Annotated in this window: 53 protein-coding genes and 1 rRNA gene; 25 read left to right on the forward strand and 29 right to left on the reverse strand. The window is 40.3% G+C overall.

The features are described 5' to 3' along the window. A 16S ribosomal RNA gene (locus tag MTN97_RS14225) occupies positions 1-68 on the reverse strand; the annotation flags it as partial. 594 nt (positions 69-662) lie between these two features. Here MTN97_RS14225 and MTN97_RS14230 point away from each other — a divergent pair. Continuing rightward, positions 663-1,202: a gamma carbonic anhydrase family protein gene (locus MTN97_RS14230; protein ID WP_248474676.1), complete on the forward strand. Its 540-nt coding sequence runs from the start codon at positions 663-665 to the stop codon at positions 1,200-1,202. Between the two features lies 1 nt (position 1,203). Here MTN97_RS14230 and MTN97_RS14235 read toward each other — a convergent pair whose 3' ends face one another. Further along, on the reverse strand, positions 1,204-1,458 hold the full coding sequence (locus MTN97_RS14235; protein WP_075169462.1) for a DUF1488 domain-containing protein: 255 nt from the start codon (positions 1,456-1,458) through the stop codon (positions 1,204-1,206). Next, positions 1,455-2,279, reverse strand: coding sequence for a shikimate dehydrogenase (gene aroE / locus MTN97_RS14240; RefSeq protein WP_248474677.1), 825 nt, complete (start codon positions 2,277-2,279; stop codon positions 1,455-1,457). The genes MTN97_RS14235 and aroE overlap by 4 nt, the downstream gene beginning before the upstream one ends. A gap of 52 nt (positions 2,280-2,331) precedes the next feature. Here aroE and MTN97_RS14245 point away from each other — a divergent pair, with 52 nt between their 5' ends. After that, positions 2,332-2,769, forward strand: a complete 438-nt coding sequence (locus MTN97_RS14245) for a group II truncated hemoglobin (RefSeq protein WP_010392770.1) — start codon at positions 2,332-2,334, stop codon at positions 2,767-2,769. A gap of 102 nt (positions 2,770-2,871) precedes the next feature. Next, positions 2,872-4,476, forward strand: a complete 1,605-nt coding sequence (locus tag MTN97_RS14250) for a methyl-accepting chemotaxis protein (RefSeq protein WP_248474678.1) — start codon at positions 2,872-2,874, stop codon at positions 4,474-4,476. Between the two features lie 46 nt (positions 4,477-4,522). On the opposite strand, the gene hemF is transcribed toward MTN97_RS14250, so the two are convergent. The 6 genes from hemF to MTN97_RS14280 all read right to left on the reverse strand — a co-directional run bounded on the left by hemF (position 4,523) and on the right by MTN97_RS14280 (position 9,433). Then, a complete protein-coding gene (gene hemF, locus MTN97_RS14255; RefSeq protein WP_010392766.1) occupies positions 4,523-5,440 on the reverse strand; it encodes an oxygen-dependent coproporphyrinogen oxidase in 918 nt (305 codons plus the stop codon). A gap of 2 nt (positions 5,441-5,442) precedes the next feature. Next, positions 5,443-6,006: an L-threonylcarbamoyladenylate synthase gene (locus tag MTN97_RS14260; protein WP_138571419.1), complete on the reverse strand. Its 564-nt coding sequence runs from the start codon at positions 6,004-6,006 to the stop codon at positions 5,443-5,445. A 23-nt stretch (positions 6,007-6,029) separates the two neighbouring features. After that, entirely contained in the window at positions 6,030-6,605 is a 576-nt protein-coding gene (locus MTN97_RS14265; RefSeq protein ID WP_248474679.1) for a type I DNA topoisomerase, read from the reverse strand. A 111-nt stretch (positions 6,606-6,716) separates the two neighbouring features. Continuing rightward, positions 6,717-7,190: a DUF494 family protein gene (locus tag MTN97_RS14270; protein ID WP_248474680.1), complete on the reverse strand. Its 474-nt coding sequence runs from the start codon at positions 7,188-7,190 to the stop codon at positions 6,717-6,719. A 1-nt stretch (position 7,191) separates the two neighbouring features. Then, positions 7,192-8,283 carry a DNA-processing protein DprA gene (gene dprA / locus MTN97_RS14275; RefSeq protein WP_013463667.1) on the reverse strand — a complete coding sequence of 364 codons (1,092 nt, stop codon included), beginning with the start codon at positions 8,281-8,283 and terminating at the stop codon, positions 7,192-7,194. A gap of 28 nt (positions 8,284-8,311) precedes the next feature. After that, positions 8,312-9,433 (reverse strand): LysM peptidoglycan-binding domain-containing protein, encoded by a 1,122-nt coding sequence (locus tag MTN97_RS14280; RefSeq protein WP_248474681.1) that lies wholly within the window; start codon positions 9,431-9,433, stop codon positions 8,312-8,314. Between the two features lie 119 nt (positions 9,434-9,552). Between MTN97_RS14280 and def the strand changes: the two genes are divergently transcribed. The 5 genes from def (at position 9,553) to MTN97_RS14305 (ending at position 16,127) form a co-directional block, all read left to right on the forward strand. Further along, on the forward strand, positions 9,553-10,059 hold the full coding sequence (gene def, locus MTN97_RS14285) for a peptide deformylase (protein WP_013463665.1): 507 nt from the start codon (positions 9,553-9,555) through the stop codon (positions 10,057-10,059). Positions 10,060-10,090: 31 nt separating this feature from the next. Then, positions 10,091-11,044, forward strand: a complete 954-nt coding sequence (gene fmt / locus MTN97_RS14290) for a methionyl-tRNA formyltransferase (protein WP_069438498.1) — start codon at positions 10,091-10,093, stop codon at positions 11,042-11,044. After that, positions 11,037-12,332, forward strand: a complete 1,296-nt coding sequence (gene rsmB / locus MTN97_RS14295; RefSeq protein WP_036980750.1) for a 16S rRNA (cytosine(967)-C(5))-methyltransferase RsmB — start codon at positions 11,037-11,039, stop codon at positions 12,330-12,332. The genes fmt and rsmB overlap by 8 nt, the downstream gene beginning before the upstream one ends. Before the next feature lie 75 nt (positions 12,333-12,407). Further along, positions 12,408-13,784, forward strand: a complete 1,377-nt coding sequence (gene trkA, locus MTN97_RS14300; protein WP_036980748.1) for a Trk system potassium transporter TrkA — start codon at positions 12,408-12,410, stop codon at positions 13,782-13,784. A gap of 192 nt (positions 13,785-13,976) precedes the next feature. Then, complete coding sequence (locus MTN97_RS14305; protein WP_248474682.1) at positions 13,977-16,127, forward strand: TonB-dependent siderophore receptor; 2,151 nt, start codon at positions 13,977-13,979, stop codon at positions 16,125-16,127. Between the two features lie 59 nt (positions 16,128-16,186). Here MTN97_RS14305 and MTN97_RS14310 read toward each other — a convergent pair whose 3' ends face one another. The 10 genes from MTN97_RS14310 to MTN97_RS14355 all read right to left on the reverse strand — a co-directional run bounded on the left by MTN97_RS14310 (position 16,187) and on the right by MTN97_RS14355 (position 24,450). After that, the gene (locus MTN97_RS14310) at positions 16,187-16,402 is read right to left on the reverse strand and encodes an EF-hand domain-containing protein (RefSeq protein ID WP_010392739.1); all 216 of its coding nucleotides are present in this window, start codon (positions 16,400-16,402) and stop codon (positions 16,187-16,189) included. Between the two features lie 64 nt (positions 16,403-16,466). Beyond that, positions 16,467-16,679, reverse strand: coding sequence for an EF-hand domain-containing protein (locus MTN97_RS14315; protein WP_013463660.1), 213 nt, complete (start codon positions 16,677-16,679; stop codon positions 16,467-16,469). Between the two features lie 138 nt (positions 16,680-16,817). Continuing rightward, the gene (locus MTN97_RS14320; protein ID WP_013463659.1) at positions 16,818-17,030 is read right to left on the reverse strand and encodes an EF-hand domain-containing protein; all 213 of its coding nucleotides are present in this window, start codon (positions 17,028-17,030) and stop codon (positions 16,818-16,820) included. Positions 17,031-17,168: 138 nt separating this feature from the next. Beyond that, positions 17,169-17,381: an EF-hand domain-containing protein gene (locus MTN97_RS14325; RefSeq protein WP_013463659.1), complete on the reverse strand. Its 213-nt coding sequence runs from the start codon at positions 17,379-17,381 to the stop codon at positions 17,169-17,171. 70 nt (positions 17,382-17,451) lie between these two features. Then, a complete protein-coding gene (locus MTN97_RS14330; RefSeq protein ID WP_248474683.1) occupies positions 17,452-17,664 on the reverse strand; it encodes an EF-hand domain-containing protein in 213 nt (70 codons plus the stop codon). Between the two features lie 513 nt (positions 17,665-18,177). Further along, positions 18,178-18,840, reverse strand: a complete 663-nt coding sequence (locus MTN97_RS14335; protein ID WP_248474684.1) for a flagellar brake protein — start codon at positions 18,838-18,840, stop codon at positions 18,178-18,180. Between the two features lie 24 nt (positions 18,841-18,864). Then, on the reverse strand, positions 18,865-20,316 hold the full coding sequence (locus MTN97_RS14340; RefSeq protein ID WP_248474685.1) for a TrkH family potassium uptake protein: 1,452 nt from the start codon (positions 20,314-20,316) through the stop codon (positions 18,865-18,867). Positions 20,317-20,410: 94 nt separating this feature from the next. Then, the gene (locus MTN97_RS14345; RefSeq protein WP_013463655.1) at positions 20,411-21,025 is read right to left on the reverse strand and encodes a YigZ family protein; all 615 of its coding nucleotides are present in this window, start codon (positions 21,023-21,025) and stop codon (positions 20,411-20,413) included. A gap of 98 nt (positions 21,026-21,123) precedes the next feature. Beyond that, positions 21,124-22,446, reverse strand: a complete 1,323-nt coding sequence (gene pepQ / locus MTN97_RS14350) for a Xaa-Pro dipeptidase (protein ID WP_248474686.1) — start codon at positions 22,444-22,446, stop codon at positions 21,124-21,126. Between the two features lie 117 nt (positions 22,447-22,563). Continuing rightward, positions 22,564-24,450 carry a lytic transglycosylase domain-containing protein gene (locus tag MTN97_RS14355; protein WP_248474687.1) on the reverse strand — a complete coding sequence of 629 codons (1,887 nt, stop codon included), beginning with the start codon at positions 24,448-24,450 and terminating at the stop codon, positions 22,564-22,566. A gap of 310 nt (positions 24,451-24,760) precedes the next feature. Here MTN97_RS14355 and fadB point away from each other — a divergent pair, with 310 nt between their 5' ends. The 3 genes from fadB (at position 24,761) to tusA (ending at position 28,589) form a co-directional block, all read left to right on the forward strand. Then, complete coding sequence (gene fadB, locus MTN97_RS14360) at positions 24,761-26,920, forward strand: fatty acid oxidation complex subunit alpha FadB (RefSeq protein ID WP_248474688.1); 2,160 nt, start codon at positions 24,761-24,763, stop codon at positions 26,918-26,920. Positions 26,921-26,924: 4 nt separating this feature from the next. After that, positions 26,925-28,094 (forward strand): acetyl-CoA C-acyltransferase FadA, encoded by a 1,170-nt coding sequence (gene fadA / locus MTN97_RS14365; protein WP_010392722.1) that lies wholly within the window; start codon positions 26,925-26,927, stop codon positions 28,092-28,094. Between the two features lie 249 nt (positions 28,095-28,343). After that, on the forward strand, positions 28,344-28,589 hold the full coding sequence (tusA, locus tag MTN97_RS14370) for a sulfurtransferase TusA (protein WP_248474689.1): 246 nt from the start codon (positions 28,344-28,346) through the stop codon (positions 28,587-28,589). Between the two features lie 11 nt (positions 28,590-28,600). Here tusA and MTN97_RS14375 read toward each other — a convergent pair whose 3' ends face one another. The 8 genes from MTN97_RS14375 to dnaA form a co-directional block, all read right to left on the reverse strand. Beyond that, complete coding sequence (locus MTN97_RS14375; protein WP_248474690.1) at positions 28,601-29,440, reverse strand: DUF5677 domain-containing protein; 840 nt, start codon at positions 29,438-29,440, stop codon at positions 28,601-28,603. Between the two features lie 68 nt (positions 29,441-29,508). Further along, entirely contained in the window at positions 29,509-29,958 is a 450-nt protein-coding gene (locus MTN97_RS14380; RefSeq protein ID WP_248474704.1) for a hypothetical protein, read from the reverse strand. Between the two features lie 73 nt (positions 29,959-30,031). Next, positions 30,032-32,101, reverse strand: a complete 2,070-nt coding sequence (gene glyS, locus MTN97_RS14385; protein ID WP_248474691.1) for a glycine--tRNA ligase subunit beta — start codon at positions 32,099-32,101, stop codon at positions 30,032-30,034. A 2-nt stretch (positions 32,102-32,103) separates the two neighbouring features. After that, positions 32,104-33,006 (reverse strand): glycine--tRNA ligase subunit alpha, encoded by a 903-nt coding sequence (glyQ, locus tag MTN97_RS14390; protein ID WP_013463645.1) that lies wholly within the window; start codon positions 33,004-33,006, stop codon positions 32,104-32,106. A gap of 140 nt (positions 33,007-33,146) precedes the next feature. Further along, a complete protein-coding gene (gyrB, locus tag MTN97_RS14395; RefSeq protein WP_036980730.1) occupies positions 33,147-35,573 on the reverse strand; it encodes a DNA topoisomerase (ATP-hydrolyzing) subunit B in 2,427 nt (808 codons plus the stop codon). Positions 35,574-35,585: 12 nt separating this feature from the next. Continuing rightward, entirely contained in the window at positions 35,586-36,680 is a 1,095-nt protein-coding gene (gene recF / locus MTN97_RS14400) for a DNA replication/repair protein RecF (RefSeq protein ID WP_069438507.1), read from the reverse strand. Positions 36,681-36,695: 15 nt separating this feature from the next. Next, positions 36,696-37,799, reverse strand: coding sequence for a DNA polymerase III subunit beta (dnaN, locus tag MTN97_RS14405; protein WP_036980725.1), 1,104 nt, complete (start codon positions 37,797-37,799; stop codon positions 36,696-36,698). A 13-nt stretch (positions 37,800-37,812) separates the two neighbouring features. Next, positions 37,813-39,201: a chromosomal replication initiator protein DnaA gene (gene dnaA / locus MTN97_RS14410; RefSeq protein WP_036980723.1), complete on the reverse strand. Its 1,389-nt coding sequence runs from the start codon at positions 39,199-39,201 to the stop codon at positions 37,813-37,815. Positions 39,202-39,707: 506 nt separating this feature from the next. On the opposite strand from dnaA, the gene rpmH reads away from it, so the two are divergent. From rpmH to MTN97_RS14440, 6 genes are all read left to right on the forward strand, one after another. Continuing rightward, positions 39,708-39,842 (forward strand): 50S ribosomal protein L34, encoded by a 135-nt coding sequence (gene rpmH / locus MTN97_RS14415; protein ID WP_008112968.1) that lies wholly within the window; start codon positions 39,708-39,710, stop codon positions 39,840-39,842. Positions 39,843-39,849: 7 nt separating this feature from the next. After that, positions 39,850-40,275 (forward strand): ribonuclease P protein component, encoded by a 426-nt coding sequence (rnpA, locus tag MTN97_RS14420; RefSeq protein ID WP_248474692.1) that lies wholly within the window; start codon positions 39,850-39,852, stop codon positions 40,273-40,275. 126 nt (positions 40,276-40,401) lie between these two features. Further along, positions 40,402-40,677 carry a membrane protein insertion efficiency factor YidD gene (gene yidD, locus MTN97_RS14425; protein ID WP_008467044.1) on the forward strand — a complete coding sequence of 92 codons (276 nt, stop codon included), beginning with the start codon at positions 40,402-40,404 and terminating at the stop codon, positions 40,675-40,677. 8 nt (positions 40,678-40,685) lie between these two features. After that, the gene (yidC, locus tag MTN97_RS14430) at positions 40,686-42,323 is read left to right on the forward strand and encodes a membrane protein insertase YidC (RefSeq protein ID WP_248474693.1); all 1,638 of its coding nucleotides are present in this window, start codon (positions 40,686-40,688) and stop codon (positions 42,321-42,323) included. 130 nt (positions 42,324-42,453) lie between these two features. Beyond that, positions 42,454-43,818, forward strand: a complete 1,365-nt coding sequence (mnmE, locus tag MTN97_RS14435) for a tRNA uridine-5-carboxymethylaminomethyl(34) synthesis GTPase MnmE (protein WP_138626202.1) — start codon at positions 42,454-42,456, stop codon at positions 43,816-43,818. Positions 43,819-43,994: 176 nt separating this feature from the next. Then, positions 43,995-45,128 (forward strand): tyrosine-type recombinase/integrase, encoded by a 1,134-nt coding sequence (locus tag MTN97_RS14440; protein ID WP_248474694.1) that lies wholly within the window; start codon positions 43,995-43,997, stop codon positions 45,126-45,128. A gap of 460 nt (positions 45,129-45,588) precedes the next feature. On the opposite strand, the gene MTN97_RS14445 is transcribed toward MTN97_RS14440, so the two are convergent. Both MTN97_RS14445 and MTN97_RS14450 read right to left on the reverse strand, forming a co-directional pair. Next, entirely contained in the window at positions 45,589-48,132 is a 2,544-nt protein-coding gene (locus MTN97_RS14445; protein ID WP_248474695.1) for a S8 family peptidase, read from the reverse strand. Between the two features lie 12 nt (positions 48,133-48,144). After that, the gene (locus MTN97_RS14450; protein ID WP_248474696.1) at positions 48,145-49,125 is read right to left on the reverse strand and encodes an AAA family ATPase; all 981 of its coding nucleotides are present in this window, start codon (positions 49,123-49,125) and stop codon (positions 48,145-48,147) included. Positions 49,126-50,127: 1,002 nt separating this feature from the next. Between MTN97_RS14450 and MTN97_RS14455 the strand changes: the two genes are divergently transcribed. The 8 genes from MTN97_RS14455 to MTN97_RS14490 all read left to right on the forward strand — a co-directional run bounded on the left by MTN97_RS14455 (position 50,128) and on the right by MTN97_RS14490 (position 57,650). Further along, positions 50,128-50,994 carry a phage integrase N-terminal domain-containing protein gene (locus MTN97_RS14455; protein ID WP_248474697.1) on the forward strand — a complete coding sequence of 289 codons (867 nt, stop codon included), beginning with the start codon at positions 50,128-50,130 and terminating at the stop codon, positions 50,992-50,994. Positions 50,995-51,187: 193 nt separating this feature from the next. Further along, positions 51,188-52,162: a hypothetical protein gene (locus MTN97_RS14460; RefSeq protein WP_248474698.1), complete on the forward strand. Its 975-nt coding sequence runs from the start codon at positions 51,188-51,190 to the stop codon at positions 52,160-52,162. 2 nt (positions 52,163-52,164) lie between these two features. Next, entirely contained in the window at positions 52,165-52,638 is a 474-nt protein-coding gene (locus MTN97_RS14465) for a Panacea domain-containing protein (RefSeq protein ID WP_248474699.1), read from the forward strand. A 295-nt stretch (positions 52,639-52,933) separates the two neighbouring features. After that, on the forward strand, positions 52,934-53,134 hold the full coding sequence (locus MTN97_RS14470; protein WP_182395903.1) for a hypothetical protein: 201 nt from the start codon (positions 52,934-52,936) through the stop codon (positions 53,132-53,134). A 29-nt stretch (positions 53,135-53,163) separates the two neighbouring features. Further along, on the forward strand, positions 53,164-53,526 hold the full coding sequence (locus tag MTN97_RS14475) for a hypothetical protein (protein WP_248474700.1): 363 nt from the start codon (positions 53,164-53,166) through the stop codon (positions 53,524-53,526). 467 nt (positions 53,527-53,993) lie between these two features. Further along, a complete protein-coding gene (locus tag MTN97_RS14480; RefSeq protein ID WP_248474701.1) occupies positions 53,994-55,688 on the forward strand; it encodes a DUF927 domain-containing protein in 1,695 nt (564 codons plus the stop codon). A gap of 63 nt (positions 55,689-55,751) precedes the next feature. After that, a complete protein-coding gene (locus MTN97_RS14485) occupies positions 55,752-56,096 on the forward strand; it encodes an excisionase family DNA-binding protein (RefSeq protein ID WP_006793962.1) in 345 nt (114 codons plus the stop codon). A gap of 1,104 nt (positions 56,097-57,200) precedes the next feature. After that, a complete protein-coding gene (locus tag MTN97_RS14490) occupies positions 57,201-57,650 on the forward strand; it encodes a flavodoxin domain-containing protein (protein WP_024601476.1) in 450 nt (149 codons plus the stop codon). Positions 57,651-57,671: the final 21 nt, after the last annotated feature.

Consider the following 57,671-nt stretch of genomic DNA (forward strand, 5'->3'; position numbering starts at 1 on the left):
CGCTCGACTTGCATGTGTTAGGCCTGCCGCCAGCGTTCAATCTGAGCCATGATCAAACTCTTCAATTAAAAAGTTTTTTGTCTTTCGACAGCTCAATGAATTCTGAATTTATTTAATATCTTTCGATATTGAATTGACTGTGCTGCAATTCTTTTCTTAAGTAAAACCTAAGTAAGTTATTGCTGTTGGTCACTCAGTTTCAATTGAGACTCTAAATTTGTTTGCCTCACTTAGTAGACTAAGCTGGCTGTTAGAACTCAATCTGTACGAGTGCCCACACAGATGATTGCTTTATATTGTTAAAGAACGTTGCGACGTTGTCGCTAGGGATGCGTATAATACATCCTTTATTTTTCGAGTCAACACTTAATTTTAAACTTTCTTACGATGATTTAAACTCAAGTTTTATTTAACTCTCTGAGTAGTTCGTGCCTCGCTATGCGTTGGCGTTCCCCGTCTCAGTGGGGTCGCATTATAGGGAGAACAGATTTTTACGCAAGTACTTTTTTAAAGAAAAACTAAAAAAACACACTGTTCGGTTAGTATCTGAGCGAAAGCAGGTGAAACTGGTAGTTTTATAATCAATACAGGCTTTGCTGGCACTAAAATAAGCGCTACTGTTACACTAATACTCTTAATATGTTTAATTTAAAGGTGCATATATGGCAATACGTTCTTATAAAGGAATCACTCCTGCGTTTAATAAATCTGTTTATGTAGACGAGTCGTCTGTATTAGTCGGTGATATCACTATAGGTGATGATAGCAGTGTATGGCCGTTAGTTGCTGCCCGCGGTGATGTTAACTATATTCGTATTGGTCAGCGTACTAATATACAAGATGGCAGCGTTTTACACTTATCAAGAGCAACAAAGAATAATCCAGACGGCTACCCGCTTATTATTGGTGATGATGTAACCGTTGGTCATAAGGTAATGCTACATGGCTGCGTATTAGGTAATCGTATACTCGTGGGTATGGGCGCTATTATTATGGATAATGTGATTGTAGAAGATGAGGTTATTATTGGTGGCGGTGCTTTAGTACCCCCTAATAAGCGTTTAGAGTCTGGTTTTTTATATGTAGGTAGCCCAGTAAAACAAGCTCGCCCATTAACAGAGCAAGAGCTGAGCTTTTTAAAAGTGTCTGCTGATAATTATGTTCAGCTAAAAGATGAATACTTAGCTGAAGACGCTAGTTAATTTAACTAACTAGACTCACTTCTATTTGACCTGCCGAGTTATAGCATTCATCTTCAATAAGCTGCTCGGCACGTTCTTCATAATCAAAACGGTATTGCTCAAAATAACGCGTTGCATGACTCTCATCGGCTAAATTTAAACTACTGACAGCAATCACACACTCAACTAGCATGCCACTTACTTGTGCAAAAAAAACTAATTGATGAGTTGGCTCTCTAAATTCGAGTCGATCTATAAACTGTATTGCTTGATTCATTTAAGCACTCCCTGCTTTAGTGCAGTAATAACAGGGACAATCTCAGGCATTTTATTTCGCCATACATAATAAGCTTGTGCGGCTTGGCCTACTAGCATACCACTGCCATCTAATAGCTTAGCTGCTTTATTGTGTTCGCTGACCCAATTCATGAATAGCGTATTTTGCGTGGCGTAAAACATATCATAAGCCATTTCACATGTGCTTAAGTGCTTTTCGCTTAACGCAGGTAATTCGTTATTCATGCTGCTCGAGGTTGAGTTAATAACTAAATGATAATCAGCAAAAGGAAGGTCGTCAAAACCATACCCCGAAACATTGCCATGCCCAGTGAAGAGTTTTGCCAATGTTTGGGCTTTGTGTGCTGTGCGATTAACAATAACTATCTCTGCGGGATTTTGCTCTAGTAAAGGTAAGATAACTCCTCGAGCAGCGCCACCCGCACCAATGATCAACAGGCGTTTACCTGTTATCGTTATTTTATTGGTCAGTAAGTCGTTAACAAAACCAGTGCCATCAGTGTTATCACCAAGTAAACTGCCATCATCGCGCTTTTTAAGGGTGTTCACTGCGCCTGCCAGTTTAGCAACTGGGGTGAGTTCATCGGCTAAAGCAAAAGCCTGCTCTTTGAAAGGAACAGTGACATTGGCGCCTTTTCCCCCTTGCTCAAAAAAAGCAGCGACTGTTTTTTCAAATCCATCGATAGGTGCTAATATTGCGCGATAGTCGATTTGCTCTCCCAATGATTTTGCAAACTGCTGATGAATAATGGGAGATTTTGAATGTTTGATTGGATTTCCAAAAACCGCATATTTGTCCATTTTAAACAACCTCTTCGCAGTTTTAGTACTGCCTATTAACGATGATAAAATTATGATTAAAAGACTCTTTTCAAGATCAAAGCCGTCTACAACTACACAAGCACCTACGCCAGATAAAACTCCGTATGAAATCATTGGTGGAGAAGCCCCCACGCGTGCAATTGCTAATAGATTCTACGATATAATGGCCAGTGATGAATACGCTAAACCGTTATATGATATGCATCCTCAACCATTAGACAGAATTCGCCAAGTATTTTTTGAGTTTTTATCCGGTTGGCTTGGTGGGCCTGACCTATTTGTAGAAAAACACGGCCACCCGATGCTGCGTAAACGCCATATGCCGTTCCCTATTGATCAAGACTTACGTGATCAGTGGATGTATTGCATGAATAAGACCTTAGATATAGAAATAGATAACCCTGTGTTACGCGAAGGCTTACGTCAATCACTGGCTCAGCTTGCCAGCCATATGATTAACCAGCATTAACCTACCTCGTTCTTTAATTGTGGATTATTTGCGCTAAGTCAAAATCCGCTTTTCTAAAATATAGATAATACCCTATCAAATAATTAGAAAAGCGTGGCGCGTGTGAAATCAATCCAACATAAAATTTATGCTTTATTAGCTCTAACTGGCGTTATTGTATTAATAGCCAGTATTTTTAGTAGTGCTAGCCAACAGCGCACGCTCGCCCAGGATACGGTGGCAGAAAACATTAAGCTGCTTGCCGATAATTATTTTGACTCAATAAACACCATGATGCTAACCGGTACTATGGCTAATCGAGAATTATTGAGCCAAAAGCTACGCAAACACCCTAATATAGAAGATGCTCATATTATTCGCTCCGATATAGTTAATAATCTGTATGGTGCCGGAAATAAAAACCAAACAGCAAGTAATAACAACGAACGCGAAGCACTAAAGGGTAAAGAAAGCTTATTTATAGAGCAAAACACCGATAGCCGCAGTATGACCTACCTACGCCCGATGTATGCTAGCTCTGATTATAAAGGTACTAACTGTTTAGGCTGCCACCAAGCGCAAGAAGGCGATGTACTAGGCGTGGTAAAAATTAGTTATTCCTTAGCTGATATTGATAATGAGGTAACTTACAACACCTTAGTAACCACCAGCCTACTTTCTACTATTTTTATTATTGCCTTTGTGCTGCTAGGTATAGTGTTTAGAAAAATATTTATAGTGCGCCTTAAAAAGCTCGGCCATGCAATGCACTTAGCCACTACCAATAAAGATTTAACCTTACGCATTAAAGATAACGCCGAAGATGAACTCGGCTGGCTTGCCACCAGCTTTAACCAAATGATTGCTACGTTTAAAGATAATATTGCTCAGGTATCTCACTCTTCAAAAGTACTTATTCATTCAGCAGAGAAAATTTATACCTCGGCCGATACCACTGAGCGCGCTATTTTAGAACAAAAGAAAAGTACCGATTCGGTGGCCGCAGCAATTAATGAACTAGAAAGCTCATCCAATGAAGTAAGAAACACCACTCATTTTGCTCAAGAAAAATCTGAGAACAGTAATGAACTAGCACAACAAAGCATGCAGGTTGCAGAGCAAACCGAACTCAGTATTAATCAGTTAGCAGAAGATGTACGCCAAGCGGCAGATCAAGTGAGACAACTACAAGAGCAAACGCTTGAAGTGGGAAAAGTACTTGAGGTGATCAGCAGTATCGCCGAGCAAACAAATTTATTAGCGCTTAATGCTGCCATTGAAGCTGCCCGTGCAGGTGAAGCTGGCCGAGGCTTTGCCGTTGTTGCTGATGAAGTACGTACTTTAGCAACTCGAACTCATGCATCTACCGATGAAATACGCTGTACTATAGATAAGCTGCAGTCAGAAGCCGCGCAAACCGTTAAAACCATGGGGGAGTCCTGTGCAGAGGCAGACGAAAGAGCGCAACAAGTACAGCAAGTTGCACAGGCTTTAAAAGATATTTCAGGGCAAATGAATGAAATAAATGAGCTCAATATACAAATAGCCGATGCAACAGAGCAACAAAACCAAGCTGCTGAAGAAATAAATATAAGTGTTGTTGGTATTAGCGATAACGCCGAGCAATCATTAGTGGATGCCGATGAAAATCAAAAAGTCAGTGAAGAGTTACTCAATTTAGCTCGTTCGTTAGATGAGCAGGTACGCAGTTTTAAACTTAAACAATAATTTTAAAAGCCAGTCAAAAAGTAGCTTATTGACTGGCATATCATTCTTAGCCCAGTGCTAACCAATCTCGAGGCTTTAAGAAATCTTTATATAGTAATGCCTCTGCGCTGTCTTCGGCTGGGGTATAGTTATACTCCCAACGGGCTAAAGGTGGCATCGACATTAAAATAGATTCCGTACGGCCACCGCTTTGTAAACCAAACAATGTGCCACGATCCCAGACTAAGTTAAACTCAACATAACGACCACGGCGGTATAATTGGAAGTCGCGCTGCTGCTCGGTGTACTCATCGTTTTTACGACGTTCAATAATAGGAACGTAAGCATCTAAAAAGCCATTACCCACCGATTGCATAAATGCAAAGCTTTGCTCAAAACCTAACTCATTTAAATCGTCAAAAAATAAGCCGCCTACGCCGCGGGTTTCATCACGATGTTTTAAATAAAAGTATTCGTCACACCATTTTTTATATTTTGGATAAACATCATCGCCAAATGGCTGACACACATCGTGCGCAACTTGGTGCCAATGCACTACATCTTCAAGTACAGGGTAAAACGGGGTTAAATCAAAACCACCACCAAACCACCAAATCGGTTCTTCACCTTCTTTTTCGGCAATAAAAAAACGTACATTGGCATGGCTTGTTGGTATATGTGGGTTTTTAGGGTGAATCACTAACGATACACCACACGCATGAAAACTACGTCCTGCAAGCTCAGGTCTATGTGCAGTGGCAGAGCCCGGCATAGAGGCACCAAATACATGAGAGTAATTAACTCCGCCTTGCTCAATCACATTACCATTGGTGATAACGCGAGTACGACCACCGCCGCCCTCTTCTCGCTGCCAGCTGTCTTCAACAAATTGTGCTTTCCCATCTGCTGCTTCTAAGCCTTGGCAAATAGTATCTTGCAAAGCCATAAAGTAGGCTTTTACTTGTTTTAATAATTCGCTTTGCATAGTTAACCTCTGAATATATTGCCTGTTGTGGCATCTTTAATGGTGCTTGGTTGTGTATTACCACCTAATGGTTCATCAACATAAAAACTAACCTGATCTGCAAACTGCTGCTGCGCCTCAACAATACTTGTTACCGTTGCTTGACCAGTTAAATTTGCACTTGTTGATACCAATGGTTTACCAAACTCTTGGCATAAACGTTTAACTGTAGGATGGTTAGTTACTCTCACTGCAATAGTATCAAATTGCCCTGTTAGCCACTTCGGCGTGGTTTTAGCTGCAGGCATAACCCAGGTAATAGCACCAGGCCAACTTGAAAAAATATCAGCGCGCTTGTCCATGGGCAACTTAGCATCATCTACGTACTTTAATAATTGCCCGTAATTGTCAGCAATTAAAATGAGCCCTTTTTCAACTGGGCGTTGTTTAATATCAAGTAAACGTTCCACCGCCTGTTGATTGTCAGGATCGCAACCTAAGCCATAAACAGCTTCGGTTGGGTATAAAATAACATCGCCTTGTTCTAAGCTTGTTATTGCAGCAGATAAAGAAGAAAGGTCAGACAAAATTGTCTCCAGAGATATTTACGTTATTCAGTGGCAGCAAACTTATGCATACAGCTTTTTTGTGGGCATTGTAACACAACACCACTCGCGGCTTTTTTCTCAGTAACAACTGGCCACTCACATACTGGGCACGCTTGAGCTACAGGTTTATGATTAAGCGTATATTTACAGCTTGGGTAACAGTCGCAGGAATAGAATACTTTACCAAACTTATTACTGCGTGAAACTAAATGCCCTTTTTTACATTTAGGGCAACTAATCACAGGCTCTTCACTTGGCGTATCGTCATGCTCACTGGCAATATAATGACATTCAGGGTAACCGGTACAGCCAATAAACATACCGTAGCGACCATTTTTCACCACCAGCGGCTTGCTACACTCTGGACACTCGCTCTCCTCAAGTACTTTTATTTCATTGCTATCATGATGTGCAAGCGGACGAATAAAATCGCACTTAGGGTAACTAGCGCAGCCTAAAAAAGGCCCCGACTTACTATTACGAATGACGAGTTCTGAACCACATTGCGGGCATATCTCATATTCTTTTTCTAAGGCGTGTTTATTGGCCGAGAAAAGTGAATGATCGATTTTACTCATGTAAATCCTAGTGGTTGGTGAATTTTCGCCTAATATACCCAAAACCCTTAAAGATACAAGCTATGGCAGTCGGTTTGTTAACGCTGAAAATAATAAAACACCCAATAATGGTTAATGTAACACTTCGCTAGGCTCATCAAAAATAAGATCTTCCATTTGCTCATACGCCTGCTGAGAATCAGGGGCATTGAATAACACCATCAAAATTAACCATTTTAAATCTTCTAAAGTAATGGCTGAATTATCAAGCGCCGCCAAACGATCCATCACCATTTCACGAGTGGTGCTATTAATAACGCCGGTCTGTTCAACAAACATTAAAAAGCCACGGCATTCAGTATCAAGAACTCGACACTCGCTATCGGTAAAGATTCGCACTGCATGCTGCTCAGTGGCTAATAAATAAGGCGATTCATTGCTGTATTGTAATGCGGCAAGTTGATCTAACCAGTCAATGGCTTTGTTAATTTCGGGTTTGTTAAACCCAGCGCGGAGTAACTCATCGGTAAGTGTGCTTTGCTCAACAAATACATCGCCTTCGCTGTGAACATAGTTTTCAAATAAATACATGAGAATATCAAACATATTATCCTCCAGCGCTTAATTTAATATAGCCGTCTAATACACGTTCAATTTGATCGTCTAACTCTAAATCAAGCAATCGCGCTTGTACTTTATCAATTGGCCACTGTACTCGACGCATAATATCGTCCACACTGGTCACCTCAAAACCAATACTGTTAAGCACCTCACAATCTGAGGTTACAGCATCAGTTAACTCTTTATAGTTTAGACCAGAAGGGTATGAAAAGTTCATCTCATCAAGAATATCCGCGACGTTTTCTACCAGCTTAGCACCTTGCTTAATTAAAAAATGGCTTGCTTGTGCCAGCGGGTTTTTAATTGAGCCTGGCACCGCAAAAACGTCTTTATTTTGTTCAAGCGCATAACGTACGGTGATCAGTGAGCCACTTTTAATTTCGGCTTCAACAATTAAAACGCCTAAAGAGAGTCCTGAAATAATACGATTACGTCGTGGAAAGTTATGCGCGTTGGCCGCGGTGCCCGGTAAAAACTCACTTACCAATAAACCCTGTGTTAATACTTGCTCTGTAAGTAACTTATGGCGTTTAGGGTAATAAACATCAACACCAGTCCCTAGTACGGCAATGGTTTTACCATTTCCTGCCAGCGCTCCTTTATGGGCAGCACCATCAATGCCACGCGCCATACCAGAGGTTACTGTTATGCCAGCAAGCGTTAGCTGATGTGCAAACTCTGCAGCAATTTCAAGTCCAGTGGTGGTTGCATTTCGACTGCCAACAATCGCAATTTGTGGAGAAGACAGTAAGCTGATATCGCCTTTACAAAAAAGTAATAATGGCGCACTGGCTATTTGTTTTAGGTGTTCTGGGTAGGTGGTATCAAAAATACTAATAACAATAATATGTTGCTGGCTAATAAGCTGTTCATAATGCGCAACTTGCTGCCAATTTGTATTAAGTAAATTACTTGCTTGGCTCGCTGTTAAGCCCAACATAACCAGCTGGGAATGCGATAAGGAAAACAGTGACTCTAAACTATGCTGTTTAGAGAGGGCTAATAGCGTTTTTATTCCAAGCCCTTTGCATAAGTAAAAGGCAAGCCAATGGCTTAGCTTGCCAAACGATTGCTCCATGCTCCCTCCTAGAACACCGACTCGCTACTTAATGAATTACTGCCAAATCTCCAATGCGAATTGGGTGCTGATTTTTAGTGATCAGCGCATAACTAACTTTGTCATACACTTTAAAAATAATCATTTCACCAACTTTCTCTGCTGGCATTTTCCAAGTAACGCTATCTTCATCGGTTTCTGAGCCAAATAATTCGCTAGTAGCCGATACCAATTTTTCTAAACGACTTGAATCTTCGGTATAACGCGGGCCTCTGGCACTATCAATCACCTTAGGTGACTGACGTTCAATATCCAGTACATGACCTACTTTAACTTGTTGCTCTGAACCTAAGTTTAGCACCACTACATCCATCGTGCTAAATTCTTTCATCTCGCGCGGAGAGGCAATCACTTGACCCTGCATTGGCTGTTCAGGACGATGCATTTCAAAATATACTGGCAGCATCTGCCCTTCCATTGCAGGTAATAAAAAGTCACCCTGTTTGATCTCACGTTTTACTGATTCAACTCTTACTGAGGCCGGTTCGCCATTGGCCGCATCACCTGTTCTAAACGCGCGAGCCATACCCACATAAGATGCTCTACTCGCCAACTCTTCACCGGTATTAGGGTCAGTATAAGGCGCACCTTTATGATAAATAGCATATGCCTGATGACGTTTTAAGTTACCTTTTACATATAAAATATGGTCAATAGTTTGGGTTTTGGTATTTTCGTTGGCGCCCAAAATATAGGGCTTTTCTTTTATGGTATCGCTGTTAATAGCTTGCTCAAACGACAAATACGGTTTAATCAACGCAAGCGGTAAAGTTGTTATCGCATCTTTCCCTTTTGGCGTAATACGTCCCATAGGTGATAGCTTTCGATACGCTTTATTAATCACTAAACGCGGATTACCGTCTGTATCGTAAATTAATGCTAACGCATCTCCGGGGTAAATAAGGTGAGGGTTGTTTATTTGTGGGTTCATTTGCCATAGTTCAGGCCATAACCAAGGTTCGTTTAGATATATAGCTGAGATATCCCAAAGCGTGTCACCTTTTTTCACAACATACTGTTTAGGTGCATCTTTTTTTATAGTTAGTACATCTGCCAGCACAGGAAAAGTTGCACCTAATACAAGTATAATTGCAATTAATGGAGATTTCATTGAGCTTCCTCATAGTGTTTTTTCATTATTATTAACCAAAACCTGTTAAAGGGGAACGTGAATGGCTAAAATAAGAACATACAATACCCTAAATTTAAGCATAAGTGTAAAAGGTAACTATGGCTAGGTTAGAAGTTTTAAGATTTCCAGATGAACGTTTACGTACAATCGCAAAAGAAGTAACTGTTGTTGACGATCAAGTGCGTGAAATTGTCAAAGATATGCTAGAAACTATGTACGATGAAAATGGTATTGGGCTTGCTGCTACACAGGTTGATATTCACCAGCGTATTGTGGTGATCGACGTATCAGAAGAGCGCAATGAACCACTCGTGCTTATCAATCCGCAAATTATCAAAAAAGATGGCTCAACCGTGAGCGAAGAAGGCTGTTTATCAGTTCCTCATTCGTATGCAAAAGTTGACCGTGCAGAAACCGTTACCGTAGCTGCACTCAACGAAGAAGGTAAAGAGTTTATTCTTGATGCTGACGAATTATTAGCGATTTGTATTCAGCATGAACTTGATCACCTTCAAGGTAAATTATTTATTGATTATTTATCTCCATTAAAGCGCCAACGCATTCGTAAAAAGCTTGAAAAAGAAGCGAAGTTTGCAGCGCAGTAATAAGCACCTTAGTAAATAATTAGGAAACTCAGTGACACAACCATTACGCATTATATTTGCCGGTACGCCGGACTTTGCTGCACGCCATCTGCAAGCACTCATAGATAGTGAACACCAAATAGTGGGCGTTTACAGTCAACCAGATCGTCCAGCGGGTCGCGGAAAAAAACTAAAAGCCAGTGAAGTAAAAGCGCTTGCATTAGAACATGACCTACCCGTTTTTCAACCGCAATCACTCAAAACAGACGAAGCACTTGAAGAGCTAAGCAGCCTCAATGCCGATATCATGATTGTCGTTGCCTACGGTTTAATTTTACCTAAAGCCATTTTAGATGCCCCACGTTTAGGGTGTTTAAATGTACATGGTTCTATTTTACCGCGCTGGCGTGGCGCCGCGCCTATTCAACGTGCTATTTGGGCAGGCGATCAGCAAACCGGTGTAACCATAATGCAAATGGATGAAGGGCTAGATACCGGCGATATGCTGCATATTAGCCGCTGCCCTATTGATAGTACTGAAACCAGTGCAAGCTTATACGCTAAGCTTGCTGAACTGGGACCTGATGCATTAATCGACACCATAAATCGTTTAGCCAACGGGGACATAACGCCTGAGCCACAGAACGACGCCGATGCCAATTACGCTAAAAAGCTCTCAAAAGACGAAGCCAACATTGATTGGTCTATGGATGCCGAGCAAATCGAGCGTAACATTCGTGCCTTTAACCCATGGCCAGTATGCTTTACCCAAATGCGTGGTAATACGGTAAAAATATACCAAGCAAACGTGGTTGAACAGTCAGGCGCAGCTGGCACTGTATTAGCAAGTGATAAAAACGGTATCGTTGTGGCTTGTGGTAAACACGCTTTATCTATTAGCGAATTACAACCACAAGGCAAAAAGCCAATGGCAATTAATGATTTTTTAAACGGTCGTAGCGACTGGGTCACACCCGGCACCGTATTAGGCGAAAATAATGAGTAATGTAAGCAATGTCAGAGCGCTAGCCGCTGAAACTTTATATAACGTGGTTGATAAAGGCGCATCGCTTAATCAAGAACTCCCTTTCGCTAGCCAAGGCTTATCACCTAAAGATAAAGCCTTACTGCAGCAAATTTGCTATGGAGTATTACGTTACTTACCTAGCCTAGAAAATTATTGCCAGCATTTAGTAGAACAACCGCTTAAAGGCAAACGCCGTATTTTCCAGTTCTTGTTGTATGTGGGTATTTACCAACTACAACACATGCGTGTACCGCCGCATGCAGCAATTAGCGAAACCGTTAATGCGTTACAACAATTACGCGCTCTTGGCTTGAAAGGGCTTATTAACGCCATTTTACGAAGCTTTCAGCGCCAACAAACTGAGCTTGAAGAAAAAGCCAAACAAATTCCGGTGTGTTTATACAACCATCCAAACTGGTTTATAAAGCAAGTAAAAGAAGCCTACCCAGATAGCTGGGAAGACATTCTAGAAGCTAATCAGCAACAAGCGCCAATGTGGCTTCGAGTGAATCAATCGCAGTTTAGCACCCAAGAATATAGCGAAATGCTAACCGCTAACGATATTGAACATACTCTAAACCCTGATTTTATTGATGGCATTAAACTAAGCAAACCACGCGATGTGTTTTCACTTCCTGAGTTTGATACCGGTGCCTGTTCAGTACAAGATGCGGCAGCGCAGCTTGCTGCACGCTACCTAGACCCACAAAATGGTGATGCAATACTCGATGCCTGTGCAGCGCCTGGTGGTAAAACCTGCCATATTTTAGAGCTTGCCGATGCTGATGTGCTTGCGCTTGATAGCGATGCCACACGCCTAGAACGTGTTAAACAAAACCTAGAACGCATAGGTTTGGGCGCCGACTTACAATGTGGTGATGCATCGCAACCTCACACTTGGTGGGATGAAGAACAGTTTGATCGTATTTTGTTAGATGTACCCTGCTCTGCAACTGGCGTAATTCGTCGTCACCCAGATATTAAATGGTTACGTCGCGCATCCGACATTAACGATTTATCCACCCTCCAAGGCGATATACTCGACAGCATTTGGCCATTGTTAAAGCCAGGCGGTACATTGGTGTATGCAACTTGTTCGGTGCTTCCACAAGAAAACCAACAACAAGTTGCTAAGTTTTTAGCTAATAATGAAGACGCAGAGCATATTCCTTTGCACAGCGAAGACACTAAAACCATACCAGGCTTGCAGTTATTACCAGGCGAAAGTGACGGTTTTTATTACGCTAAATTAGTTAAAAAAACCTAGGCAACACATTTAGCTACTTCAGTTTAGAGGTAGCTAATACTTTGATGTAATTAGTATTAATAATATGGGCACATAATGAAAATAATCATACTCGGTGCTGGGCAAGTTGGCGGCACACTCGCAGAAAACCTAGTGGGTGAACAAAACGAAATAACCGTAGTTGATATCGACGGTAACCGCTTGCGCGAACTGCAAGATAAGTACGATTTACAAGGTGTTGCAGGCCATGGCGCTCACCCTGACGTGCTAAGTCGCGCAGGGGCTGAAGATGCCGATATGATTATTGCGGTGACCAGCTCAGATGAAGTTAACATGGTGGCATGCCAAGTTGCCTACAGTATTTTTAATACACCGACCAAAATAGCCCGTATTCGCTCTGAGCAGTATTTAAAATACCGCGAAAAACTATTCCATAATGATGACTTACCCGTCGATCATTATATTGCCCCAGAAGCACTCGTTACTAAGTATATTCGCCGCCTAATAGACTACCCTGGCGCATTACAAGTACTGCAATTTGCCGATGGCATGCTCTCTTTAGTGGCTGTAAAAGCCTACTATGGCGGCTTATTGGTAGGCTATGCCCTATCTACACTTAAGCAGCATATTCCTAATGTTGAAACTCGGGTAGCCGCTATTTACCGCCAAGGTAAAGCGATAAAACCCTTGGGCACCACCGTAATAGAAGCCGACGATGAAGTATTTTTTATTGCCGCAACCAAACACATTCGTGCGGTAATGAACGAGCTACAAAAGCTGGAACGCTCGTATAAAAAAATCATGATTGCCGGTGGCGGTAATATTGGTGCAGGTCTAGCCCGTTCACTGGAAAGAAACCACAGCGTTAAGTTACTAGAGCGAAGTAAAGAGCGTGGCGAACAGCTTTCTGAAATGCTCGACAACACCGTGGTATTTTGTGGTGATGCATCCGATCAGGAGCTGCTCTCTGAAGAACACATTGAACAGGTTGATGTGTTTATTGCCGTTACCAACGACGATGAAGTAAATATAATGTCGGCTATGCTCGCAAAACGCATGGGGGCACAAAAAACCATGGTACTTATTCAACGAGGCGCTTACGTTGATTTAGTACAGGGCGGCGAAATTGATATTGCGATTTCACCACAACAAGCGACTATTTCTGCATTGCTGACTCACGTGCGCCGTGGTGATATTGTAAACGTGTACTCACTACGTAAAGGAGCCGCAGAAGCCATAGAAGCGGTTGCCCATGGTGATGAAAATACCTCTAAAGTGGTAGGTCGCGCAATTGCCGATATTAAATTGCCAGCAGGTACCACAATAGGTGCAATTGTGCGAAATGACGATGTACTGATTGCCCATGACGATACAATTATTTTGTCAGGCGATCATGTAATCATGTTCTTAATTGATAAAAAGCACATTAACGTGGTTGAAAAGTTATTCCAAGTTAGCGCAATCTTTTTATAATTAATTCCTCCTTTTTATTCACAACCCGCTTGTAAGTAAAAAGGAGAATACCCAAACCTAAATGAAAATCATTATCAAAAGCATTTACTAATAAAGAAAAATCCATTAGTCTCTTCTTGCTCGATTATCAAGCAGCGACATCTACTGATGTGAAAAGTTAATTTCACGTTTTTAAATAAAAATGGATTTCAAATGATACACCTACTCTCTAAGAAAAATTATCCCGTAACTCATTACACTCTGGTTGGCCTTTTACTTTCAACAGTTTCAACTCAAACGCTCGCCCACACTAGCGAAGGTATCGAAAGGTTAACCGTAATCGGAGAGCAAGCGAACGGCTATAAAGTTAATTCCATGAGCTCTGCAACAGGTCTTGAGCTATCACATTTGCAAACGCCGCAATCAACGATAGCGATAACCAGCGACTTCATGGCAGACCAACAACTAAATACCGCAATTGAAGCTATAACCAGTGTGACAGGCATAAATGCTCGAGAAGCAGATAATGGTAAGTTTTCTATTTCAGCCCGAGGTATTAGTGTTACCAGCATACTTTATGATGGCATAGCGACCACCTATGACACCCGCTTTAATTATGGAGATAACCTAACCGATACCGCAATTTATGATCGTATCGAAATAGTTAGAGGAGCAACGGGGTTAATGCTGGGCGCGGGTAACCCTTCGGCAGCAATTAATTTGATACGTAAACGCCCAACTGTAAACACTCAAGTAAATCTTACTGCTTCATTAGGCTCATGGGACAACTACCGCGCGATGGTGGATGTGTCGGGAAGTATAAATAATAGTGAAAGTATAAGAGGACGAGCTGTTGTTGCTTATCAAGATAGACACTCATATCAAGATCGCTTTTCGCAAACCAGTCAAACATTATATGGCATTATTGAGGCAGATCTTTCTAACAATACTTTGTTGACGCTTGCTGTTGATAATCAATCGACAACTCCTAAAGGAACAATGTCAGGTGGTTTGCCTATTTTTTATAGTGATGGCTCCCGCACTGCTTATGACAGAGGTGTTTCAACAGCTCAAGATTGGGCCTCTTCTCGAACCGATGCACTTAATGCGTTTATTCGCCTAGAGCATTACTTTAACGCTAACTGGCAGCTAACCGCTAATTATGTCTATGGTGATAACGACCTAGACTATGATGTGTTTTGGGTAAAAGGAGAGCCCGATCCTATAAACAACACTGGAATGAAACCCGGTTCTATAAACTATATTGATGCAAACAGAACGCAGGATACCTATGAGGTTGAACTCAATGGTCGGTTTAATTGGCTGGGCCAAAGTCACCAACTGCTATTTGGTTATAATACCCAAGAGCAACAGTTTTCGACCCCTTATTATGCTAGTCAACAAAGTGACTATGTTATCGGCGATTTCACTGACTCTAGTTATAGCATTGCAAAACCAAATTGGCAGTCAGAAGCGGCTTACGGATCTTATGGCACAACTAAACAAGATGCACTTTATGTTGCTGCACAACTAAATATAACCGATGCCTTGTCTTTAATTGTTGGAAGCCGGTTAAATCAATGTCAAACCAATCAAGATAATTTTGGTCGCATGCATGATTATAAAATAAATGATGAACTAACTAATTATTTTGGAGCAACTTATGAACTAACACAGAATTGGGCTTTGTATGCTAATTACACTGATATTTTTACACCACAAAGTCGAGTTGATAAAAATGGACATTATTTAAGCCCTATTAAAGGTAAGAATTATGAAATTGGCATAAAAGCTTCTGTACTTGATGAACGTTTAGACATATCCCTTTCTGGATTTAAAATTTATCAAGATAATGTAGGCGAGTACACGGGAGATACCATTGCAGAAACACTTCAGGCCATCTACAAGCCCATTGACGGCACATTAACTCAGGGCTACGAGCTAGAAATCAACGGAAAATTAACCGACAACTGGAACGCTTATTTTGGCTATACTCATAGTAAAGGCGAAAAACCGGATAATACGGTATTAAATACCACCAACCCAAAAGATCAATTTAAACTTTTTACTAGCTATCAACTCTCAGGTGCATTAGACAATCTAAAAGTGGGTGGTGGCTATCGCTGGCAAAGCAATAGCTATGATGAAGTTAAAAACCCTGTTTATGGCGCTGTTGAGGTAAACCAGCCTAGTTATGGTATTGCCAGCCTAATGGCGAATTATCAAATGAATGAGCAATTATCTGTTAGCCTAAATATCGATAACTTATTTGATAAGCATTATTACAGTCAAATTGGGTTCTATAACCAATATCGTTATGGCAAGCCAAGAAGCTTCTCTCTCCAACTTAAATATAGTCTCTAACAAGTATAAAAAAGCCGCTGACTATTCAGCGGCTTTAGTGGAGTATGATGGGGTAATACTTATTGTACTCTTGCAAACTCTTCTTTAGAAAGTTCACCATTTCCGTCAGTATCTAAGTCATCAAAAATATTCATTAGTTGTTTATTAGACGCAGCTTCCTGCTGACTAATTACACCGTCGCCATTACTATCAAAAGAGGCAAAATCTACCGCTGCATAAGCTGCTGATGATGACGCTAATACTAAAATCGCAAGTGTTGTGTTTAATGCTTTCATAATAAGTCTCCTATAAGAGGGAAATCCTTTTCTGAGATCCCTGTGCAATGAAAAAAGTCAAAAATTAAAAGTTTGCAAACTCAGCTTTAGAAAGCTCACCATTACCGTCAGTATCAAGCTCAGTAAATGCGGCTGTTAAATCAGCGTTTACAGCCGCTTCGCTTTGACTAATAGCGCCGTTACCATCAGTATCAAGCATGTCAAAGTCGCTTGCTGCAAAAGCAGCTGATGAAGAAGCAAGAGCGATAAGTGCGAATGTTTTATGTAATGTTTTCATAATTTAATCCTTCAAAATGTAATGCAATGGTCTATCAAAAAATTGTGTCTGGCTATCACAGTCCTTGTTATTCTCTTTCATAGGCTTCCTTGCCTATCTAGGTTGTCTTTGGCAACTCAGAATATACTTAGCCTTGTCTTATGCTTTCGAAAATTCTTCTTTTGATAGCTCACCGTTTTGGTCAGTATCAAGCTCTGAGAACATGCTCATTAATTTTGCATCAACCGATGCTTCGCTTTGGCTAATAGCGCCGTTACCGTCAGTATCTAGTGTGTCAAAGTCGCTCGCTGCAAAGGCAGCTGATGAAGAAGCAAGAGCGATAAGTGCAAATGTTTTGTGTAATGTTTTCATAATTTAATCCTTCAAAATGTAATGCAATGGTCTATCAAAAAATTGTGTCTGGCTATCACAGTCCTTGTTATTCTCTTTCATAGGCTTCCTTGCCTATTTAGGTTGTCTTTGGCAACTCAGAATATACTTAGACTTGTCTTATGCTTTCGAAAATTCTTCTTTTGATAGCTCACCGTTTTGGTCAGTATCAAGCTCTGAGAACATGCTCATTAATTTTGCATCAACCGATGCTTCGCTTTGGCTAATAGCGCCGTTACCGTCAGTATCTAGTGTGTCAAAGTCGCTCGCCGCAAAGGCAGCTGATGAAGAAGCAAGAGCGATAAGTGCAAATGTTTTGTGTAATGTTTTCATAATGAGTATTCCTTAAAATCGTTTAAATTATGGGGGAGCTTTTAACTCCCAAAACTTTAATAGCTTAGGGTTATGCTTTAGAGAACTCTTCTTTTGATAGCTCACCGTTTTGGTCTGTATCAAGCTCTGAAAACATGCCCATTAGTTTTGCATCAACTGATGCTTCGCTTTGACTGATTGCGCCGTTGCCGTCAACGTCTAGCTTATCAAAGTCGCTTGCTGCAAAAGCAGCTGATGAAGAAGCCAATGCGATAAGTGCTAAAGTTTTATTAATGCTTTTCATAATCTATCTTCCTTCAAAGTTTATGTTTTATGCGATTAAGTGTTTTACTTTAAATCACGTTTCGTTCTATACAGCCTGACTATTACAACTTCGATGCCAATAATATAAAAACTATAATTTTCAATAAATTAACCTGCAACTAGCTGAAAATGGCGCTATTTAACTCGTTATTTTGTTGCTTTTTAGCAACAGTAGATGAGGCAATAAAATTAAAACAATAAAAATCAAAGAGTTGAGTTTAAGGAAAGCCCCACACAGTCGATGAGCAATCGCTAAAAAAGAGGATTAAATAAACAAAAAGGAAGGTGAGTTAAGTTTAATTTTGTTATAAACAAAAAATTAGAATAAAAAAAAATATTTAACTAATTGTTTTTAATAAATTTATAAAATAAATTTGAAATGGATTTTAAAAATAACAACAACGCATGGCTATTTGTTGCAAAAGAGCGAAAATGTTAGAGCTTGTTGATATTTTAGAATTGTAAAATGTTCAGCGTCGAAAGATAACAGGCTTTATACAATTTCAACTTCAAGTGCACTAGGGTCAATGAAGTGATCTCCCATCAGGGTTTTCATTTGCTCTTCACTGGCAAATAATCGAATTCCGCAATATATACCTTTAGCATGTTTTTTCACGCTGCATATTTGCCCTTCGTGCTTTGTATCTTCATCAAACACTACAATACAACGCATATCTTTAATGTCGTCAATTTCTTGGGTTGTTTTAATATCAAACATAACACCCGTTAACGAAATATCTTTTATAACGCCTTCAAAGGAGGGACGATCATCCGATAATTTTAACTTGGCAGGAAACAGCGTCGGTATACGCGCTTGCGAGCGCAGCTCAAATAACTGTACTTGTGAAGGATAGTCGATAAACAATAACTTAGCCGGGTGAGATGCTACAGACATAAGCTGCTGACGAAACGCTAGTACATGCCCACCACTGCCCTCTATAAGCGCTCTTACCACCACCATCACACCATCGCGTAAATAATCACTTGCCATGGGGAGCCGTTTTGCATTGGGGTAATTTAAAATAATAAACTTTTTTTCTAATAAGCCTATAAACTCTGTTTTTACACGTCGGCTACTGGTTGGTGTCAGTATTTCTAAATCGACCATGCCACCTGTGACGATTTGGCTTAACTTTTCCAAATTGGTTTTTTGCATAGTTCCTTCCTAATATTTAAAACGTTATCCACGCCAAAATGTTGGGGTAAATAGCACTAATAGTGTAAATATCTCTAAACGACCAAATACCATTGCCACGGTTAATATCCATTTTGCAGTATCGGTAATAGCGCCATAATGAGAAGCAACATCACCTAAACCAGGCCCAAGGTTATTTAAACACGCTGCCGTTGCTGAGAATGCCGTTATATTGTCTAACCCGGTGCCCATTAACGCTAACATAATAATAATAAAGACTAGTGCATAAGCCGAGAAAAAACCCCATACTGCTTCAACTACTTTATCTGGTAGCGCCTTTCGTCCTAACTTTATAGAGTATATAGCTCGAGGATGCACTAAGCGGTTTAGCTCTCGCACCCCTTGTAGATAAAGTAAAAACACGCGCACTACTTTCATACCGCCGCCAGTCGAACCAGCACAGCCACCAATAAAACTAGAGAATATTAATAAAATAGGTAAAAACAAAGGCCAAGCAGAAAAGTTATCTGTGGCAAATCCTGCGGTGCTGCTCATAGATACAGCTTGAAACAATGCCTGATCGAGGGTTTCATCGCCATTGGCATAAACATCGTGAGATGAAAGTACCGTGAAACAAATCACCACCAGCGCGAGCTGAATACATAGAAACACTTTGAATTCAGGGTCACGAATGTAAACACTAATATTACGACTCGCTACAGCAGCATAATGCAGTGAAAAGTTAATGGCCGCGATAATTAAAAAGAACACACAAATAAAGTTAATTACTGGGCTATCAAAATGCCCCATTGAAGCGTCATAAGTAGAAAAACCACCAATAGCCACCGTAGAAAAAGCATGGCAAATTGCATCAAACCAATTCATGCCAGCGCTCCAATACGCCAAAGTACATGCAAGGGTAATAGACACATAAATATACCAAAGGTGTTTAGCAGTGTCGGCTATTCGCGGGGTCATTTTGGAGTCTTTAACGGGGCCTGGAATCTCAGCCCGATACAACTGCATACCACCTACGCCAAGCATTGGCAGGATTGCTACCGCTAATACAATGATCCCCATACCACCAAACCACTGTAATTGTTGGCGATAAAACAATACCGATTTAGGCAGATACTCTATGCCTGTCAGTACGGTAGCTCCTGTAGTGGTTAAGCCAGAAAAGGCTTCAAACACGGCATCGGCTAAAGAGAGATTGGGTTCTTGTAAAAATACCAGCGGTAAGGAGGCAAACGCACCGAGTACCAGCCAAAATAAAACCACGATTAAAAAGCCTTCGCGGGCTTTTAAATCGCCATGCTCATGCCTATTTGGGTAATAAGCCATTAAGCCAATAACAACACTGAATATAAAGGCTAAAACAAACGGCACCCCTCCACCATCTTTATAAATTAAAGACACTAGCGCTGGTGGCACCATAGTAATACTGAATAGCGCAACCAATTGGCCAAGAATTTTTATGATGGTACGAAATTGCATTGAGCGTATCGCTTTTTTATTAGTAAATTAAAATAACTACTGTATGACTCGAAAATTTAATGTTTAACCATTAAATGGGATGAATGTAAGACTATTACTCTTTGATTGTTAACTCAACTGCGCCGTGGCTTAAATCAAAAATATCTTTGATGGCTTGCTGCGCTTGGCGACTATCAATGGTAATAGTCCACTCAATATTTGCAGTAAACTGCTTTTCAATATTAAGTACCTGAAAGTTCGTTTTTAAATGTTGCTCTATCGCCCCTTGCATACTGTATTCACTAAAGCCCACCAGCTCAGCACTCGGCACTTTCACCACGGTTTGTAGTTTTGCTAAGGCATTATTGAGTGAACCACCATAAGCACGCACCAGCCCACCCGTACCGAGCTTTATACCTCCAAAGTAACGTGTTACCACAGCGGTCACTTCACCTAAGCCTGAGCCCACTAGCACATTGAGCATGGGTTTACCGGCGGTGCCATTGGGCTCCCCGTCATCAGAAAAACCATAAACATGGCTGCCCCCTGGGTTACCTGCAACATGTGCCCAGCAATTGTGGCGTGCATCGCTGTATTTTTCTTCAATATTTTTAATAAAGGCTTTCGCAGCATTTAGATCGGGCGTGTGACCTATGTGAACGATAAAGGTACTTTTTTTAATTTCTTCTTGATGAAATACAGCTTCGGCTGGGTATTTATATTCAGACATAGCACTTACTTAGGCTTTAATTAAAAAAATGGGGCCAAAAAGCCCCTTTGTATCCGTTTATTTTAGCGCGTATTGGCTAACTCGTCTTTAATAAGGATTTAGTCGAGTAATAAATTACGCGTCATATTTTCTAGGCTATCTTCGTGAACAATAATATTGTCCTCGATACGAATACCGCCAAAAGGTTTAAACGCTTCGACCTTTTCCCAGTTAATAAACTGCTTATTGTCTGTTTGTGCTAAATCACCCAATAAAGAGTCAATAAAGTACAAACCTGGCTCAATAGTAAACACTTGGTTTTTCTCAATTAAGCGAGTGCAGCGTAAAAATGGATGGCCTTCTGGTGGCGCTTGATGTGCCCCTGTTTCATCACGCATAAAACCACCCACATCGTGAACCTGTGCACCTAAATGATGCCCTAAGCCATGCGGGAAGAAAGTTGAGGTAATTTGACGCTCAACAATTTCCGCTGCCGGTAGTTTAACAATATTAAAATCACTTAATAGCTGAGCAATACGGTTATGACAATCAATATGCAGATCGCCATACAGTAAACCTGGCTTTAAGCTTTTTCCTAACTCAATTTGATGCGCTGTCATAGCGTTAACTAAGTCAGCAAACTCACCCTGCTTTTTAAAGTCGTAGGTACGGGTAATATCCGCAGCGTAACCATTAAAGTTAGCGCCCGCATCAATTAAAAATGAATTATGCGTTTGTGGTGCTTTTGGCTCAAAATGGGTGTAGTGCAAAATAGCGCAGTTTTCGTTAAGGGCCACAATGTTGCCATATGGCATTTCGTTTTCACTTTGACGCGTTGCCATTAAGTAAGCTTGCTGAATATCAAACTCGCTACCACCATTAAAAAACGCATCACGCGCTGCTTTATGGCCATCAACCGCAATACAGTTCGCATTACGTAAACACTCAAGTTCATATTGCGTTTTATAAGCACGGTGGTAATGAATATAGTTAAGTACTGGCTCAGGGTTCATAATGCTAAAACCAAGTGCTTGTGCTACTTCGAGATACTCACCAATGTAGGCAAATTTAGCTTTATCGTAAGGTAGTAGCTTTTCAACCTGATCAGGTTGTAATAACAATTCAATATCGAAGTATTCTGCCCAAAAATCTCTTGGCTCATCAGGTACTTTATGCCAAAAATCAATTGGGCGATAAAAAATAAGTTTTGGCTTATCGCTACCATTTACCACAATCCAGCAATGTGGATTATCAATAACCGGTAGCCACGCTTTAAAATGAGGGTTAACTTTAAACGGGTAATACATATCATCTAAAAATTGGCGCTTAGCTTGGCCTGAATGAATGACTAATCCTTCTAACCCTTCTTGCTCACAAATAGTACGTGTACGCTGCTGCAATGTTGCAATATGTTCGGCGTATAAAACGGCTAATTTTTCCATAATAAACCCATCTGTTAAATTTAACTTGCTTTGAGTCTACCACTTATACACAAAGCGCTCAAAAAAGAGGGATACTTACTGTGTAAATATCCCTCTGTGGTTGTAGATTTATTTTTACTATCCGCCCATCGTCATTTCTAATATGGGGGCTAGAAGGTTTCCCTCCCGACCAAGGCGAGTATGATAAACCTGCCGATAAGCAAATACATTTTTTACATAATCTCGGGTTTCTCTGTAAGGAATAAGTTCAACCCATAGCTCAGCCGGCATTGCTTCTTCTGGTAACCAACGCTTAATACGATGATACCCAGCGTTATAAGATGCTGTAGCTAACACCTCATTGCCGTGGTTTTTCTTTTTTAAATACTGTAAATAACGAGTCCCGAGACGAATGTTGGTTTTTGGTTGATACAAACGACGATTAGAAACCGTGCCTTTATTAATATACTTTGCCGTACTCGGTAATAGCTGCATTAACCCGCGTGCATTTGCATGGGAGCGCGCATCAGGTGCAAATGAGCTTTCGCGACGTGCAATAGCAATACTCCAAGTTAGGTCAATTTTGCTTCGCTTGCTGTAACGCTCAAACATTTCTTGAAATGCAAAAGGGAAACGCAAATCCACATAATCCCATGCTTTTATTTTTGCTAGGGTGAATATAGTACTATCAAACCAATCTAGCTCGGCTGCAAGTACCGACGCAGCTAATTTTTCATCATCAGCTGAGGTATCAGTTAAATAATTCCACTCTCGTCGAGCCGCAGTAAAGCGCTCAAGTTCATATAGTGCCTTAGCACGCTTAAAGCCTGGTGCATTACTGACTTTTGTCACTAAGGCTTGATTTACATTGACTGGTAGCTCATTTAAATCAACCGGTAACCCTAAGCGAGCAGCGGCTAAAAAACCGTAATAATCACGGTTAGCGGCTACCTTGCTCCAAATTGCCTTAGCTTTTTCATGATCTGCGCGTTTGTCATAACTATAAGCAAGCCAATACTGTTGCCCTAAACTAAGATTTTCTTTACCGGTAAAAAATGCCGCAATGCCTTCCCAATCTTGAGTTTTAAGCATATTGGCTAGTTGCCATTGCATTAATTTACGATCTTGACGCGCTTTAGGGACTTTATTTAAATAAAAGCTCGCCTGGCTATGGCCGCTCGACGCTAACGACAGCGCAAAGGTATAATATACATCCGACTTTTCATCATCAGTGTAATCAAATAACCCCTCAATTTTTTGCCACGCCTTTAATGCCAACTCTTTATCACGCCAAATTAAACGCTTAATACCATAAAGCGCTATTTCCCCTTCTTTGGCTGTTTTACGTTTATAGCGGTAAAGGCCTGCAGCAGCACTAGGATCGCGCCTTACCTTGGAATATAAATCAGCTAAATAACGCTCCTTGGCTGGCAATAAGGTTTTTAAATAAGGCAATAAACGATAAGAGCCCCCTTGTGCCGCTAAAGTAACACGCTGCCACACAACATCAGGGGTTAAATAACCATTTTGTCGCCAGCGCTTAAAAAGCCCGTCACATTCACTGGGCTGTGACTCGCCAACCGTCCAAATATCGGTTACCTGCGAGAGTATTGCTTTTTTAGGCGCACCAAGATCAAGCTGATAACTAAGGTGGGTACAACTAAGCTCAGTGTCAGAGGTTTCACGGTAGTTTTTAATAAATGCTGCTTTTTTATTTCTGCGCTTTAAATAATTTAACCATGCTTTGCGCACTGGCCACTCTAATGGCGTGTGTTCATAAATAGTGAGGAAGTTTTCTATTTCTGTTTGGTGTTTTAAACTGGGGTAGCGCTGCCAATAGGCTTTTTCTACATAGGGCTTAAGTGGGTGAGACAATGAGTCTACCGCTTCTTTAAAGCTATTGTAATCACCATAGCGGGCTTGTTTTTCTGCATCTAAAAATGCATCAAGTTCGGTATTTGCGTTGGCAGAGGGAAAAGATAAAAATAGAGTCGCTGCCGCTACGCTTAATAAATATTTTTTCATAATGTCCTTTAGGGCATAGTTACCTTCAAGGCTGACAAGAGTGTGGCTATGGGTAAATAAAAAAACAGCGCAGGCACTGTAACTCTATTTTATTTACTTTGATAAAACCCAAGCTATAAACACCAAGACAGCGCAATAAAATGAATAAAGAAAACTTTCAAACCCACCTTAGCACCAAACCAGCTATATTTTAACCAGACGTTTGTAACCAAGATAAATTTTTCGTTGCATTTTTAAATTAAAGCAAGCACACTGGTCTGAATATAAACTCATCGTACCAGTCTTAGTTCATCAACTAGGGAGAATAATAATGTTATATAAAAGCGATTCCTTTGAAGTTAGCTTCGTGAAGGAAAACATCGCCGAGTTTAAGTTTTGTGCTACAGGTTCTGTAAACACATTATCTCAACAAACTCTTTCAGATTGCGCGGCAGCATTAAAAGAATTAGCCGCTAACACTGATATTAAAGGCATGATTTTTACCAGTGATAAAGACCACTTTATTATTGGTGCCGATATCTTCGAATTTTTACCTACTTTTACTAAGCCTGAAGCAGAATTAGTAACGTGGATCAAAGATGCAACTGACGTTTTTGATGCAATTGAAGACTTACCATTCCCAACACTCAGTGTTATAAACGGCTTGGCGCTTGGCGGCGGCTGTGAGTGGGCACTCGCTACCGATTATCGTGTTGCAAGTGACTCAGCAAAAATGGGCTTACCAGAAGTTAAATTAGGCATAATGCCTGGTTTTGGTGGTACAGTGCGCCTTCCGCGCATTATTGGTGCCGATAACGCGATGATGTGGATCACCACAGGTAACGAAAACCGCGCTGCTGACGCCCTAAAAGTAGGTGCATTTGACGCGGTAGTTAGTGCCAACAAACTACAAGAGTCAAGTTTAGCAACACTAGAATTAGCGATTGCTGGCAAGCTAGATTGGCAAGCAAAACGCGCTGTAAAATTACAACCGCTTAAATTAAACCGTGTTGAGCAAGGCATGAGCTTTGCAATGGCAGAAGGTATGGTAATGGGTAAAACCAAAGGCCACTATCCTGCTCCAGTTATGGCCGTTCGCACTATTAAAGCAGCAGCAAACAGCTCACGCGCCGAAGCAATGGCAATTGAAAATGCCAACTTTGCAAAACTAGCACGTACTAGTGAAGCTGCTGCTCAAACGGGTATCTTTTTAGCGGATCAATACATTAAAGGTAAAGCACGTAAATTTGCTAAACACAGCGATGTAGAAATTAAACAAGCGGCAGTATTAGGCGCAGGTATTATGGGTGGCGGTATTGCATACCAGTCTGCTTATAAAGGCACACCAATCATAATGAAAGACATCCAACAGGATGCGCTAGATTTAGGTATGGGTGAAGCATCTAAACTATTAGGTGCAAAAGTGAAGCGCGGCCACATGCCGATGGAAAAAATGCTAGCAACGCTTAGCAAAATCAAACCAACGCTTAACGATGCAGACCTACAAAACGCCAACATCATTGTTGAAGCCGTAGTAGAAAACCCTAAAGTGAAGCAAGCTGTACTTGCTGATCTTGAAAAGAATATGCCGGAAGGCACGGTACTTACGTCAAACACATCGACTATTTGTATCGACCTACTTGCAGAAGCGCTTGAAAAGCCAGAAAACTTCTGTGGTATGCACTTTTTCAACCCAGTACCAAAAATGCCATTAGTTGAAATTATCCGTGGTGCAAAAACCTCAGATAAAACGATTAATGCCGTGGTTGATTACGCACTTAAACTAGGTAAATCACCGATTGTTGTTAACGATTGCCCAGGCTTTTTTGTAAACCGTGTTTTATTCCCTTACTTTGCTGGCTTTAGCAAATTAGTGGTTGAAGGCGCTAACTTTGCAAAAGTAGATAAAGTAATGGAAAACGTATTTGGCTGGCCAATGGGCCCGGCTTACCTACTTGATGTTGTAGGTATTGATACGGCTTATCATTGTACTGGCGTAATGGCAGACGGTTTCCCTGAGCGTATGGCACGTGCAGATAAAGACCCAGTGACTGTTTTTGCTAACGAAAAACGTTTTGGTCAAAAGAACAAAGCAGGTTTCTATAAGTACGAAACAGATCGTCGCGGTCGTCTTAAAAAGTCACATGACCAAACAGCGATTGAACTACTTGCACCAATTACAGACGCACCAAAAGAATTTGATAAACAAGAAATCATTGACCGTTGTATGATCCCAATGCTCAACGAAGTACTACTATGTTTACAAGAAGGCATTATTGCTTCTCCTCAAGAAGCTGATATGGCACTTGTATACGGTGTTGGTTTCCCTCCATTTAGAGGCGGCGCGTTCCGTTACTTAGATCAAACAGGTTTAGCTAACTTTGTGGCAACTGCTGACAAATACGCTCACCTAGGTGCGATTTACCAAGTATCAGAGCAAACTCGCAAGTGGGCTGAAGAAGGCCGTGTTTTCTATAAGGTGGAAGGTTAATATCATGAATAATCCAGTAATTGTAGATTGTATCCGCACACCAATGGGTCGCTCAAAAGGCGGCGTATTTAAAAACAAACGTGCGGAAGACTTAAGCGCTCATTTAATGAAAGGCTTATTAGAACGTAATCCAGCAGTTGACCCTGCGTCAATTGACGATATTTATTGGGGCTGTGTACAGCAAACATTAGAGCAAGGCTTTAACGTTGCACGTAACGCATCTCTACTTGCAGGCATTCCACATTCAGTGCCAGCAACCACAGTTAACCGTTTATGTGGCTCATCAATGCAAGCATTGCATGACGCTGCTCGCGCAATTATGACTGGCGCTGGCGACACATACCTAATTGGTGGCGTTGAGCACATGGGTCACGTACCTATGACTCACGGTAACGACTTTCACCCAGGCTTAGCTACATCAATTGCACAAGCATCTGGCTCTATGGGTTTAACTGCTGAGTACCTTGCTACTATTCACGGTATTAGCCGTGAGCAACAAGATGAGTTTGCTTACCGCTCGCATCAACGTGCACATGCTGCAACAGTTGAAGGCCGTTTCCGCCGCGAAATTTTAGCAATGGAAGGTCACGATGCTGATGGTTCACTTATTCTTGTTGAAGATGATGAAGTAATTCGTCCAGAAACAACGGTTGAAGGTTTATCGCAGCTGCGTCCAGTATTTAACCCTGCTACGGGTTCTGTTACTGCGGGCACATCTTCAGCACTTTCTGACGGCGCATCAGCCATGTTAGTAATGAGCGAAGAGAAAGCAAAAGAATTGGGCTTACCAATTCGTGCACGTATTCGCGCTATGGCTGTTGCCGGTTGCGATCCATCAATCATGGGTTACGGCCCAGTACCTGCAAGTAAAAAAGCATTAGCACAAGCCGGTATTACCATTGATGACATCGACGTAGCTGAGCTTAACGAAGCATTCGCAGCACAATCACTGCCTGTACTTAAAGACTTAGGTTTAGCAGACGTGGTTGACGAAAAAGTGAATTTAAACGGCGGCGCTATCGCACTTGGTCACCCTCTGGGTTGTTCGGGTTCACGTATTAGCACCTCGCTTATTCACTTAATGGAAGACAAAAACGCAAAATACGGTTTAGCAACTATGTGTATTGGTTTAGGCCAAGGTATAGCTACTGTATTTGAACGTGTTCAAGACTAATTAGTTTTTAACATGTAAAACCATCTTGGTGATTAAAAGGCGAACTAGCGCAAGTTAGTTCGCCTTTTTTATGCCACCCGCTTTTGCAGGTTTAAAATGAATAATGTGATCGGGTGCATTAAACTTATTTCAGATTATCTATTAATAAGTTGAGCTGTTTTGTTATACGTAAAATAGTTAACCAACAGCTTTATTTGCGCTAAACTACCCGACCTAACCAAGCCGCGACTATTTTTACAGGTAATTTTTATGAGCTTTGATAACCCCGATCACCAATTAGATGCCATCGGCCTTCGTTGCCCAGAGCCTGTGATGATGGTACGCGCTGCTATTCGTAAAATGAGTGACGGTGAAACACTGCTTATTATTGCCGACGACCCCTCAACCACCCGCGATATTCCCAGCTTTTGTACCTTTATGGATCACACGCTGGTGGCTACAGACGCCGATGAAGCACCGTATAGGTATGTGGTGAAGAAAGGGCTTGGAAACTAAGCTTTCATTATTCAAAGCTCATCAGAATGGCTTGCATAATATCTTTTTAATAGTTTATAAGTTTCGGTTAAATCTGTTTTAATTTCTAAGTTCTCAGATAAATTAAACACCAAAGCTTGGTTGAGCTTACCTAGCAAAAATGACATTAGGAAGTAGATTATTTCTTTACTAGTTTTCTTATTTAACTCACTGCTTTCATCTATGGCTAATTGCATGTATGAATCAAAACCAGAATGTGAATAGCCACATAAATAGGAGTATTGCTTTTTAAAATGATTTGGCAATGTTGTTTCTTCTAATCTACTTATTATAGATTTAGCCTGCCAACCTTTTTTTATGATACTTTTTATATGAACTTGCTCTTTGCCTAACTCCAAGCCTTTATATTCTATCATTTTCTCTAGTTTTTTAATTTCACTCTTTTCATTGCTAATTTTTTCTCTTAGCCTGTAATTAGTTATATTCTCATGATCTAGTTTTTGTCTACTTTTCAAACCAGAATACTTGTAAACTAAAAACCTAAACTCTTGCTCCCCCAGCTTCTCTTTTCCTTCAAACCAAAATAATGATGCGAGAGTTATATATATTTCTAGTGCACTTCTTAATAATACTTTTGCTGATGCATGATCTACTTGGTTACTATTTTCAACAGCTTCGAAAGATGTACCGTCTAAGAGAATGGATATACAATTGCAATGATTTAGTAATTTCTTGATCGAAAGGTAAAGTACCCTTCCTGCTTCTGAATCTTGATAATAAGCACTATATGTTTCTTGATATAAAAGAACAGCTTCATTTAATACATTTTGAAACTCACTTTTAGTTATATATTCAAATTGTTTATCTTCCACAAAACATCCTTGTCACAAATCTATCCACTCACTCGGGCAGCTAAAAGCTGACAGCTCTTAACTAACAGCTATTTCTTATTAATCGTCACTTTCGGCTCATCGTAGTCACTAAAATCAATGCTGACTATGTACGACCCTTTGATTGCGGGTGTGTAACTAAAGTAGTTGTAAATAGTGCTGCAATCGGCGCGTGTTGATTGGCCAAGTGTTAGGCTTTGTCCTGATGGCTGCGAATCGCTATAGCCACAGTTAAAACCTTCACTAAAATCTGCATCGGCTATTTTAAATTCGTACACTTTGCCAGGGGTCGAAAACCTAACTTGGGCTTGATAAAGCGCAGGGCCGACTTGTTTAAATTGGTATTGAGGTTCTGCATCCCATAATGTGAAATCCCCTCTTAAATAAATACTGCGATCCAATTCTTGCTGCGGCAACACGTCGTTAATCGAAATTTGGCTGGTACAGGCCGTAAGTAAACCAGCCATTGCTAACGTTAAAATTCGTTTTATAGAGATCATCATTTGTATCCTTTGCATACAGTGAATACTAAAAAGCCAGCATTATGCTGGCTTTTTTAATAGCTGTTAGCTGTTATTTTTGTAATACAGAAATATCTGCAATTTCTAAAAATAACCCACTTAACTGACTTAAAAGCGCAAGGCGGTTTTGCTTAACCGCTTCATCGTCGGCCATTACCATGACATTGTCAAAAAAGTTATCAACACTGTCACGAATGCCTGCTAATTGGCTTAATGCCTCTTGGTAGTTTCCATCGCTGTACAGTGGTGCTAAATCAGTGGCAAATTTTGCAACTTGCGCAGCCAATACTTTTTCTGCATCATCACTTAATAAGCTCTGATCAACATTACCTTGCGTTGTAATGTTGTTTTTAGCCAAAATGTTACTTACACGCTTATTAGCGGCTGCAAGCGACTCTGCGGCGTCTAACGTACGGAAATGGCTTACGGCTTTAACTCGGCGATCAAAATCAACAGGCTTCGTTGGACGGCGCGCAAGTACCGCTTGAATTACATCTACCTCAATGCCTTCATCTTGATACCAAGCACGGAAACGCCCTAGCATAAATTCGAATACATCGGTTGATACATTTAGGTTAGTCAGCTTTTCACCAAACAAGGTTTGTGATTTAGCAACCAGGTCTAAAATATCAAGTGGTAGCTGCTTTTCTACCATGATACGTAATGCACCAATGGCCGCACGACGAAGTGCAAATGGGTCTTTATCACCTTTTGGTGCTTGGCCTATACCAAAAATACCCACCAGCGTGTCAAACTTATCTGCAATAGCCACTGCACAGCTGATCAAACTCGATGGTAAGTTATCGCCGGCAAAGCGTGGCATGTACTGCTCGTTTTGCGCAACAGCGACATCTTCAGCTTCACCGTCATGACGTGCGTAATGCATTCCCATTACACCTTGTACGTCGGTAAATTCCATCACCATTTCGGTCATTAAATCGGTTTTACTTAATAAGCCAGCACGCGCTGCTAGTGCTTTATCTGCACCGAGTTGCTCTGCAATGTAACCGGCAAGTTCACTGATACGCTGTGACTTATCTTTAAGTGTGCCTAACTGCTTTTGGAATAAAACGCTGTCTAGCGACTCAAGTCGGCTTTCAAGTGTTTTCTTTTTATCTGTTTCAAAGAAGAACTGCGCATCAGCTAAACGCGGGCGCACTACTTTTTCGTTACCAGAAATAACCACACTTGGATCTTTACTTTCGATGTTAGAAACAAACAAAAACTTATTTAAAAGTTTGCCGTTTTGATCTAATAACGGAAAGTATTTTTGATCGTCTTTCATGGTGTAAATAAGCGCTTCGGCTGGCACATCTAAAAATGCTTCTTCAAATGTAGCTGTTAGCGTTACTGGCCATTCAACCAATGAAGTAACTTCTTCAAGTAAATCTTCATCCATAGCAACTACCGCATTAACTGCTTTTGCTGCGCCTTCTATTTGCGCACGAATTTGTGCTTTACGCTGTTCGTAGTCAGCTATCACGTAAGCTGATTTAAGTACGTCAAACACATCATCAGCATGGTTAATGCTAATTTTTTCTGGATGATGAAAACGATGGCCTTGCAGTTGATTGCTCACTTGCTTACCCAGTATCTCACCTTCTATTAGCTCACTACCCAGTAAAATAGTTACTGTATGCACAGGGCGAATAAATTGTGTTTTATTCGAGCCCCAACGCATTGGTTTAGGAATAGGTAATTTAGCAAGCGCTTTACTAATTGCATCAGCCATTAGTAATTTGGTTTCTTGCCCTGCAACTTTAGCAATGTGCAATAACCATGCGCCTTTATCTGTTTCTAGTGTTTGCGCATCTTTTACTTCAATCCCACAACCACGAGCCCAACCCATGGCTGCTTTGGTTGGTTTACCTTCAGCATCAAATGCTGCTTTAGTTGCAGGGCCACGTTTTTCAACTTCTTTGTCTTGTTGTTTAGCTTCAAGTGCTTTTACTTGTAAACCTAAACGACGAGGCGATGCATACCAGCTCACACCTTGGTGACCTAGTTCTAGGCTTTCTAATTCTGCTGTTAAGTTTGCAGCAAAGGCTTCGGCTAATTTTCGAAGTGATTTTGGTGGCAACTCTTCGGTGCCAATTTCTACTAATAAATTTTCTGCTGACATGCTTACTTATCCTTACACAGCGGGAAACCAAGCGCTTCACGTGCATCGTAATAACTTTGTGCACACGCTTTTGATAATGCACGAACGCGTAAAATGTAACGTTGACGCTCGGTTACTGAAATAGCATGGCGTGCGTCTAATAAGTTAAATGCGTGCGATGCTTTCATTACTTGCTCGTAGGCAGGTAATGGTAAGTTTGCTTCAATTAGCTTTTGGCTCTCAGCTTCACATTTATCGAACTGTGCAAATAAGTCTTCTACGTTTGCATGTTCAAAATTATAAGTAGACTGCTCTACTTCGTTTTGATGGAATACATCACCGTAGGTTACGCGCCCTAATGGACCGTCTGCCCATACTAAGTCGTAAATGCTATCTACGCCTTGAATATACATTGCTAAACGCTCTAGGCCGTAGGTAATTTCACCTGTGACCGGTGAGCATTCTAAGCCGCCCACCTGCTGGAAGTAGGTAAACTGGGTTACCTCCATGCCATTTAACCAAATTTCCCAGCCCAGTCCCCATGCACCCAGCGTTGGTGATTCCCAGTTATCTTCTACAAAGCGCACTTCGTGAGTGAGGGTATCAATACCCATCGCCGCTAAAGAGCCTAAATAAAGCTCTTGGATATTATCTGGAGATGGCTTTAACACAACTTGGAATTGGTAGTAATGTTGTAAGCGGTTTGGGTTTTCACCGTAACGACCATCGGTAGGACGACGACACGGTTGAACGTATGCGCTCGACATTGGCTCTGGGCCAATTGATTTTAAAAATGTTTGTGGGTGAAATGTCCCTGCGCCCACTTCCATGTCAAGTGGTTGAATAATGACACAGCCTTGCTGTGCCCAATAATCCTGTAAAGCCAGGATCAAACCTTGAAAGGTTTTAACGTCATATTTTTGCATATTTGGCTTTTTACTATCTGAGAAGTAGCGTGAAAATTACCCTCAGTATACCTTGTGCACACTCAGGTTTTAAGCAGTTTGTGCGTTTGAAAAAATAAAAAAGGAGCCTAAGGCTCCTTTTTTGTGATTACGATAATGTTTTATACGTCTAAGTTAACCACACGCAGTGCGTTCGTTTCAATAAACTCTCGACGCGGCTCTACTTGATCGCCCATTAACGTAGCAAACAATTGATCCGCTGCAACAGCATCTTCAATCGTCACTTGCAACATACGGCGTGCGCTTGGATCCATGGTGGTTTCCCAAAGTTGATCTGGGTTCATTTCACCTAGTCCTTTATAGCGTTGAATGTAGATCCCACGCTTAGACTCTGCGATCAACCATTCCAATGCATCCACAAAGTTATCAACAGGTTTTGTTTTTTCACCACGTTGGATATATGCACCTTCTGTGATGATATTAGCAATATTTTTACCTGTTAGAGCAATGCGTTGGTAGTCTCTTGATGTAATAAAGTCATAATGAAGAACGTGCGCTTTATCCACACCATGCTGACGAATATTCACAACTGGATAATACAGGTTGCGCTCTGTATCGTGCTCAGTTCCGGCATGGAAAATAGTTGCATCTTCATCACGTTCAATTAAGTCATCAACCAGCTCTTTAGTCCAAGCAATTACCTTAGCTTCGTCTGAAAGGTCTTCTTTTTTCAGTTCACTTTGGTAAATCAAACGGTTCATAACTGTATTCGGATACTTACGCTTTAAGCGCTCGATAACTTTAACCGTGTTTTGATAATCGTGAACAATCGATTCTAATGCTTCACCATCAACCGCCTCTGCGCTATCACTGGTATACAATGCTGCATTGCTTAGCGCTAACGATGTAAGGTAATCAACTAATGCTGGATCATCTTTAATATAGCGCTCTTGCTTGCCTTTTTTCACTTTATAAAGTGGAGGCTGAGCAATATAAATGTAACCACGTTCAACAATTTCCGGCATTTGACGGTAAAAGAATGTTAGTAGCAAGGTACGAATGTGAGAACCATCCACGTCGGCATCGGTCATGATTATGATACGGTGGTAACGTAGTTTTTCAGGGTTATATTCGTCACGGCCAATACCACAACCTAGTGCAGTAATTAGCGTTGCCACTTCTTGCGAAGATAGCATTTTATCAAAACGTGCTTTTTCTACGTTTAAGATTTTACCTTTAAGCGGAAGAATCGCTTGATTCTTACGGTTACGACCCTGCTTGGCTGAACCGCCAGCTGAGTCACCCTCCACTATGTATAGTTCAGATTGAGCTGGATCTTTTTCTTGGCAATCAGCTAATTTACCTGGTAAACCAGCTAAGTCCATAGCGCCTTTACGACGTGTCATTTCTCGTGCTTTACGCGCTGCTTCACGGGCGCGTGCTGCATCAATAATTTTGCCAACAACAATTTTTGCATCCAATGGGTTTTCCAATAAAAACTCAGTGAATTTTTCAGCCATTGCTTGCTCAACTGCCGACTTAACTTCGCTAGAAACTAGCTTGTCTTTTGTTTGCGATGAGAACTTTGGATCAGGTACTTTAACACTCACAACTGCAGTTAAGCCTTCACGCGCATCATCGCCCGTTGCATTACTGGTTGTTTTAGCTTTTTTGTTAAAGCCTTCTTTTTCCATGTAGTTATTAAGCGTACGCGTTAGCGCCGATCTAAAACCAGCTAAGTGAGTACCACCATCACGTTGAGGAATATTATTTGTGAAACAGTAAATGTTTTCTTGGAATGCATCATTCCACTGCATTGATACTTCTACACTAATACCATCTTCTTCACGTTCGTGAGTAAAATGGAATACCCCTTTATGCACTGGTGTTTTATTGCGGTTTAGGTATTCAACGAATGCTCTGATACCGCCTTCGTACTTAAAGTGGTCGCTTTTATTTTCCTCGCGCTCATCGCTTAATATGATACTTACACCTGAATTCAAAAACGACAACTCGCGTAAACGCTTTGCCAAAATATCATAATGAAAATCAAGGTTAGTGAACGTTTCGCCACTTGGCCAAAAACGAATTTCAGTACCATTTGTTTCAGAATCACCTATTACAGCTAGAGGTGCATCAGGTACACCCATAGTGTAAAACTGCTCATGAAGTTTACCTTCACGACGAATGGTTAGTTTTAACTTTTCTGATAATGCATTTACTACCGATACACCAACACCGTGTAAGCCACCTGATACTTTATAAGAGTTATCATCAAACTTACCACCGGCGTGTAGCACCGTCATAATTACTTCAGCTGCAGATACACCTTCTTCTTCATGTATAGAAGTAGGAATACCACGGCCGTTATCTCTTACAGATACCGAACCGTCTAAGTGAATAGTGACATAAATATCATCGCAGTGACCCGCCAAGGCCTCATCGATAGAGTTATCAACGACCTCAAACACCATGTGGTGTAAGCCCGTACCATCATCGGTGTCCCCTATATACATACCAGGACGCTTTCTTACTGCATCTAATCCTTTAAGTACTTTAATACTCGACGAATCATAATTCTCAGACATGGTTAATCCCACTTATCTTGTTATTAGGTTGCCATGTTTCACGTGGAACATTTTTAGTTCTCGTTGCATGGGTTCCACCACAGCAGAAATACTTTCAGATAAAATTGAAGAAATAAATATTTGAGAACTACAGTGAGTCAATAACTGGCCCACTTTCTCTTTTGTATCTTCGCTTAGTTCTGAAGGTAGATCATCTATTAGCAATATAGATTGCTTATCTGTCTCTGACTCAATTAAACTATTTTGCGTTACTTTTAACGCATACAACAATAACTTTAATTGCCCGCGTGAGAATACATTCTCAACACTGCTGCCAGCGACACTAAAACTAAAATCAGCCTTATGAGGGCCTTTACTTGTAAAGCCTTGGCGAGCATCTCGCTCAAAACATTGCTCTAACGCATCACAAAGAGATTCACTCTCTTTCCAGCCCGCATTGAAGCTAATTTCTAAATCGCGTATTAGCGTTAATTCTGCACACATTTTATCAAAAAATTGCTGCTTAAACCTAGTTATATAAGCGATTCTTAATTTATTTATTTGTTCTGCCAGTCTAACAAATTCTTTGTCCCAAAACTTGATTTGGTCAAAATAATTCTTAGGCTTAGATTTTAATAAGGCGTTGCGTTGTTTAAGCACTTTATTAAACGATTGCCATAAGAAAAAAAACTCATGTTCCACGTGGAACAAACCTAAGTCTAAAAACTTTCTGCGCTCCTTAGGACCGCCAAAAAATAGTGAGTAGCTTTCTGGTGTTATTATTTGTACCGGCATTAACTGGGCAAGTTCAGATACTTTTCGACTCGCCTTACCTTGTATTTTTAAATTGGTTTCACCCGCTTGGGTTTTACTAATACCAATAGGGATAGATAAATCGTATAACGCTTTGCGGCCATGAATAACAAACTGATCTTGATGATGAGCTATGATGCTTTTATGTTTAGAGGTTCGAAAAGATTTGCCGTGAGAAAGGTAATAAATAGCCTCTAAAAGGCTGGTTTTTCCGCTGCCGTTTTCACCATATATTATATTAACGCCATTAACTGGTTCTAGCGTCAGTGCCTCAATATTACGAAAATATTTGAGGCTCAAATGACTTAAGCTCATTATGTATATATGATCTTATAAACGCATTGGCATAACAACGTACATAGCTTCTTCATCGCCAGCACCTTCTATAAGTGCACTGCTATTTGAATCGGCAAGCGTAAATAATACATCTTCGGTTTTTAATGTATTTAGTACATCTAATACGTAAGACACATTAAAGCCTATTTCTAGGTCATCACCCTCGTACATTATTTCAACCACTTCTTCAGCTTGCTCTTGCTCTGGGTTGTTGGCTGTAATTTTTAATAAACCGTTTGATAAATTTAAACGCACACCACGAAACTTTTCGTTCGATAAAATAGACACACGCTGAAACGCATTACGAAGCCATTCACGATTCGCAGTAATTACTTTATCGCCACCTCGAGGTAAAACACGACGGTAGTCAGGGAATCGACCATCAACTAATTTACTTGTAAAGGTAAATTCAATATCAATAATACGAATGTGGTTAGCACCAAACTGAATAGTGACTAACTCTTGGTCGGCCACCATTAAGCGCATAATTTCTTGCACGCCTTTGCGCGGTATAATTAATTGGCGCTGTGTATTTAATGACTGACCTAGTTGCTTTTGTGCAATCGCTAAACGGTGCCCATCAGTGGCAACTGTCTTTATATCGCTGTTATCAACTTCAAACGACATGCCGTTTAAATAATAACGCACATCTTGGTTTGCCATTGAAAAGTGCGTGCTTTCAAGTAATTTACGTAACTCTAAACGCGTTAGTTGAAATTCAACTTCACCATCCCACTGCTCTAAATTAGGAAAATCTTCAGCAGCTAAAGTGGTCAGTGAAAAACGACTTTTACCACTGGTTAAAAGTAGCTGATGGTCTTGCAAGCTTAAAGTAAGATCAGACCCATCCGGTAAACTTTTACAAATATCGAGTAACTTTTTAGCTGGTAATGTGAGTTTAGTATCGGCAACATCATCCCCTACAAATACACTCGCCACTAATTCAATTTCAAGGTCGGTCCCTGTCATTGAAAGCTGGCCATTCTCTACCACGAGTAATACGTTAGATAAAATAGGTAACGTATGCTTACGCTCTATGGCACCCGATACTTGCACCAATGGTTTTAAAAATTGTTCTCTTGATATTGTTATTTGCATAATAAAGTCAGCCCTAAGATGACAATGTTCTTATTAAATTTTGGTAATCTTCTTTAATCTCGTGGCTTTCGTCACGTAGTGATTTAACTTTGCGACACGCGTGCAATACTGTTGTATGGTCGCGTCCACCAAAGGCATCCCCAATCTCAGGTAAGCTATGATTAGTGAGTTCTTTAGAGAGTGCCATGGCAACTTGGCGAGGCCTTGCTATAGAGCGGCTACGGCGCTTAGACAGCAAATCAGACACACGTATTCTATAGTATTCTGCAACCGTACGTTGAATGTTATCTATGGTGACTAGTTTGTCTTGCAGCGCCAATAAATCACGCAGTGCTTCTTTTACAAAGTCGATAGAAATTGGGCGACCGGTAAAGTTTGCGTTAGCAATTACACGGTTTAATGCACCTTCAAGCTCACGTACGTTTGAGCGTAATTTTTTAGCAATAAAAAATGCCACTTCATGTGGTAAATTAATTTTACTTTGCTGGGCTTTTTTCATCAAAATGGCAACGCGTGTTTCAAGCTCTGGCGGCTCAATCGCGATAGTTAATCCCCAACCAAAACGAGATTTAAGGCGATCTTCAACCCCTTCTATCTCTTTAGGATAACGGTCAGAGGTTAAAATAATTTGCTGGTTACCTTCTAATAATGCATTAAAGGTATGAAAGAACTCTTCTTGTGAACGTTCTTTATTAGCAAAAAACTGAATGTCATCAATCATGAGTGCATCAACACTGCGGTAATAACGCTTAAATTCTTCAATCGCATTATTTTGCAGTGCTTTAACCATGTCTTGCACAAAGCGTTCTGAATGCATGTAGACAATTTTAGCATCTGGCTTATTGGCCATAATACCGTTGCCTACCGCATGTAATAAATGCGTTTTACCTAAGCCCGTACCACCGTAAATAAAAACAGGGTTAAATGCAGAGCCAGGATTATCAGCTACCTGAGTGGCAGCCGCTTTTGCTAATTGGTTAGATTTACCCTCAACAAAACTGTCAAAGGTATAGTTTTCTTTAATATTTGATTTATAACCCGATTTAGGAGCGGGCTCAACAACTGGTTTTTGTTCTCGTGGTTGTTGTTTTACCGTTGCTTGCGTACTTGGTGCTGATTGTGTTTCAACTACCGGCGCAGCTTGTGCATTTAATAGCGGCTTGCTGCCTACATCAAAGCGTAACTCTGGTGCTTCTACACCACAAATTTCAACCAGTAACTCATTTATTCTATTTAGGTATTTTTCTCTTACCCAATCAAGTACGAAACGATTAGGCGCATAAATCGTCAAGGTATCTTCGGTACTTTCTGCTTGAAGTGGTCTGACCCACATACTAAATTGCTGCGAAGGCAATTCATCTTGCAATACATATAAACAACTTTGCCAAACCGACAGATACACAGTAAAACTCCCAGAGATATAATTTTTATTCCCGCACATCAATAATGATTCAAAAATCACACCTGTATTGCGTTTAAATGGCTCAATAAGCAGCCCAAGACCGACTATTATGAATGCACTTTATCCACAAGTAAAAGATTGATTTTTGTAAAATTGTTGATATCGATGTATAAACATAATAACAGACTGATTTAAATAGCTTTTTATTTTAAAGCTTGATTAGAGATCATAACAAAACTGGCAGCAGATCGCGACCACAATTTACGATCTAATTTACTTTTCCCATGCTTTTATTCACTTTTTATACAGGGGCTGTGGAAAACTTCTTATTTATGATGATCCTATCGGATCATCAAAATTGATCATAAATAAACATGCTTTACGCACTCTATTATGATTGACTTTTCGTCACTTCATCTATAATATCTCGCGCTCGCAATGGCACCTGTGCCAGGATCGCGACCTGCATAGGATGTTTTAACTTTAACCGATCGGATGAGATTGTTATGAAAAGAACTTTTCAACCTAGCGTTTTAAAACGCAAACGTACACACGGTTTCCGTGCTCGTATGGCAACTGTAAATGGCCGTAAAGTATTAGCTCGTCGCCGTGCTAAAGGCCGCAAAGTTCTTTCTGCTTAATTTATAAGTGGAAGACTTTAGCTTTGGCAGGGAGTTACGTCTGTTAACTCCCTCGCATTACTCTCGCATATTTAACGAACCCGCTCGGGCTGCAACTCCTTTCTTTACCTTATTAGCAAAACCAAATGACCAGTCTAAACCTCGGTTAGGCCTTACTGTTGCTAAAAAACGTGTAAAAAAGGCATGTCAACGAAACCGTATTAAACGTCTTGCTCGCGAAAGTTTTCGTTTAAACCAACATACTCTCGATAATATAGATATTGTGTTGATGGTAAAAAGTGGCATTGATGAACAGTCCAATGAAGAATTAACCAAACAACTAACAAAGTTGTGGCGTAAAATTAATGAACGCTGCAAACCCGGTGCCCCTAAACCGCCACCATTTAAAAAACGCCCAAACAAATCAGCTAAATCGACTAAACAAACCCAATAGCAATAGAATTACAGGGTTAATTAAGGTATCTTTAGCTCACCTTTTAATCATGCGTTTAAAATCTTAAAGTAAGTCTTTAAATACATGGTATCTATTCACTAAACATAACGTAGGGGCATGTACAACATGAGGTTACTTAAACCACTTGCTGCGTTACCAACACGTTGTTTAGTTTTATTTATCCGCGGTTATCAAAAGTGGATTAGCCCGCTATTGGGTCCGCATTGTCGTTTTAATCCAACCTGTTCTAGCTACGCTATTCAAGCAATTAATTTGCATGGTGCAGTAAAAGGCAGTTGGCTCGCAGTTAAACGCATATTAAAATGCCATCCTTTACATTCAGGTGGAGACGACCCCGTTCCTGAAAAATTAACCCGTATTAACCACCAACACGAGAAATAAGAGCTGTTATGGAATCGCAACGCACGTTTTTATTCATCGGCCTAATGCTAGTGTCGTTTTTATTATTTCAAGAATGGAATAATGACTACAACACGCCAAAAGCCGATCCTAGTGCCACTACACAAACACTAAAAGCAAACTCACCGGAATCAGATGATTATGTTCCAGCTTCATCAGACTCAGGTTTACCTGCTTCAACTACTTTAGCTAAACGCTCAGTCATTGATATTACAACTGACGTGTTCAAAGTTAAAATTGACACCAAAGGCGGTGACATTGTTGAAACAAACTTAATTAATTATAAAGAAACCAAAGGCAGTGATGTTCCTTACATGCTACTTGGTGAGTTTGATGGTAAACAATACTTTTCACAAAGTGGTTTAATAGGTTTAAATGGCCCAGATGCATCTGCAAATGGTCGTCCTACTTACCAATCAGAGCAAACCTCTTACACCTTAACAGGTGATGAGCTTCGCGTTCCACTGCAATTTACCGACAGCAACGGTGTAAGCTTTACTAAGACTTATGTATTCAAAAAGGGTCAGTATGATGTTGGCTTAGAATATAAAGTTAACAACACCACCAGCGCGCCTGTACAAGTACAGCTTTACACACAAATAAAGCGTACCGTACAAGAAAAAGGCAGCATGGTTGATCAAAACTATTTAGGGGCTGCATACGGTACAGATGAGGAACCATACGAAAAGTATAGTTTTTCAGATATGGCCGATAAAAACCTAAACATTAATACCCAAGGTGGTTACGTTGCCTTTATTCAGCATTACTTTGTAAGTGCTTGGGTACCAATGCAAGATCAAGCGAATACACTTTATAGTTTAATCACTAAAAGTAACGCAGCTATTATTGGTGTTAAAGACGAAGCGGTAAATGTTCAAGTTGGTAGTGAACAAGTACTTACTGCAACTTATTACATGGGCCCTAAAGAGTCAGACAAACTTGAAGCGATTCACACTGACCTAGACTTAACCGTTGATTACGGTTGGTTATGGTTTATCTCTCAGCCGTTATTTGTACTATTAAAATGGTTACACAGCATTTTAGGTAACTGGGGTGTAGCAATTATTGCCATCACTATTATCGTTAAAACTTTAATGTATCCACTGACTAAAGCACAGTACACCTCAATGGCTAAAATGCGTGCGTTACAGCCTAAGATGAAGGCGCTAAAAGAAAAGTATGGCGATGATCGTCAAAAATTCGGCCAAGCGACCATGGAAATGTACCGTAAAGAAAAAGTAAACCCTATGGGTGGCTGTTTCCCTATTTTACTCCAAATGCCAATCTTCTTAGCCTTGTTCTATGTATTCTTAGAGTCTACAGAACTTCGTCACGCTGAATTTGTACTTTGGCTAACTGACCTTTCTGCAAAAGACCCATACTACGTATTACCAATCTTATTTGGTGCGAGTATGTTTATAACGCAAAAACTACAACCTATGACGGTTACCGATCCAATGCAGCAAAAAATGATGACCTTTATGCCGGTTATCTTCTCTGTGTTCTTCTTATGGTTCCCATCTGGTTTAGTACTTTACTGGTTAGTGTCTAACCTTATTTCTATTGTCCAGATGTTGATCATCTACCGTGGCATGGAAAAAAAAGGAATTAAAGTAAGGGGCGATTAAACTCCCTACTTATATAAAGGCGACTTAGGTCGCCTTTTTTATTGTCAATTTTTTATAACAGCATTCGCGAGTGCCTATTTGATAGGTTACAATACCGCCATTACGTTATTTAAGTTGGCAAATAAACCGCATGATCAATCACGATACAATTGCAGCACAAGCCACTGCCCCAGGCCGAGGCGGTGTTGGTATTATTCGCGTTTCAGGAAACCTAGCCAAACAGGTTGCTGAAAAAATAATAGGCAAAGTCCCTAAAGTTCGTTATGCCGACTATGTGCCATTTAACACCCTTGCAGGTCAGCAACTTGACCAAGGTATTGCGATTTACTTTGCTGGCCCAAACTCATTTACCGGTGAAGATGTACTCGAACTTCAAGGCCATGGTGGCCCTGTTGTCCTTGATATGCTACTTAAAGAAATAAGTAAAATAGACGGTGTACGTTTAGCAAAGCCTGGTGAATTCTCTGAGCGTGCGTTTATGAACGACAAGCTTGATTTAACTCAAGCAGAAGCAATCGCCGACTTAATTAATGCAACCAGTGAGCAAGCAGCTAAAAGCGCCCTACAGTCACTTCAAGGCCAATTCTCTAAGCACATAGAAACCCTAGTAGAAAAAGTCATTCACTTACGTATGTATGTGGAAGCAGCTATTGATTTTCCTGACGAAGAAATCGATTTTTTATCAGACGGAAAAGTGGGCGGTGATTTAAATGCCATTATTGAGCAGCTTAATGCCGTAACCAATCAAGCCAAACAAGGCAGCATAATGCGCGAGGGTATGCGCGTCGTAATTGCTGGTCGCCCTAATGCAGGTAAATCAAGCTTACTTAATGCATTAGCAGGACGAGAAGCGGCCATCGTAACAGAAATAGCAGGCACCACTCGAGACGTACTACGTGAGCATATACATATAGATGGTATGCCACTACATATAATCGACACCGCAGGCCTGCGTGAAAGCCCAGATCGCGTTGAACAAATAGGTATTGAACGAGCCTGGGATGAAATAAACCAAGCCGATCGGGTATTATTTATGCTTGATGGCACCGATACAACCGATACCGACCCTCATGCTATTTGGCCAGAATTTATGGCTAAGTTACCCCAAGGTATGGGCGTGACCGTGATCAGAAACAAAGCCGATTTATCAGGTGATGTAGTCGGTATGGATCAAAAGCAACAATATCCGGTCATCAGTTTAAGTGCTAAAAATGCTGACGGTATAGAACTTGTGCGTGAGCACTTAAAAGCCTGTATTGGTTTTGATGGGGCCACAGAGGGTGGATTTATGGCGCGTCGTCGTCACTTAGATGCCCTTGAGCATGCAGCCTACCACTTAGATACCGGTAAAACACAATTAGAAATGCATGTGGCCGGTGAAATTTTGGCTGAAGAACTGCGTTTAACGCAGCAGTATCTTAACGAAATAACTGGTGAATTTACCTCAGATGATCTACTTGGCAAAATATTTAGCTCGTTCTGTATCGGTAAATAACAAGGTAAACTAAAGGAAACAAACATCCAACTTAAGTTAAAAAACCTAATTTATTCATACATTTAATAACTTTTTTATCTTTCAATAGTTTCCTTTAGTTTCATAATATGGGTCTTGAACGGCCCACCTACTTCTTTGATGTGGGCCACTATTGGTCCACCAAAGAGGAAGTTATTATGAAATTAACTATCGAGAAAAAGTCACCTGATAGCACAGGCCGCCAACAACTACTGTTAACCAGAAATTATGGTTCTTACCTAAACGAAAACGGCAAACGAGTTAAACGCCGTAAAAGACAATCAATGGACTTGTTCATTTATGCCAACCCTAAAGACAAGTTCCAACGTGACCACAATAAAAAGACCTTAGATATTTCAGAAAAGATAAGAGCGCAAGCAATTGTCGATTTAGCTAACAACAAGCATCACTTTGAAGACTCAGAAAAACAGCAAGAAAGCTTTTATAACTACATGCAGCAAATAATTAATGACAAAGAGCACACTGATAGCCCATCAAACGTATCGCTATGGGAATCATCGTTAATGCATCTAAAGAGATATTGTGAAGGAAATCCGCTGTCATTTGCTGATTTTGATGCTGATGTATTACTTGGGTTCAGAACATACCTAATAAAACATGCACGCACAAAATCAGATAAGCTACTTTCTTCAAATACTACATCATGCTATTTCAATAAAGTGAGAGCGGCTTTAAACAAAGCATTTCACGAAGGCATTATTCGCCGAAATCCTGTAAACGAAGTAAAAAGCATCAAGATAGAACAAAACCCTCGTAATTACTTAGAAGAGGAAGAAGTAACAGCTCTTTATAGAACAGAGTGCCGATATGATGTACTCAAAAGAGCATTTTTATTCAGTTGCCTTACAGGTATGCGTTGGAGCGATATTCAAAAACTAACGTGGGATCGAATAGCTTTAAAAGAGCAACGCGCGACGTTCAGACATACGAAAACAAAACACCTACAATACCTTGACTTACCCGATGATGCGATCAGCTTATTAGGTTCGCAAGGAGAAGCCCATGAACGTGTTTTTAAAGGCTTAAGATACTCAAGCTATACAAACGTAGCCCTAACCCAATGGATGCTCAGAGCAGGAATTACAAAGCACATAACCTTTCACTGTGGAAGACACTCGTTCGCAGTCCGTATGTTAACTAATGATATCGATATCTACACGGTATCAAAGCTACTAGGCCACTCAGAGTTGAAAACAACACAAATTTACTCAGATATAGTCGAGCGTAAGCGAAAAGAGGCGATGACCACCCTACCTAGTCTATTTCAATAAAGGATATTAGGGTGGGAAATATGGGAAACTGGGAAAATATAATAAAAACATATAAATATAAATTTATTTACCTTCCCTCTTTCCCGCATTATTTGAAAAGCCAGTCGTATCCAGGAGGTGTGAAAGCGTCGAGTGCTTGCCACTCAGAGCGCCGCATACCTCTTGGATAACCTTCACTACGCAGAGAAAAGCCAGTCAAGCTAGAAATCGCCCGAAGGGTTGCGAAGCAAGGGGGCCCCGCTTGCGGGGTTCCGATTTATTGCTTTACAGGATTTGAAAGAAGTGGTTCCGGCCCTAATGTTGATTTTTCATTTCTACTTAAAAAATCAGAAATCATTTATTGTGGTAATGCACCGTATATAGAGTTCCATTTATAATAAGTGCTATGGTGGCAGACATTAGGTTACGAAATTTAATTACCTTACTAAAATAGAAATGTATAGGACCTCGTAATACACTCTTAATTAGTCACTTCCACCACAGCTGGAGCAACAACTTCAGCCTGTATGATAGTTTTTAGAGCTGAATACAAATCCACATCGACCTCAGGGACAGACAATGATACTACTAACGCATATCTAGCTTTAGAATCATACCTTTCATGGGCTTTGCGCGTTTTCCACCATCCTTTAGCGGGATAGATTGCTATCTTACCTCTAGCAGCCAAATCAGCAGCGCTGCCACGCCAAACATCTTTATGGATAGAGCCTTTATGTCGTTGCTGCTTACCTATGAGCCAATTGCTATCCTCAATAGTATCAGGCTTCTCACCTTCAGCCTGTGCGTTAATCCTGCGCATAAATTGAGCATCTGACTCACCATGGTGCTTGACATCAAATCTTAACTGATGACTTGCATAGTTGTATTTATCTAGGACATTACGACTTGAAGGGTTAGGTTCAATAAAGTAAGAAAGTGTAATCGTCAACTCAACATTAGCCTCACCAATTTTTAGCAACTCTTCTTGCGGCCATGGTAAAGCATGTAAGTGCATATCCTTCGTTCTTGTATCTTTAGAGCGAGGCTTAACGAAAGGTTGTAATTCATCTTGAATCACAATTGATAGTGAGTTATTGGCACTTTTTATCGCCCTTTCGATATTCGGCACGCCAAACCCTACCTTCCTGATTAGCTTCACCATATCCGACTTCTTTATAGTATCACCGCGTTGTGCAGAAATTAATGCGTACATTGCATCAGTCCAATCTGCTGAATGTACCGCTAAAGCTCTAACAGTTTCAGGCCAAATATCATTATACTGAGTTTTAATCTGCGCAGAGAACCTTGCTGCCAAAGCAGTAGCAGCGCTGGTAGCGTGAGTTGTTGTAAAGTGCCGCTGAGAATAATCACTATTCGCTGTCAAAAGGTGCAAGTCGGGTTCATCACCACAAAATCCATCCTCAGCTCTCGCTAAGTTTCCACCTTCAAACACAACCTCGGGCTTGAATGGAGCATTATTTTTATCCCAGCCTAGTGACGTTGTAGAGTATGGAGACAACCCCCCGGAAGGGGCTAAAGGCACTAAATCTCCTGAAAACGACAGCTGGTCTTTTTCTGTAAATGCACCAACAGTGAGCACATTCCAAGCCTGAGCAGGGTCATGCACATTACTTAAGTAATTGGCATTAGGGTAATCTACATTTACATCTAACTTGGCATTCCCTGCGCATACAGTGAACAAGCGTGGGGTTAGGCCTTCACCTGAGTAATCGACTGCTAACATATCCATTGCACTAGACCATGATGACGGGCGTCCTCTATCTGTTCCTATTCCTGACGAAAGCGACATAGAGAAAACTCTAGACCTTTCAGGCTTATATATCTCCATTTCAGATACAGCATTAGTTGTCACGATACCCAGAGGTTTATCAGCATTATCTCCATTGAATCTCATGGTTTTGACCGATTCAAGTCTATGACCAACTACTTCAACACTAGTTGAGCTCAACCGATCAGTCATATCTCCCCACATAGCAAGGCCAGCCATTTCGGTTCCGTGACCCAGTGCATCTGTAGGGTCGCTGTCTTCTGTAATAGTTCTCTGATCAGAAATAGTTGAAAAAGGAGCTAGTAACGGGTGCTCGACATTAACTCCTGAATCTATAATACAAACATAAGGTGATTCATCGGAGGTGTTAGAGTTAAGACGCAGTAAAAGTTCTTCTGTCCACTCCTCTTGTTCCTCACTCGGCATAGCAGCAAAGAATTCCGCAGTAACTTTCGGGAATCTAATCTCAGCGACTCGAAACAATAAAGCTGCGCTTTCTTCCAGTTTTCTTTGACTCGCTTGCAATTGAATAACTGTATGCTCAGGGAATCGCAACTTATGCTCCGACACCCTCATTTCAGCTATATTTGCCAATCGAGTAAAATCAGCCAAGATTTCTTGATAGTGGTTGTGCGTTTTACGTGTCTTTCTTGGTGTAGCTAACCACACTTCCCACCACACTATTTCATCTTTATCTTCAGGTAACAATGTTTCATCATCAGCCCAAATTGCAGCAAAAGTAGCTCGCTTGATATTTTTTATTGAATCAATAAGTTTCTGGTGATCACCAGCCCTCCCACCAGACAACACCCTACGTTCCTCATACTCGTTTAGCTTCTTCTGGTAAAAGCTCAGTTTACCTTCAGGAACGAACGCTGTTGCAATTGTGGTTTTTTTGCCTTCCTCTAGCTCCACGGACTTGACATTATGCAGCACAATGCCTTGAGGATCATTCGCCAAACTCTCTACTGCCATCACCACATCAGGGAAGCTTTCAAACTCAACCTGAATACCCACTCCCATACTCAGCTCAGTTGAAGCTACAGAGCGTTTCAGTTCTGAGAATTCGTTTGCAACAAATTGAATACTTTGACGTAGGTGAGCACTATGAATAGCTCGGTCCTTGGCGGGTATTGTTAATGGCCCGCCGCCACCTCCACTCGGTGAGGTGAACTCGTGAGAACTAGCAGAAGAATTAAAAAAGAAGTGGGGTTTATCAAATTCGTTTCGAGCCATTAAAGTTCCTTTTTATTCCATAAAGTGTTGGCTAATACTCTTTCTGTCTTCAATTGCCTGCTGAAGCATTGTAATAGTAATTGAGTTATGATCATGAATAAGCATTTCTTTGATTGCATCATTTGCAGCTAAAGTAATTTCAGCATTACTTAACCCACCTGCTATCGCTGAAAGCTTCTTCCATGAGAAGTTATTAGCGACATAAGAATGCAACCGCGTTTTGAAAAGCTTGATAATTTCCTCTTCTGATGGAAGTTGATACTTAATGACATCATCAAAACGGCGGAAAAGAGCGTGATCTAATGCTTCAATGTGATTTGTAGCGCAAACGATAACACTATTAGAGTCATCTTGTTCAATCATCTGCAAAAAGCTATTGAGGATACGCCTAGCTTCACCTACATCATTACTTGATCCACGATGAGAACCCAAAGCATCAAACTCGTCAAAAAAGTAGACCCCTCTAACTTCTCGAATAGCATCAAAAATCTGGCGTAGCTTAGTTGAAGATTCCCCTAGGTACTTTGTAATTACCCCATCAAGGCGCACCTCAAACAAAGGAAAATTTAGCTCGCCCGCCAAAACAGATGCAGTAAAGGTTTTACCTGTTCCTGGCTTACCTGCAAGTAGCAACTTTCTACGGGGGGAAAGACCATGATTTTTTAAGGTAATAAGATGTTTTTGCTCTTTAACCAACCTTTCAAGCCGACTTTTAACAGAACTTGAGACAATAAGGTCAGAGAAGCGAAGTTTGGGGTGGGTTGTAGCTAATAGACCTGAAGTGTCCTTAACACTACTAGCAATCGAGATAGGTAGGTTTTTAGCACTATTCTTTTTTGCCTGCTCAACTAACCCTTTGAGCTCTTGTGCAAGTTTTCCATGACCATTTCTCGCTTCATGAGCGGCAACCTGAAGTGCGACAGATAAAAATCTGTCGTCATCTTTGTCGATATGAGATTGCATTAAAGCTTTAATTTGAGTCGAGCTAGCCATAGTTACTTTTTAAAATCAGTTAATGTTTACCGTGTAATCATACATTGAAAAGTCAATTTCTTCTATCATCTGATTATCTAATCATCGTTTAACATAAACAAGAATAGCTAAAACTTGAGGGATGGTATTAATAAAACATTTAAATTAGTGGGTTCGCTATTTGTTATTTGAGAATAATAGGAGAGCAGCACACACCAATTCTTAAGAAAAACAGCCCAATATAATGGGCTGCGCGTGTAGGAACTACACGACTATCCTCTAAGACTACAGACGATAAACCCTAACGCCTGATGGATTACACGCCTCCAAGGTCGCACCCTGATGCACCATAGCCCTGTTTCATGCACCCAGGTGTGGGCCGTTACTATCGATAACGAATCGCGGTGTGCGCTGCCGGTTACAAAGATAAACCGCTTTAAAAAATAATGCTTGGAAAAACCCTGGTGAAATTGCCAGGGCTTTATTTGAAGGCGGATTGGCGACGAGTCGTCCCTACTCGAAAGAGGTAGGGACGACTCGCAGAGTCGCCCGTCGAGGCCACTGCTCATGATGCCTCGATACCCAATCCGCCCTGAGAAATTGCAGGGCCAGAAGAGAGATGGAGATTTGAACGCGTCGAAAAGGTGTTGCAATCTCTGATCACTGTGATAATTTTAATTATGAACTAGCTCGAAATGAGCACAAATAAAAAGGGCGTATTCACTGCCCGCAACACGTTCCTGAGGAGCTGCATTCGCAGCATTATGGGTCACACGACCACCCCACTATAAACAACACAAATATAAACCACAGTAGTTCGCGCTGTATTTCAACAGAAATCACACGGCTCAGCTTTGTTGCTTTAGGCCAGTTAGCCTTTATGTCTTTCGACAATATGTTCGGTTACACACCGTTCATATGGCTTTAAAACTTACCTATTTTGGCGTTTCGCCCCCTGGTCTTAGGTTTAGTGTTTTTCTCAATACTTTCAAAATTACTTTTTAAATTAATGAGGAACATGAAATGAGCCAATTAGGATATCGACTTCACCAAATGGTGAACGACACACACCGCGAAAGCAGCTTTAGCAATAGGGCTACACGAAGCAAAGTTTTAAACCTTGCAGCAACACAGCTACTTAGTCATGGTTATCGATTAAGAAATCCATCAGGTCTAAAAACCAAACATATCAATCACCTTGTAACGCGTTGGCAAGATGAAGGTTTAGCACCAAAAACGATTAAAAACAGAATGGCCGCCTTCCGTTGGATTGCCGAAAAAATAGGTAAACCTAATATCTGTTCACGTAGCAATGATGATTACGGCATTCCAAGAGTTCACAACAACCCCATTGGCAAGTCAAAAACGTTAGACATGGATAAGCATGCCAAGATCAAGAGTGACTTGATCAAGCTTTCCCTGCGTTTGCAGCAAGAGTTTGGGCTTAGAAAAGAGGAGTGTATGAAATTCAGCTTATCCTATGCTTTGATAAATGCTAACACTCTACAAATAAAAGGCTCATGGGCTAAGGGTGGCAAATACCGAAAAATTCCGATCTTAAAAGAATCTCAACGACAGCTCATTCGTGATATTGCTGTCGTTACCAAAGGCGCACTAATTGAACCTGAGCGAATGTATGTGGATCAAATGCGCGAGTATGACAAAGAAACTGTTCGTGTAGGATTAAATAAAAATCACGGATTACGTCACCATTACGCAAGGGAGCGTTATTTAGAGCTTACAGGTTGGAAATGCCCTGCCGACGGTGGCCCGCATAGAAGAGAGCTGTCGCCCACCGATTATGATCATGATACCAAAGTCCGAGAGCAAATTAGCCAAGAGTTAGGTCATGAACGTTTGAAGATAACCTATGCTTACTTGGGAAGTTAAAATTAAGTACTCCTATTAAGAAAGTAAAGATTGAGATGATACCGCCTTTTTTATGTCTATTTTAAACACTACCATACAAAAGCTCATTTTGAGTTCTATTCAGGCTTTCATTACTAACTTAATCATTTACAGTAACTTTTTAGTGCCTTAGACTCCATATCAAGAGCTACTCTATTTATTGTTAGGACATCAAGTGAAGAAGCTGAGATTTGGCTTTACAGGTGAATCAAAAGTATTAAACGAGTTTTCTAATAAACTTGGTCAATGGTGGTATATATTTTTTGCCGCTGCTGGTTCTGCTTTAATTAGTGTTTGCGCCTCTTTTGCAGCCGGCTTTAACTTTATTGAAAAGTACAATGATATTAATGATTTATTTCCTATCTTGTGCTTGTTAATTTGGAACCCTTGGTCAGGGATATTGTTGGGTGTTATAGCTATTTTGTATGGTGGCAAAGGTACTTTTAACGATTTAGATAACCTTAACTCTCAAAACGAAACGCTAAGAGCAGAGAATGAAGAGGTTTCTGACTTAAAAAATCAAATAAACAGCATTTCTGAAGATTCAGAAGCACTACAAAATGAACTCACTGAGCTGCAAGAAAAGTTGGTAGAGACCTGGCTGAAAGGAAGCTCAAGACAATGGAACTTGAGCTCTCAGGAAAGAGTAACAATCTACTACTATGTAGATGAGCATTTCTATTTACTGGCTAGGCATTCTCAAAATCCTGTTTTCGCAGAGCAACATAGAATGAAGTTCTCAAGAAATCAAGGTGTTATAAGTAAGGCTTGGCAGCATAAAATTTGCGTAGATATAGAGGATTGTCCGTTATATAAAGATGACCCTGAAGGCTACAAAAGTTATATGCAAAAACACTACCAGTATGACTCAGAAAAGATTGATAACTTGGCGATGAAAAGTAGTAAATTTGTCGCTATATCAATTATAGATGCAGATAAACATATAGGTGTTATAGTAGTAGAGTCTGTAAGAGCTGACTTTTTCAAGTCACAAAAAGTATCACAGATACGAAAACACTGTACAGATTACCAAAGCTATATGGTTGACTTTGTAAAGGGTGCGATCAAGTACGATAAATCTGCAAAAATTGCAAAAAATCAAAATCAACTTGTTGATCAAGATATTATGGATACATTAAAGGGGAGGTAGTCATGAATAAGTTGCGAGCAATAATGGCATATTTTTGTGCTAATTACCCACATAAAAGTGAACTTTCAAAAGCAAGATTAACAAAGTTAGTTTACTTGGCTGATTGGTACTCTGCCCTAATGAAAAACCGGAGAATGACAGATATTGACTGGGTTTTTAATCACTATGGTCCTTATGTAGATAACATAACAGATTTAGCTAACCTTGATAGTGAATTCTCGATCACTCCTCAAAAAACGAGTTATGGTGGTGATAAATACGTTATCTCATATAACGGTAAAAGTGTTGATAGCACTTTTGACGATGATGAATTAAATATACTTAATACGATAATAAATAAGACCAAGAGTATGTATTTTAACGAATTTATCAATTTTGTGTATTCAACATACCCTATTTCATCAAATGAGAGATATAGTAGATTAAACTTAGAGAAATTAGCAGAACAATACCGAACTACAAATAGCGTTTCGTAGAAATAAAGGTATTTCTAACATTTAGACGTATCAATTCCTTAGCAACTAGCTTTGGAATTGATATCTCAACTCATATTTAAAATATTTTCTCCTCCAGTTACTTCGCTCACGATTAAAACTCTTTAAAATATTTATAATATTATGAATACCTATGATTTTGAAATATAAATCATTTTTTATTATTTGGTAATTTAGCGTGAGACATATCCTATTGATTTACTTCCCCCATTAAACTTAACTAAATGTAATTCCAATTATCGTTCGAATTAGGCATGCCTAATTTTAGGAGTCTCATATGTGGAAAAGAGCGTTAAAAGTAACAGGGTTGGTAGCACTAGGTGTTGTTGATGTTTTGCTATCAGTTTCTGAAGAGAATGACCAGCTAGATGAATTAGATGATGGTATGGGTAACATTATTGCTGATGGTGAAGAGATGACTCGCGCAGAGGCTGAGGATGCTCAGGCTCGTGGCGAGCTTTACGATACTTATCTGTAAATTAGGCATGCCTAATTTTGAGAGAAGAAATGATGAAAAATAAAGAGCTTTGGCCATTTAAGCCTGTATACGATGAGCTGAAGATTCGCTTAGCAGGTATTGAGGACGAGTGTGAACCATTAGGTTTAGAGGTTGATCTTCGCAATGAAACGGAAGAAGAGATGTTCATTGCTTTAACCACACAAAAAGCGTTTGCATTTGATGTTATGAATGAGCATGGCGATATTTGGGATATTCGACTAGAACCCTTTTCCACGTTTAAAAGTCGCAGCGATCAGGTTTTCTTTCCTTTCACAGGCCTTAACCCAACTAAACGGTTGAAAATTAGTAACTGGATTTTAGAGCTTTGTAATTGGGAAGGTAATATCTATTTAGGTAATACAAGACATTAAGGTGCACTTATGACTGATTATGAATGGTTTCAAATGTGGGTATTAATGGTGTTGGCTATTCGCGCTACTCGTCACTACGACAAATTGAAGCATGATTTATTTGAAGCAATTAAAGATGGGAAAATATAGCAATGGCTCCTTTACTAACAGGCTGCGCTTTAGTTCTAGCAATAGTGATATTTTTTGCTGTTCTATTCCATTTAAATAGGAAAAACCTCAACAAACTCGACTGATGTCTAATTTTTGAGCCAATAAATTAGGCATGCCTAACTTTTTAAACACAAAAACATCATTTCCCCCACTTTTTAATGCAAAAATACAGACCCCATATCAGGTAAACCCTAGATTTAAAGGGGGCTAAGAAAACCCCCAAAAAGTTCGGGTAGCTTTCTCCAGCATTCTCTTTTGATATTTGCTCAAATAACTCCAAGCGAAACTAAAAGAAATCAAAGTAAAGGAGTTTAGTTATGTTTGAGCTTAGAGATTCGGGTTTATTTTACACTCCGACAACTGACTCAGAACCGAAGTTCTTGTGTGGCCCAATTCAAGTACTTGGCATTTCAAGGGGAGATAATGGCACTAAGGACTATGGCTTACTTGTTGAGTGGAAAAACTTAGACGGTATTTGCATACGCAAGCTGATACCTCGACGTCGGATAATGAATGAAAAAAGTAACTTCGTAAAAGAGCTACTTTTGGATACAGGGCTTGTAATATCAAGTCGTAAAGGAGTTTGGGAGACAATAATATCTTACCTCATTCAAGCAAGACCAAAGCAGAGATATAAAAGCTCGGCTCAAGCAGGCTGGCTTAATAATAGCTTTGTCACACCGAGCTGGTGCGTTAGCAATGGAGCTGAAAAAGTTATTTATTCAGGAAATAAGAGCAACGAATTCCTCAGTACTTCAGGTACTGTTTCGAGTTGGCAAAAAGAGGTAGGAAGCCTGTGTATTAATAACCCGATCTTAGCCTTCACTGTCTGTGTCGGGTTAAGCGCCCCACTGCTTCATTGGCTGAACTGGCCTAGCAGTGGTGTGCATTTATTCGGTAAATCGAAAATATCCAAAACAACCATACTTATTCTAGCAGCTAGCCTCTATTCCGGTACTAACTTTTACTATACGTGGAGAGCAACAGAAAACGGGCTAGAAGCCACTGCTGTTGAGCATAATGACTTGCTCCTTTGCCTTGATGAGCTCCATCAGGCCCCGCCAGAAGTCGTCGACCAATCTATATACACCCTAGCAAATGGACTGTCTAAAATGCGCAGTAACAAGACCATTACCCAAGACGACATAAAAAACTGGCGTCTACTTTATTTAAGTACCGGAGAAATGGGGCTAGAGGAGAAATTGGCACCAATTCAAAAAGGTGTCAAAGCTGGGCAGGAAATTCGCTTTTTAGAAGTGCCAGTCCAGAGAAAGTATGGGGCCTATGATGAGCTTTGCGGTCACAAAACGATGAATGACTTTTCTGACTCTATCTGGAAAGCAGTAAAAGAAAACCATGGCACCATCATGCCAAAGTGGATTGAATACCTAAGTTTAATTGACGATCTTTCTGGCTTGTTAGCGTATCGAGTCCATGAACTTCGCGATAAATGGCAAATAAGTAAAGACAATAATCATGGCAGCCAAGTACTTGAAGCAGCTAAACGCTTTGCACTATTTGGGGTTGCTGGAGAAATAGCTATATCAGCAGGATTAATGCCTTGGCCAAAAGGCTGTGGAGAGCACTCTGCAAAAATAGCTTTTGAATCTTGGCTGGAGATGCGCGGCTCTTCCAATGATTCGGAGGATGAGAAGCTGCTTAAAGAGATACCTACCGCGTTAAAGCGATGGCGCAGCAAACTATTACCTGAAGGCCAGCCGCTGAATGATAACTTCGGTTACGCTTTAGATTTGGACGGCAAACAAGCATGGTTTTTAACACGCCAAGCATTTCAAAATGGACTCGGTATACGATACAAACAGCATATATCCCAAGCGGTGAAATTTATGGAAGAGAAATCTTGGATGGAAACGAGTGAGGGACGCGATACGTTCAAGCGTGTTGTGGATGGCGGGCCAAAGGGTGGCCGCTACTACAAAGTTATTCCACATCGCATTACCGAAGAACTCGCGCTAGATGAGGCGCTTTCACGAGCCGCTTTCCCATGTTAGTGGGTTGAATTTAAAACAGTTTCCCAATTTCCCGTTTTCCCAAGAGATTTAAGAGAGTAAACCATGAAAAATGATATAAGTGATGCACTACGTAAGAATGACGAATTACCAGATATCCGAAATACAATTGAAGAGATGATCTTGAAAAGTCACTTATGCAACAAAGCCGCATTAACAGTTGACGAATGCGCACTTTATACAGGTATGGCAAAAAGCTATATCTATAAACTAACCCATGAAGGCATTATTCCTCATGCAAAACCTAATGGTAAAAAGATCTTCTTCGATAGATTAGAGCTCGACCAATGGCTTCTTGGTAACAAGATAAAAGGTGATATAAGCGACAGTGATTTCATCAAAAAAAAGGCTGAATCACTCAACAAGAAAGCATCTATAAACTATCGATGATTAAACTTGGTGATCGGGCTTACTTTCCTTTAGTTTACTTGCACGATATTTTCTAATGCGAAAGTGGGCCACCACAGACCCACCTAAAAAATATAAACCCACTGTTTTTATTGGTTTTTTCACTTATTGTATCGGTAAATAGTCGAATTAATAAGTAACAATATAATTTATTAAGGGTGCTTAGGCGCCCTTTTCCATGCCTAATATTTACAATAACAACTCACCTAGCTGTGCTTTAATAATCCACTTTAAAAACCAAACAGACTACAAATACAGTTTAAGCTGCACTTATATCAGCCTCAATTCGCCTTTAATAATGTACATAAAAAATGTAACAACGCTAATAATCACAGCTATTAGCGGCTAAAACGTTTTCATTTATAGAACAAAATAGCTGTAGTTATGCTTATTAAACACTCTAAAACTGAAGCTATAGCATTGGTTATCCATGTTTGAATAGGGGGAATGATCAAGTCATAAAAACAAAACGTAGCTAAAAAATACGTTTTGTTCGTCTACACCACCAGCAAAATTCAGTTAAATATTCACTTTAGATCACTCAAATTTATTTTTTTGCAGATCAGTTATCCACAATTGCGTGTTTTTTTGCCTCAGAGATAAATTAAACGTCTTTAAAATGGGGAAATAAGCTGTATTTAATTAAAAAAGGGCTGTTTATAAAAAATAATAATGGATATTTAGCCTGATCTAATCAAATAGATCATTTTTTAAAATTTTTTTCGATCCCAATTTAAGGTTATCAACAAGCTTTATATCCACATTAAGATCAACAAGCATCTATACGTTTATTTTCAATCGCTGGTGGCAAATACTAAATATAAAATCAATGACTTAGCAATAAAACTGCAACTTTAATTGATAGTTAAGCAGAGCTTTCCCCAACCTTATCAACAACTTGATCAGAAGATTACATTTAAAGATATTTTGTTAAACCTTTAATTATCAAGTAGTTAAGCAGTGCATTTAAGTGAAGGCTTAAATAAGTACAAAAATAGTTATACAAAATAGCACTCTTAACTTTACTGTTATACTCACTGGGCTATCATAGGCGGCAATTAAAACTAATAGTGATCACAAATATTCATGAGTTCAGTAAATCTTATCGTTGGTAGTCAAATGGGATCCGCAGAATACGTTGCCGAGCAACTAAGCGATGCGCTTAATAGCCAAGGTATTAATACCCAACTACATGATCAACCTGAATTTAGTGAAATAGATCAGCAAAATACCATTTGGTTAATTTGTACATCAACCTATGGTGCGGGTGATTACCCAGAAAACCTTATTAACTTTGTTGATGAGTTATCTCAAGTTGATGATTTATCGCACTTAAAGTACACGGTCATCGCTTTAGGTGATACCAGTTATGACACGTATAACCTTGCAGGGCGTAATATAGATACGCTTTTAAGCCAAAAAGGCGCGATACAATTAGCACCGCGCTTAGAACTGAATATTCTTGATGAAGCACTTCCAGAAGATACGGCCTTAGCTTGGTTAGACTCGTGGATAGCAAAAACAGGTCTAAAATAGAAAGATCAAGTAAAAAGTTAT

The organism is Pseudoalteromonas sp. 2CM36K, assembly GCF_023161865.1.
Classification (GTDB): domain Bacteria; phylum Pseudomonadota; class Gammaproteobacteria; order Enterobacterales; family Alteromonadaceae; genus Pseudoalteromonas; species Pseudoalteromonas tetraodonis.

Excerpts from the sequence above, each read along its gene's own strand:
- rsmB (WP_036980750.1), top strand. The coding sequence starts at position 11,037 with ATGAGTAATGTAAGCAATGTCAGAGCGCTAGCCGCTGAAACTTTATAT.
- MTN97_RS14465 (WP_248474699.1), top strand. The coding sequence starts at position 52,165 with ATGAATAAGTTGCGAGCAATAATGGCATATTTTTGTGCTAATTACCCA.
- MTN97_RS14450 (WP_248474696.1), bottom strand. The coding sequence starts at position 49,125 with ATGGCTAGCTCGACTCAAATTAAAGCTTTAATGCAATCTCATATCGAC.
- MTN97_RS14310 (WP_010392739.1), bottom strand. The coding sequence starts at position 16,402 with ATGAAAGCATTAAACACAACACTTGCGATTTTAGTATTAGCGTCATCA.
- MTN97_RS14475 (WP_248474700.1), top strand. The coding sequence starts at position 53,164 with ATGATGAAAAATAAAGAGCTTTGGCCATTTAAGCCTGTATACGATGAG.
- MTN97_RS14305 (WP_248474682.1), top strand. The coding sequence starts at position 13,977 with ATGATACACCTACTCTCTAAGAAAAATTATCCCGTAACTCATTACACT.
- trkA (WP_036980748.1), top strand. The coding sequence starts at position 12,408 with ATGAAAATAATCATACTCGGTGCTGGGCAAGTTGGCGGCACACTCGCA.
- MTN97_RS14440 (WP_248474694.1), top strand. The coding sequence starts at position 43,995 with ATGAAATTAACTATCGAGAAAAAGTCACCTGATAGCACAGGCCGCCAA.
- dnaN (WP_036980725.1), bottom strand. The coding sequence starts at position 37,799 with ATGCAAATAACAATATCAAGAGAACAATTTTTAAAACCATTGGTGCAA.
- MTN97_RS14235 (WP_075169462.1), bottom strand. The coding sequence starts at position 1,458 with ATGAATCAAGCAATACAGTTTATAGATCGACTCGAATTTAGAGAGCCA.
- MTN97_RS14270 (WP_248474680.1), bottom strand. The coding sequence starts at position 7,190 with ATGTTTGATATTCTCATGTATTTATTTGAAAACTATGTTCACAGCGAA.
- recF (WP_069438507.1), bottom strand. The coding sequence starts at position 36,680 with ATGAGCTTAAGTCATTTGAGCCTCAAATATTTTCGTAATATTGAGGCA.
- fadA (WP_010392722.1), top strand. The coding sequence starts at position 26,925 with ATGAATAATCCAGTAATTGTAGATTGTATCCGCACACCAATGGGTCGC.
- MTN97_RS14445 (WP_248474695.1), bottom strand. The coding sequence starts at position 48,132 with ATGGCTCGAAACGAATTTGATAAACCCCACTTCTTTTTTAATTCTTCT.
- MTN97_RS14230 (WP_248474676.1), top strand. The coding sequence starts at position 663 with ATGGCAATACGTTCTTATAAAGGAATCACTCCTGCGTTTAATAAATCT.
- MTN97_RS14380 (WP_248474704.1), bottom strand. The coding sequence starts at position 29,958 with ATGATCTCTATAAAACGAATTTTAACGTTAGCAATGGCTGGTTTACTT.
- MTN97_RS14470 (WP_182395903.1), top strand. The coding sequence starts at position 52,934 with ATGTGGAAAAGAGCGTTAAAAGTAACAGGGTTGGTAGCACTAGGTGTT.
- MTN97_RS14335 (WP_248474684.1), bottom strand. The coding sequence starts at position 18,840 with ATGCAAAAAACCAATTTGGAAAAGTTAAGCCAAATCGTCACAGGTGGC.
- MTN97_RS14480 (WP_248474701.1), top strand. The coding sequence starts at position 53,994 with ATGTTTGAGCTTAGAGATTCGGGTTTATTTTACACTCCGACAACTGAC.
- yidC (WP_248474693.1), top strand. The coding sequence starts at position 40,686 with ATGGAATCGCAACGCACGTTTTTATTCATCGGCCTAATGCTAGTGTCG.
- dprA (WP_013463667.1), bottom strand. The coding sequence starts at position 8,283 with ATGGAGCAATCGTTTGGCAAGCTAAGCCATTGGCTTGCCTTTTACTTA.
- MTN97_RS14280 (WP_248474681.1), bottom strand. The coding sequence starts at position 9,433 with ATGAAATCTCCATTAATTGCAATTATACTTGTATTAGGTGCAACTTTT.
- fadB (WP_248474688.1), top strand. The coding sequence starts at position 24,761 with ATGTTATATAAAAGCGATTCCTTTGAAGTTAGCTTCGTGAAGGAAAAC.
- MTN97_RS14245 (WP_010392770.1), top strand. The coding sequence starts at position 2,332 with ATGATTAAAAGACTCTTTTCAAGATCAAAGCCGTCTACAACTACACAA.
- MTN97_RS14340 (WP_248474685.1), bottom strand. The coding sequence starts at position 20,316 with ATGCAATTTCGTACCATCATAAAAATTCTTGGCCAATTGGTTGCGCTA.
- MTN97_RS14325 (WP_013463659.1), bottom strand. The coding sequence starts at position 17,381 with ATGAAAACATTACACAAAACATTTGCACTTATCGCTCTTGCTTCTTCA.
- MTN97_RS14315 (WP_013463660.1), bottom strand. The coding sequence starts at position 16,679 with ATGAAAACATTACATAAAACATTCGCACTTATCGCTCTTGCTTCTTCA.
- MTN97_RS14355 (WP_248474687.1), bottom strand. The coding sequence starts at position 24,450 with ATGAAAAAATATTTATTAAGCGTAGCGGCAGCGACTCTATTTTTATCT.
- MTN97_RS14265 (WP_248474679.1), bottom strand. The coding sequence starts at position 6,605 with ATGAGTAAAATCGATCATTCACTTTTCTCGGCCAATAAACACGCCTTA.
- MTN97_RS14485 (WP_006793962.1), top strand. The coding sequence starts at position 55,752 with ATGAAAAATGATATAAGTGATGCACTACGTAAGAATGACGAATTACCA.
- glyS (WP_248474691.1), bottom strand. The coding sequence starts at position 32,101 with ATGTCAGCAGAAAATTTATTAGTAGAAATTGGCACCGAAGAGTTGCCA.
- tusA (WP_248474689.1), top strand. The coding sequence starts at position 28,344 with ATGAGCTTTGATAACCCCGATCACCAATTAGATGCCATCGGCCTTCGT.
- mnmE (WP_138626202.1), top strand. The coding sequence starts at position 42,454 with ATGATCAATCACGATACAATTGCAGCACAAGCCACTGCCCCAGGCCGA.
- yidD (WP_008467044.1), top strand. The coding sequence starts at position 40,402 with ATGAGGTTACTTAAACCACTTGCTGCGTTACCAACACGTTGTTTAGTT.
- MTN97_RS14455 (WP_248474697.1), top strand. The coding sequence starts at position 50,128 with ATGAGCCAATTAGGATATCGACTTCACCAAATGGTGAACGACACACAC.
- MTN97_RS14490 (WP_024601476.1), top strand. The coding sequence starts at position 57,201 with ATGAGTTCAGTAAATCTTATCGTTGGTAGTCAAATGGGATCCGCAGAA.
- rpmH (WP_008112968.1), top strand. The coding sequence starts at position 39,708 with ATGAAAAGAACTTTTCAACCTAGCGTTTTAAAACGCAAACGTACACAC.
- def (WP_013463665.1), top strand. The coding sequence starts at position 9,553 with ATGGCTAGGTTAGAAGTTTTAAGATTTCCAGATGAACGTTTACGTACA.
- MTN97_RS14330 (WP_248474683.1), bottom strand. The coding sequence starts at position 17,664 with ATGAAAAGCATTAATAAAACTTTAGCACTTATCGCATTGGCTTCTTCA.
- MTN97_RS14345 (WP_013463655.1), bottom strand. The coding sequence starts at position 21,025 with ATGTCTGAATATAAATACCCAGCCGAAGCTGTATTTCATCAAGAAGAA.
- glyQ (WP_013463645.1), bottom strand. The coding sequence starts at position 33,006 with ATGCAAAAATATGACGTTAAAACCTTTCAAGGTTTGATCCTGGCTTTA.
- pepQ (WP_248474686.1), bottom strand. The coding sequence starts at position 22,446 with ATGGAAAAATTAGCCGTTTTATACGCCGAACATATTGCAACATTGCAG.
- gyrB (WP_036980730.1), bottom strand. The coding sequence starts at position 35,573 with ATGTCTGAGAATTATGATTCGTCGAGTATTAAAGTACTTAAAGGATTA.
- hemF (WP_010392766.1), bottom strand. The coding sequence starts at position 5,440 with ATGCAAAGCGAATTATTAAAACAAGTAAAAGCCTACTTTATGGCTTTG.
- aroE (WP_248474677.1), bottom strand. The coding sequence starts at position 2,279 with ATGGACAAATATGCGGTTTTTGGAAATCCAATCAAACATTCAAAATCT.
- MTN97_RS14320 (WP_013463659.1), bottom strand. The coding sequence starts at position 17,030 with ATGAAAACATTACACAAAACATTTGCACTTATCGCTCTTGCTTCTTCA.